The organism is Caulobacter sp. GW821-FHT10E02, from assembly GCF_059415225.1.
Genome location: NZ_JBWKMV010000002.1, coordinates 56,230 through 110,245, shown reverse-complemented (window position 1 = coordinate 110,245; position 54,016 = coordinate 56,230). Strand labels below are relative to the sequence as shown.

Sequence of the window (54,016 nt, the reverse complement as noted above, 5' to 3'; positions counted from 1 at the left end):
CTGCTCCTCGCCGGTGCGGAACCGGGTCATCAGGTGCGACAGCTCGTGGGCCTCGGTGCGCAGGTTGGCGGCGGCGGCGGTGGTCTCTTCGACCATGGCCGCGTTCTGCTGGGTCACCTGGTCCATCTGGTTGACGGCGCTGTTGACCTGGTTGAGGCCGGTGGCCTGTTCCTGGGCCGAGCGGGCGATCTCGCTGATCAGGCCGTCGATCTCGCCGACCTTGCTGACGATGCCGTCCAGCGAGGCGCCGCTTTCGCCGACCAGCTTCACACCGCGATCGACCTGGGCGGTCGAGTTGGCGATCAGGGTCTTGATCTCCTTGGCCGCGTCGGCCGAGCGCTGGGCCAGCGCGCGGACTTCCTGGGCGACGACGGCGAAGCCGCGACCGGCTTCACCGGCGCGAGCCGCTTCCACGCCCGCGTTCAGGGCGAGCAGGTTGGTCTGGAAGGCGATCTCGTCGATGACGCCGATGATCTGGCCGATCTGGGCCGAGGACTTCTCGATCTCGCCCATGGCCGCGACGGCCTGTTGGACGACCTCGCCCGAGCGGCCGGCGTCGATCCGCGCGGCCGAGGCGGCGGCCGAAGCGCGCTTGGCGCCCTCGGCGCTGCGCACCACGGTGGCGGTGATCTCGTCCAGGGCGGCGGCGGTCTCTTCCAGGCTGGCGGCCTGCTGTTCGGTGCGGCGCGACAGGTCGTCCGAGGCGTAGGACACCTCGTCGATGCCGGCCTGCATGCTGTGGGTGCGCTGGACGATGGTCGAGACGGTGTCGCGCAGACAGTCGACGGCGGTGTTGAAGTCATCCTTGATCTGGGCGTAGCGCGGATCCACGAGCGAGGTCATGTGCTCGCTGACGTCGCCGCAAGCCAAGCGGCGCAGGCCCTCGGCCACCACGGATACGAGATTGTTGTCCTGGTCGGCCTTCTTGCGGGCGGCCTCGGCGGCGGCGCGCTCCAGCTCGACGGCCGTGATGTCGGCGGCGAACTTGACCACCTTCACCGGCTTGCCGACCTTGTCGAAGATCGGGTTGTACGAGGCCTGGATCCAGATGTCCTGACCGGCCTTGCCGACGCGCTTGAACTTGTCGGAGAAGAACTCGCCGCTGTTCAGGCGACGCCAGAAGTCGCGGTACTCGCCGCTCTTGGCGTAGTCGGCCTCGACGAACATGCTGTGGTGACGACCCTGGATCTCGTTCAGGCAGTAGCCCAGCGTGTTCAGGAAGTTCTCGTTGGCCGTGACGATCGTGCCGTCGAGGTTGAACTCGATGACCGCCTGGCTGCGATGGATCGCGGCGATCACGGCTTCCATCTCGGCGACTTGGGCCGTCTTGGTGTCGTCCTGGCGAGGCCTGAAGAAGGACATCGGCTGGTTTTCCCCTGCGCTTAAGAGCCCGGAACGTCACCACCCTGGCGACGCCTGCTCTCCGCGCTTCGGCGAAAAGTTGCGCTCCGAACTTCAAGAGAGGCTTAACGGCGGCAAGACGTAGACCTGCGACAAATTACGCAGTTACGCAAAAATATCCTTTGAAAACAATGGCGACGCCGGAGGCGCGCAAGCGGCGCCTTGCTTAACGCGTCATACGGTCGCACGAGACTTTGGTATGGAACAAGGTGGGGTTGTCCTGCGCGAAGGTCGAGGACCGGACACTTCGGCGGCGTTTTCGGCTGGCGCGCGGCGCGGATCACGCCATCATGAGGCGAGGGTCCTGGTCACGCTGGAACCAAGGTTCAGCTGGGCTGTTTGACCTTGCGAGTTCACGAGGGAGTCCCGCCATGCATATCGCCAACGGAAAGTCGCGCGAGCGCGCCCTGGCTGGACGCGAAGCGTTCGAGCTGGATCGGCGGGAAGGCCATCACCCCGCCGCGCAGATCGCCGTCGGCGCGGCCCTGGCGGGCGGCGCGATCATCGCGGCCATCGTGATGGGGCGCCGCCATGAGCGCCTGCTGGACGACGAGATGTACGCCGTCGAGTTCGCCGAGATGCACGAGCCGGTCGCCCATCAGCCCAAGCCGCTGACCAGCCTGCTGCTGCCGCCGCTGTTCATCGCCATGACCTTATCTGGCCTGCGCACCTGGAACGCCCCGGCCAGCCCGGCCCGCACGCGCGCGCTGACGATCTGGAGCCTGGTGCAGGGGTTCAACGCCCTGTGGCTGGGCCTGGGCGCGCGCCGCGTCGGCGGCCAGCTGGGCGCGGCGACGGCCTCGCTGGCGGCCTCGGCGGCCTATGCCATCGAAGCCCGCAAGGTCGGCGGCGGCGTCGCCCCCGACCTCGGCTGGGTCGGCATCGCCAACGCCCTGACCGCGCAGCTGTGGCGCAAGCCCGTGCCGAGGATGCCGACGATTCACTAGGTCCCCTCAGGCGATCCGGAGCGCGCGGTCCAGGCTGAACCGGCCACCGCCGCGCGCGATCAGGAACAGCAGCAGGGCGGCCCACGACAGGTGGGTCGGCCAGGCGTCGGGATAGACGAAGATCTCGATCACCGCGGTCATGCCCAGGAACGCCAGGGCCGAGAACCGCGTGAACAGGCCCAGCACCAGCAGGATCGAGAACAGGTGCTCCGAATAGGTCGCCACGTGCGCCGCCACGTCCGGCGACAGCAGGGGCACGTGGTACTCGGTCTCGAACAGCGAATAGGTGCCGTCGGTGATGTGCAGCAGGCCGTCGACCTTGGTGCGGCCCGACTGGAAGAAGATCGCCGCCACGCCGAAGCGGGTGACCAGGGCCAGGACGTCCTCGGTCAGCACCTTGCGGGCGAGATTGGCGAAGGCGTCGAAGGGCGCGCGCAGGGTCAGGGCGGTCATTGGCTGATTTCCATGAAGACGCCGTCGGCGATCAGCCGGGCGAAGATTGAGGCGACATCGTCGCCCGCGCGCTCGGCGGCCCGGGTCAGGGTCTGGCCGTCGCGGCAGGCGCGCAGGAACTCGGTCTCGGCCTCGCCGATCACGCGGTGGGCGGCGCGGATGAAGAGGAGCGTCTCGGGCGTTTCGGACAGCGCCAGGTCTTCCCGGCCCTCGTAGGCGGCCGCCCACAGGCTGGGCAGGCCGGCGTCGAAGGCGGCGAAGCGGACGCTGGGGTGCAGCCGCAGACGGGTCTCGGCCAAGGCCTCGGGCGCCAGCGCGGCCAGCGCCTCGGCGCTCAGGGCCGGGGCCTCGGCGGCGAACAGGCTCTCGATCCGAAGGCGGTCGAGATGGGCGACGCCGACGAGATAGGGCGTGTCCTGGGCTGGCGGGAAGCGGCCGAGCCAGGCGGGGAAGTCCTCGCCGTAGTCCAGCAAGGCCGCGCTGGTTGGCGGGGCCTCGCGGGCGAACAGCGCGGCGGCGGCGCGGAACCAGTCCTCGCCGACCATGGAGAGCACGGTCGGGAAATTGGCGGCCAGGGCGTCGACGCAGCCCTTGGCGATGGTGTTGCGGTAGACCGACAGGCCGGCCTCGCCCGCGTCGGGCGCCAGCCAGGGCGACAGGGCGGAGCGCTCGCCGTCGAGGGCCGTGACGAAGGCGTCCTGGAAGTCCAGCAGCTCAGGCATGAACCGGCTCCAGCATCGCGGCGGCGCGGTCGCGCTCGGCCATCAGCGTCGCGAAGTCGGGGATGTCGTCGTCGCGCTCGATCAGGGTCGGGCGCGGACCGATGCGATCGATCAGGCGGCGATAAAGCGCCCAGACGGGCTCGGTGATCGGCGCGCCGTGGGTGTCGATCAGGAGGGGCGAGCCGCCTTCGTCGAGGCCATGGCCGGCCAGGTGGATCTCGCCGATGGCCTCGGCCGGCAGGGCGTCCAGATAGGCCTCGGCGCTGTAGCCGAGGTTGCTGGCGCTGACGAAGACGTTGTTGACGTCGACCAGCAGGCCGCAGCCGATCTTGGCGACCAGGGCCTTGAGGAAGTCGACCTCGTCCAGGTCGTGGCCGGTGAGCGGCAGATAGAGCGAGGGGTTCTCGACCAGCACGCGGCGGTCCAGGGCGTCCTGCATCCGGCCAATATTGCCGGCGATGCGAGCCAGGGCCGCGTGGGTGCGGGGGAAGGGCAGGAGGTCGGGCTGGTGCTGGCCTCGGTGCGTCGACCAGGCCAGGTGCTCGGAGACCACGAACGGCTCGAACCGGTCGGCCAGGCGCTTGAGCGCGGCCAGATGCTCGCGGTCCGGATCGGCGTCGGCGGCCAGGGACAGGCCCACGCCGTGCAGCGAGATCGGCCGCCGCTCGCGGATGGCTTCCAACGCGGCCAGACGCGGGCCGCCGGCCGACATGTAGTTCTCGGGATGGACCTCGAACCACAGGCCTTCGGCCTCGCACGCGAGGGCGTCGGCGTAATGCTGGGATTTGAGGCCGAGGCCGGCGGTGGGGGTCATTTTACACCTGAATTGTCATCCCGGCCGCAGCGCAGCGGAGAGCCGGGACCGCAACAAACGCGGTGCTTCCGGCGGTCCCGGCTCGGCGCGCTTCGCGCTTGGCCGGGATGACAGTTTTAGCTGCGCTTAGGCCTTCGGCGTCAGCGAGCCCATGCCGGTCGGGGTCTTGATCGTGACGCAGGTGCCCTTGGCGACGTGCTTCCAGGCGTTGCCTTGGTAGTCGGCCTTCGAGGTGCCGGCGCACGAGGTGCCAGCGCCCGCCTTGCAGTCGTTCTCGCCGGCCTTGGCGACGCCGTAGCACTTTTCCTGTTCGACCTTGGCCTTCGCGTGGTCATCGGCCGAGGCCATCGAGACGCCGGCCGAGAGGGCCAGGACAGCGGCGAGGGCGGCGGTGGCGGCAGTGCGGTTCATGGGGTTTCTCCTGTTGGGGGCCGGCGGTCATCGCCGCTCGGTCGAGGGGAAGTACGAAGCGGCGCGAGGTGAAGTTACAGCGATCGGCGAACATTTTTTTCGACCCCTGTTTTCCGGGGCCTCGTGCGTGGATGTTTCAATTTTTCCGCCTTCGTGCAGCGATATGTTTCCGGCGTGGCGCGACGCGGTGTAACCATCCGGCCCTCGCGCGCGGATATAGAGGTAGGCGTGACGGACACCGAAACCCGTTTGAAGGCGCTGATGCTGCGCGGGATGGATGGCGACAACGCCGCCTACCGCGAGTGTCTGGCCGTTCTTGGTGTCCGGCTTCGCGCCTATTTCGCGCGTCGGATGTCCGGCGCGCCCGGCGATGTGGAGGATCTGGTGCAGGAGACGCTGCTGGCGGTGCATCTGAAGCGGTCGACCTGGGACAGGTCCCAGTCGTTCACCGCCTGGGCGCACGCGGTGGCGCGCTACAAGCTGATCGACCACTGGCGCCGGCGGAAGGTGCGCCAGACCCTGCCGATCGAGGATCATATGGAGTTCCTGGCCGCCGAGGCGCCCGAGCCCGGCGTCGGCCTGGAGCTGGACCGGGCCCTGTCCACCCTTTCCGAGCGCCAGCGGACTCTGGTGTCCGACGTCAAGCTGACGGGCCTTTCCCTCGCCGAGGCGGGCGCCAAGGCCGGTATTTCCGAAGGCGCGGCCAAGGTCGCCCTGCACCGGGCGCTGAAGGCCCTGGCCGAAAGGATGCGTCTTGCGGACGGATGACCTGATCGACGCCCTGGCCGCCGAGGCAGGCCACGGGGCCGATAGGGCCCCGCCGCGCCGCCTGGCGATGGTCGCCGGCATCGGCGGGTTCGCGGCCCTGTGCCTGGTGCTGGTCTGGCTGGGTCCGCGTCATGACCTGATGCCAGCCATGCGCGGCCCCATGTTCTGGATAAAGGCGGTCTATACCGGCGTGCTGGCCCTGGCCGGCTATCTGGCGCTGGAGCGGCTGGCGCGCCCCACGGGCGGCGGCCGGCGCGGCTGGATCGTGGGCGGCGTCGCCTTGACCGTGTTGTCGATGGCCGGCGCGGTCCAGGCGATGATGAGCCCCGACATCCAGATGGCCCTGCACATGCTGCGCGGCCATTCCTGGCACGTCTGCAGCGTCTACATCTTCGCGCTGGGCCTGCCGATGCTGGGCTTGGGTCTGTGGTCCGTGCGCGACATGGCCCCGACCCGGCCGATGCGGGCGGGCTTCGCCGTCGGCCTGTTCTCGGGCGGGGTAGCCGCGACGGTGTACGGCCTGCACTGCGCCGAGCACACCTTCACCTTCGTGGCGCTGTGGTACAGCCTCGGGGTCCTGCTGTTGGCCGCCTTGGGCGCGCTGATCGGGCGCTGGGCGCTGCGCTGGTAGGCAACCCCCGTGTCCCTAGAATGAGTGACGATCAAGTTTCGTGTCGTCGCCTTCCGGTCGATTGACAAACCGACGTTCCGCCACTGAAGTGCCGCCGCCTTTCGCGAATGAGACGCGGTAGGCGCTGCTGCAACCGCCATACGGCTCTGTGGGGAGAGGCGCGTGACGATCGACGAAACCGTCGCTCCGCTAGAAGGAGCGAGCGCGGGCGCGCCCATCTGGGCGGCCGAGACCCTGCCGTGGCGGCTGGCCGAGGTGGCCGGCGCCGGCGCCCTGACGGGCGTGCTGATGATCCTGGCGTGGCTGGAGCTGCGCCCGGACCTGTCGGTCGCCGTCTTCCAACCGTTCTTCTGGATCAAGGCCGCCTATCCCGCCGCCGTCGCGGTGCTGGCCCTGGTCACCGCCACCTGGATCGCCCGCTGCCGGACCAGCGGGCTGCTGGCCCTGGCCGGCGCGGCCGCCCTGGCCAGCGCCATGCTGATCGCCGCCGCCGTCCAGGCCTCCGCCATGGCGCCGGGCGCCCTGAAGGCGCTGTACTGGCCCGACGCCGCGATCTGCGTCGGCAACGTCCTGGTCATCGCCGCGCCGATGCTGGCCCTGGCCATGGCCGGCCTGCGCGACATCGACCTGGAGCAGCCCGCGCTGACCGGTTTCGCCTGTGGCCTGTTCTGTGGGGGCGTCGCGGCGACGGTCGACGGCTTGCACTGCTGGCAGGAGACCTACGCGTTCGTGGGTCCCTGGTTCACCCTGGCCATGCTGCTCAGCGGCGCGGTCGGGGCTGGCGCGGTCAAGCTGCTCGCCCGTCGTCGCCGCTTTCTTCTGGCCGCGGCCGAATAGCAAAAGGCCTCCCGGATCGCTCCGGGAGGCCTCTGCGTCTTCAAGTCCTGAGCCTTACTCGGCGGCGGCCTTGGCCGCGCCGGCGCCGAACTTGGCGTTCAGCTCGCCGGCCGTGTAGCGCTTGGCCATGGTCGCGGTCGACAGCGCCTTGATCTTGTCGGCGTGACCGGCCGAACCGAACTCGACGAAGCGGGCCTGGCAAACCTTACGCATGGCTTCCTTGGCGGGCTTCATGTAGGCGCGCGGGTCGAACTCGCCCGGCTTCTCGGCCAGCAGCTTGCGGATCGCGCCGGTGATGGCCATGCGGTTGTCGGTGTCGACATTGATCTTGCGCACGCCGTGCTTGATGCCGCGCTGGATCTCTTCGACCGGCACGCCCCAGGTCTGAGGCATCTCGCCGCCGTACTGGTTGATGATGTCCTGCAGGTCCTGCGGAACGCTGGACGAGCCGTGCATCACCAGGTGGGTGTTGGGCAGGCGGCGGTGGATTTCCTCGATCACGTTCATGGCCAGGACGTCGCCGTCCGGCTTGCGCGTGAACTTGTAGGCCCCGTGGCTGGTGCCCATGGCGATGGCCAGGGCGTCGACGCCGGTGGCCTGCACGAAGTCGACCGCCTGGTCCGGATCGGTCAGCAGCTCGTCGTGGCTCAGCTTGCCTTCGAAGCCGTGGCCATCCTCGGCCTCGCCCATGCCGGTCTCCAGCGAGCCCAGCACGCCCAGCTCACCCTCGACCGAGACGCCGCAGCTGTGGGCCATCTGGACCACCTTGCGGGTGACGTCGACATTGTACTCGTAGGTCGCCGGGGTCTTGGCGTCTTCCATCAGCGAGCCGTCCATCATCACCGAGGTGAAGCCGTACTGGATCGCCGTGGCGCAGGTCGCCGGGCCGTTGCCGTGGTCCTGGTGCATGCAGACCGGGATATGCGGATAGATGTCGACCAGCGCGTCGATCATTTTGGCCAGCATGATGTCGTTGGCGTAGTTTCGCGCGCCGCGCGAGGCCTGGATGATGACCGGCGAGTTGACGGCGTCGGCCGCCTCCATGATCGCCAGGCCCTGTTCCATGTTGTTGATATTGAAGGCGGGCAAGCCGTACTCATGCTCTGCGGCATGGTCCAACAGCTGGCGCAGCGTGATGCGAGCCACGTATTTCTCTCCTGCAAGCGTGAAGTGGTTGGGTCGTTTCTTGTTTTTGGGGCCCGGCGCTGAAGCGCTCTTTGCCCAGGGTCGTTAGTCAGTCTGACACAGGCTGAACGCGGATCTGCACGATCCGCGCCAGCACAGGTTCTCTTTTTAGGCCTCGAGCGCGGCGACGCCCGGGAGCGTCTTGCCTTCCATCCACTCGAGGAACGCGCCGCCGGCGGTCGAGACGAAAGTAAAGTCGCCCGACACGCCCGCGTGATTCAGTGCAGCGACAGTATCACCGCCGCCCGCGACGGCCACAAGCTTACCCGACTTCGCCAGCGAAGCAGCGTGTTTTGCCGCCGAAACGGTCGCTGCATCGAACGGAGGCACCTCGAAGACACCCAGCGGACCATTCCAGATCAAGGTGACACTTGCATCCATGGCGGCCAGCAGACGCTTGGCGCTTTCCGGACCGGCGTCCAGGATCAGGTCGTCGGCCTGGACTTCGTTCAGCGCGCGGACGGCGGTGTCGACGCCGGGCGCGACCTTCTTGGCGACGACCACGTCGACCGGCAGCAGCAGTTCGCAGCCGGCCGCGGCGGCCTTGGCGATGATCTCGCGGGCGGTGTCGGCCAGATCCTTTTCGCAGAGCGAGCCGCCGACGTCGTGGCCTTGTGCGAACAGGAAGGTGTTGGCCATGCCGCCGCCGATCGCCAGGCGATCCAGCTTGGCGACCAGGTTGTTCAGCAGGTCCAGCTTGGTCGAGACCTTGGAGCCGCCGACGATGCCGATCACCGGCTTCTTCGGGTTGCCCAGCGCGGCGTCCAGGGCTTCCAGCTCGCGCTGCATCGACAGGCCCGGATAGGCCGGCAGCAGCTTGGCCAGGCCTTCGGTCGAGGCGTGGGCGCGGTGGGCGGCGCTGAAGGCGTCGTTGACATAGACGTCGCCGTTGGCGGCCAGGGCCTTGGCGAACTCGGCGTCGTTGGTCTCTTCGCCGGCGTGGAAGCGGACGTTTTCCAGCAGGGCGACGCCGCCGTTCTCCAGGCCGTCGACGACCTTGGCGGCTTCAGGGCCGATGGCGTCCGAGGCGAAGGCGACCGGCTGCTCCAGCAGCTTGGACAGCGGCTCGGCCACGAAGGCCAGGCTCATCTCCGGCACGACCTTGCCCTTGGGGCGGTCGAAGTGGGCCAGCAGGATGACCTTGGCGCCCTGCCGCGACAGGTAGTGGATGGTCGGCAGGGCCGAGCGCAGGCGGGTGTCGTCGGTGATCTTGCCGCCATCGACGGGCACGTTGAAGTCCACCCGGACCAGGGCGCGCTTGCCGGCGAGGTCGGCGGTGTCGAGGGTGCGGAAGGTCATGGGCGGATCCTGCGGTGCGTTGAACCTCGTCCTTCGACAAGCTCAGGATGAGGTTCAAGAGGGAAGTCGTCAGTAGCCCTCATCCTGAGCCAGTCGAAGGACGAGGGCGGCCCCGCGAAGGGCCAAGGAAAACCCCGCTCCTTGTGGGAGCGGGGCTGGGTAGGCGTTCCTTAGAGGAACTTCGCCATCTCGAGAGCGGTGTCGCTCATGCGGGTCGCGAAGCCCCACTCGTTGTCGTACCAGCTGAGCACGCGGACCAGCTTGCCCTCGATGACTTGCGTCTGGGGCAGGGCGGCCGTCGAGCTGGCGGCGATGTGGTTCATGTCGTGCGAGACCAGCGGGTCGGTGGTCGTGAACAGCACGCCCTTCATCGGACCATCGGCGGCGGCCTGCAGGGCGGCGTTGACCTCGGCCACGTCGGTGTCGCGCGACGGCACGACCTTCAGGTCGATGACCGAGACGTTCGGGGTCGGGACGCGGATCGACGAACCGTCCAGCTTGCCCTTCAGGGCCGGCAGGACCAGACCCAGGGCCTTGGCGGCGCCGGTCGAGGTCGGGATCATGCTGAGACCCGCGGCGCGAGCGCGGTAGAGGTCCTTGTGCATGGTGTCCAGCGTCGGCTGGTCGCCGGTGTAGCTGTGGATCGTGGTCATGTAGCCACGCTCGATGCCGACCAGGTCGTGCAGGACCTTGGCCACCGGGGCCAGGGCGTTGGTGGTGCACGAGCCGTTCGAGACGACGATGTCTTCGGCGGTCAGGGTCTCGTGGTTGACCTTGTAGACGATGGTCTTGTCGGCGCCGTCGGCCGGGGCCGAGACCAGCACGCGCTTGGCGCCGGCTTCCAGGTGCAGGGCGGCCTTGTCGCGGGCGGTGAAGATACCGGTGCACTCGAACGCGATGTCGACGTTCAGTTCCTTGTGCGGCAGGTCCTTCGGGTCACGGATCGCCGTGACCTTGATCTTGCCCATGCCGACATCGATCCAGTCCTCGCCCGAGGTGACCGTGCCGGGGAAGCGGCCGTGGACGCTGTCGTAGCGCAGCAGGTGGGCGTTGGTTTCGACCGGACCCAGGTCGTTGATGGAGACGACCTCGATGTCGCGGCGGCCATGCTCGGCGATGGAGCGCAGGACCAGACGTCCGATGCGGCCGAAGCCGTTGATGGCGACGCGAATAGCCATGGGTCTTTCTCCTGTTATGACCGCGCGATCGGATGCGATCGGCGTTCCCTATTTGGGTGCGCGTTTTGCGGGGGAAAGGCGCGAAGTCAAGGCCTCAGAAACTGAGACCGGCTAGATGAATGCTGCTATGGGCTCCGCGCCGCCCAAATCTCGCCCTGACGACTGGCATAGACGGGCACCATCTATATGTTGCATCGCATGATTGGAAATCGCCGATGATCCCGGCCGACGGTACGGCCCTCGACCTTGCCGTGCGCCGTCTGGAGCGCGCGGTGGCTCAGCTTGAGCAGCGCCAGGCGGCGAAAGCCGCCGAGGCCGCGCGCGCGCCTGCGGCAGCCGTGTCCTCGGCCGAGCCGGGTCTGTTTCCCGAGGTTTTCGCCGACGAAGAGCGCCTGCGTCTGGTCGCCGACCTGGAAGCCGCCCGCGAGCGCGAGAAGGCGCTGGAGGAAGCTGGCGAGCAGGCCTCGGCCGCCTTGGGCCGCGCGATCGCCGAGATCCGTTCGGCCCTGGGCGACGAGTCCGTGGCCAATGACGACCACGCCCATCACGACGGTCACGCCGTCTCGCCCGAACAAGACCAGGACCTGTTCGACGATCCCAAGCGCGACGATCCCAAAGTCACCGATCGAGGGGAGGCCTGACGCATGGCCCAGGTGACCATCCACGTGAACGGCCGCCCCTACATGGTCGGCTGCGAGGACGGCCAGGAGCCGCACCTGACCGAGCTGGCCCGCCTGTTCGACCGCCAGGTGCGCCAGGTCAGCCAGGACGTCGGCCAACTGGGCGAGACCCGGCTCTTCCTGATGGGCGCCCTGCTGATGGCCGACGAGCTGTCGGACATGAAGCTGCGCCTGGCCCACGCCAACGCCGAGATCGCCCGCCTGAACCAGGAAGGCACCAAGGCCGAGATCGCGGCGATCCGCGCTCTGGATGCGGCGTCTGAGAAACTGGAAAAGCTGGCGGCGGAGTAGGCCGCGTCACCACGCCGCTAGCAATCCGCCCTCCGAACCCCTATCTTGTCAGACGGCGGGTCATGCTGTGGCTCTCGTCGAAGATTTCTATTCCCAGGGACCTTAATCTCTCTATCGGGACCTGTTCCCTCCCGTGGCCGTGGCTGCGGGAACACGGGGCCCACCTGTAACTAACAGGTTCGAGTGGATTGAAACGTCTTCACGGTTCTTCGCGGCGCCGCCACCTTTTCCCTAAACACGCTATAGACAGGCGATGACCATCGCCGACCCCGTCGCGGCCAAGATCGCGCTACGCGTCTTCCTGCGAAACCAGCGCAAGCAACTGGCCCTTGAGCATCCCGAAGCCGACTGGATGATCGCCGACGTGGCGCGCGAGCCGTTGGCCAGGCTTTTCCCCGACCCTCGGGGCAAGGTCGCCGCGCTCTATCATGGCCTCGGTTCGGAGGTGTCGCCGCGCATCCTGGCCGACCAGATGCGCGAGGCCGGCTGGGACCTGGCCCTGCCGGCGGTCCTGGACAAGGACGAGGGCGAGATGGTGTTCCGGCGCTGGGATGGCAGGACGCCGCTGGTTCACGACGCCATCGGCCTGCGCAGCCCCCCGCCGGGAACGCCGATCGTCGAGCCCGACCTGGTGATCACGCCGCTGCTGGCCTTCCAGCCGGACGGCCTGCGGCTGGGGCAGGGCGGCGGCTACTACGACCGGGCGCTGGAGGCTCTAAGAGCCCGCAAGCGCGTTGTCGTTCTGGGCCTGGCGTACAGTGGCCAAAAGGTCGAGAATTTGCCGCACGAGCCGCATGACCAAAGGCTGGACGCCATTCTCACCGAAAAAGAGTATATGGCCGTCAATGACATGGGCCGATCAGGGCCCGCTTAAGGACTTCTGATGCGTTTCGCCTTCTTCGGCGATGTCGTCGGCAAGTCGGGCCGCGACGGCCTGGCCGACCATCTGCCCGATCTTCGCCGCCGTCTCGGGCTCGAGTTCGTGATCATCAACGCCGAGAACGCCGCGGCCGGCTTCGGCATCACCGAGAACACCGCCCGTGAGCTGTTCGAGGCCGGCGCCGACTGCCTGACCCTGGGCAATCACAGCTGGGACCAGCGCGAGGCCCTGACCTACATCGTCCGCGAGCCGCGCCTGATCCGTCCGGCCAACTACCCGATCCTGTCGGATGCTCCCGGACGCGGCAGCCACCTGTTCCAGACCGACAGCGGCAAGACGGTGTTCGTCGTCAACCTGCTGGGCCGCGTCCACATGGACGCGATGGACGACCCGTTCGCCGCCGCCGACCGCGAGCTGGACAAGGCCCCGCTGGGCCAGGTGGCCGACGCGGTGATCGTCGACATGCACTGCGAGGCCACCTCCGAGAAGATGGCCATGGGCCACTATTGCGACGGCCGCGCCTCGCTGGTGGTCGGCACTCACACCCACGTCCCGACCGCCGACTGCCAGGTCCTGCCGGGCGGCACCGCCTATCAGACCGACGCCGGCGCCTGCGCCGACTACGACAGCGTCATCGGCAACCAGAAGGACGAGCCGCTGCGGCGGTTCACCACCAAGATCAGCGGCGGGCGCTACACCCCGGCCTCGGGTCCGGCCACGATCTGCGGCGTGTTCGTCGAGACCAACGACCGCACGGGGTTGGCGACGCGCGTCGAGCCGATCCGGGTCGGCGGGCGGCTGCAGCAGAGCATCCCCGAAGTCTGATCGCTGTTCGGAACGTTCAATAGGCCCGCCTAGCGCGGGCCTAGCCTCCCTCCATCACCCGGAAGGAGCGCCGCCATGAACGCCGTCACCCCCATCGTCACCGCCGTCAACGCGCCGACCCAGTTCGTCGAGGTCGAGGGCCGCACGCTGGCCTATCGCTCGATCGGAGCCGGCGTGCCGCTGGTGCTGTGCGTGCGGTTCCGGGGCACGATGGACGTCTGGGATCCGGCGTTCCTGGACGCCCTGGTCGCCGAGGGCTTCCGCGTCATCACCTTCGACTACAGCGGCCTGGGTAATTCGACGGGCGACAAGACCCTCAACCCGTTCGCCCTGGCCAAGGACGCCGCCGACCTGATCAAGGCGCTGGACCTGAAAGAGGTCGTGCTCGGCGGCTGGTCGCTGGGCGGTCTGGCGGCCCAGGCGGGGCTGGCCCTGTTCCCGGACCTGATCAGCCATGTGGTGCTGATCGGCAGCGGTCCGCCCGGGACCTATATCAAGCCGCCCGAGCAGCTGTTCTACGACACCGCCCGCAAGGACAACGACTTCGAGGACGAGGCCATCCTGTTCTTCGAGCCCAGGTCGCCGGCCAGCCGCGCGGCGGCCAAGGCCTCGCACGACCGCATCGCCGCCCGCACTATCGACCTCAGCCCGCCCGTGCCCCGCGACTGGGCCGCTGAGCTGCTGGGCGACACGCCCAAGACCGCGCCGTTCCCGGCCGAGCCGATCCTGGAGCTCTTGAAGACCACCGATGTCCCGGTGCTGCACCTCGGCGGCGACCATGACATCAGCTTCCCGGTCGAGAACTGGTATGCGCTGAACCAGCAGCTGCCGACCCTGCAGCTGGTCACCTTCTCCCGCGCGGGCCACGGGCCGCAGCACGAGCATCCGGAAGCCAGCGCCGCCCATATCGCCACCTTCGTGCGGACGACCTCGCGCGGCGGTTAGACTTGCGCCTGTCACAACCGGGGCTCAGGGTCGCGTCTTCAGCCAGCAGGAGCCCTTCATGACCGACGCCATCTACACCGCCCACGCCCACGCCGTCGGCGGCCGCCAGGGCACCGCCAAGTCCGACGACGGCCATCTGGACGTCAAGCTGGCCTATCCGAAGTCGATGGGCGGCGACGGCAACGGCACCAATCCCGAGCAGCTGTTCGCGGCCGGCTATTCGGCCTGCTTCCTGGGCGCGCTAGGCCTCGTCGCCCGCAGCCAGGGCGTCAAGCTGGGCGAGCATAGCCTCGACGCCGAGGTCGACCTGATCAAGGACGACACCAGCTTCCACGTTGGCGTGCGCCTGAAGCTGACCGCCCCGGACCTGGATCGCGAGACCGCCGAGAAGCTGCTGCACGCCGCCCACGAGGTGTGCCCGTACTCCAAGGCCACGCGCGGCAATGTGGATGTGGCGTTGGAAGTCGCCTAGGCGGCCGGGAAGTACTTGAAGAACGGTTCGGCCTCGGTCAGCACGCGCTGGACCGATGGCCGGGCTTTCAGCCGTTCCAGATAGGCCAGGCACAGCGGCCAGCGGCCCTCCAGCGCTTGAACCTTGTCGGCGTAGAACAGGGCCGGCAGGGCCGCGCAGTCGGCCAGGCCGAAGTCGCCGCACATCCATGAGCGGCCGTCGGCCAGTTCCTTCTCCAGGTGATCGCAGGCAGTGGCGATCTGGGTGAGGGCTTCCCGCACCCCGTACGGGTCCTTGGCGTCCGCTGGTCGGATCCGGTCGGTGACCACCCGCTGCATCGGGTGATGGATATAGTGGTCGAAGAACCGGTCCCAGAACCGCATCCGCCAGGCGAAGTCCGGGTTCTGCGGCACGAACCGCACCCGGCCGGGATAGTGGGTGTCCAGATAGTCGAGGATGACGCTGGTCTCGTTGACCGTCTCGTCTCGGCCGTCGTCGCGCAGCGACGGCATCTTGCCCATCGGCGACAGCTTCAGGAACGCCTCGCGTTCGGCCGGGTCGCCCAGGTTCACCATCGCGTTGGTGAAGGCGATGTCGTTCTCGTAGAGGCCGATCAGCACCTTCCAGCAGAACGAGGACAATGGGTGGGCGTGCAGTGTCAGGCTCATGGCGTCGGCTCCCTGATACTTAAGTTATCGCCTAACTATCATCGACGGGCGTCGTAAGGCAAGCCTCCCTGGGGGTGACAAAACCCGCCCCCGGGGGCTAGAAGCGCCCACACTCCATTTTTCAGATCAGAGACAGAGCCTCCGAATGGCCGGCCACTCGAAATTCAAGAACATCATGCACCGCAAGGGCCGCGCCGACGCCGCGCGCTCCAAGCTGTTCTCCAAGCTGTCGCGGGAAATCACCGTCGCGGCCAAGACCGGCCTGCCCGATCCGGCCATGAACCCCCGCCTGCGCCTGGCCGTGAACAACGCCAAGGCCGAAAGCCTGCCCAAGGACGTCATCGACCGCGCGATCAAGAAGTCGCAGATGGGCGACGCGGCCGACTACTCGGAAATCCGCTACGAAGGCGTCGCCGCCGGTGGCGTCGGCATCATTGTCGAGGTCCTGACCGACAACAAGAACCGCGCCGCCGCCAACGTCCGGTCCTACTTCACCAAGATCGGCGGCAATATGGGGGCCACCGGCTCGGTGACCTTCAACTTCGATCACGTTGGCCAGATCACCTACCCGGCCAAGGCCGCGTCGGAAGACGACATGATGGAAGCCGCCATCGAGGCCGGCGCCGACGACGTCACCTCGGACATGGAAGAAGAGGGTGAAGGCCACACCATCTACACCGCCTTCGAGAGCCTGAACGAAGTGGCCGCCGCCCTGGAAGCCAAGTTCGGCGCGGCGTCGAACACCAAGATTGCCTGGCGTCCGAAGATGCAGGTGCCGGTCACCGGCGACTCGGTGGCCACCCTGATGAAGCTGCTGGACCTGCTGGACGACGACGACGACGTCCAGAACGTCTACTCGAACGAAGACATCAGCGACGAAGACCTGGCCAAGCTGGGTTGATGACCATGTCCCGCACCCCCCCAAATGCCTTGTTGGGCGCCCTGGAAGTCATCGACCTTCCGGGCCTGCCCAACCATTATCGCGGCAAGGTGCGGGACAATTACGACCTGCCGGACGGCCGCCGCGTGATCGTGGCGTCCGACCGCCTCAGCGCCTTCGACCGCATCCTGTGCGCGGTGCCGTACAAGGGCCAGGTGCTGACCCAGACGGCGCGCTACTGGTTCGACGCCACGGCCGACATCTGCCCCAACCACGTCCTGGCCTATCCGGACCCGAACGTGCTGATCGGCCAGCGGCTGGAGATGCTGCCGGTCGAGCTGGTGGTGCGCGGCTATCTGGCCGGGACCACCTCGACCTCGATCCTGACGCTGTACAACAAGGGCGAGCGCCAGATGTACGGCGTGACCCTGCCGGACGGCCTGCGCGCCAACCAGCGCCTGCCGCAGCCGATCCTCACCCCGACCAGCAAGGCCGCCGACGGCGACCACGACGCGCCGCTGTCGCCCGCCCAGATCCTGGAGCAGGGCCTGCTGACCGCGCAGCAGTGGGAGCAACTCAGCGCCTATGCTCTCGCCCTGTTCGCGCGCGGCCAAGAGCTCGCCGCCCAGCGTGGCCTGATCCTGGCCGACACCAAGTACGAGTTCGGCCTCGACGCCGACGGCCGCATCGTCCTGGCCGACGAGATCCACACGCCCGACAGCAGCCGTTTCTGGAAGGCCGCGACCTACGACGCCAGGTTCGAAGCCGGCGAGCGTCCCGACAGCTTCGACAAGGACTTCGTCCGCGCCTGGGTGGCTGAGCGCTGTGATCCCTACAAGGACGACGTGCCGGAGATTCCGGCCGAGCTGATCCGCCAGACCTCCGACGTCTATATCGAGGCGTTCGAGACGATCACCGGTCAGACGTTCGATCGCTCGGTCTCGGACGAGCCGGTGATGGCGCGGGTGAAGCGCAATCTGGACGCCTTCCTGGCCGCCTAGGGATCACTCGAGCTTCCCGCTCGTTACAGCCGGCATGGACTGGCTGGCTCCCGCGGAACTGCTTCCCATTCTCGGCGCGCTGCTGGCCGGCGGCGTGATCGGCTTCGAGCGCGAGTATCGCAGTCGGCCCGCCGGCTTGCGCACCCACGTGCTGGTGGCCCTGGCCTCGTCGCTGCTGATGCTGGCCGCCGTGCACCAGGTGCGGTGGATGAGCGATACTCCGGCCGAGGTGATGCGCATCGATCCCGTCCGCATGGCCCATGGCGTGCTGACCGGGGTCGGCTTTCTCTGCGGCGGCGTGATCTTCCAACAGGGCGTCTCGGTGCACGGCCTGACGACTGCCGCCTCCCTGTGGATAACTTCGGCGATCGGCACCCTGTTCGGCGTCGGGCTCTACGGCCTGGCGATCCTGGGCACCGTGCTGGCGGTGGTCACGCTCAGCGCCGCCCGCTGGCTGGACCGCACCATGCCGCAGAAGAACTTCACCGAGATCGCTGTCCGCTCCCGCCGCGAGACCCCGCTGGACGAGGCCGAGCTGCGGGCCATCCTGGTCGAGTACGACCTGAAGGGGACGCGACTGAACCACTGCCTGCACGCCGGCGGGACGGTGTTCGAACTGGCCGGCTCATTCTCCGGCAAGGGCGCGCTACGCCTGTGCGAAGTCGCCCACCGCCTGCGCGACGACTCGCGTGTGATCGAGTTCGATATCCTTCCCCGTAAGGACTGATCTTCTCGCCGTCACACCGTACGGCTAGACTGCGCCGCATGGTCCTGAGGGTTCACATCGACACCGATTGCGGCGTGGACGACGCCCTGGCGCTGGCGCTGCTGGCCCGCGCGCGACAGGCCGTGGAGGTCGTGTCGGTCTCGGCCGTGTTCGGCAACACCTACGTGGATCAGGCCGCCGCCAATGCCCGGGGCGTGCTGCGCCTCGCCGGCTGCGGGGCCGAGGTCTATATCGGCGCCGGCTCGGGCCTGGCCAAGCGCCGGGTCGAGCGCATGCGGCCGGCCCACGGGGTCGACGGCCTGAACGGCGCGGGCTTCTCGCAGCGCTGGAAGCTGCCCGAGCTGGAGCGCGGCCATTCGGCCAACTTCCTGGCCTTCGCCGCCCGCCGCAAGGTCAGCGGCCTGTTCCTGGGCCCGCTGACCAACTTGGCCAAAGGCCTGCTGGAAGACCCCGCCGCCTTCCGCGACTGGCGCCCGACGATCATGGCCGGGGCCTTCGACGTGGCCGGCAAGGCCGCCGGCGGCGCCGACTTCAACACCTGGAGCGATCCGGAAGCCCTGCAGCGCGTGCTGGAGCGCGGGGTCATGCCGCGCCTGATGCCGATGGACGTCACCCACCAGGTGTCGGTCACAGGCGAAGACCTCTCGAAAGGCGCGGTCTGCTGCGGCTCGCCCCTGTCCCAGCGCCTGACCAAGGCCGCCGGGCCCTATATCGCCTTCCACCAGCAGGTCTGGGGCGGGCAGGGCTGCCGGCCGCACGACGCGGTGGCCGCCGCCAGCCTGGTCGCGCCCGAGCTCTTCACCTTCGCGCCGGCCCGCCTGCGGGTGATCGTCGACGGCGAGCGCCTGGGCCGCGTCGAACGCATCGACGGCGTCCCCAACGCCGAGATCTGCACCGGCCTGGACGTCGCCGCAGTCAAGCGTCTGATCCTGGGCGGCCTGTTCGGCTGGAGCGCCGTCGAGGCGGCCTAGAGCTCTTTTCTCGCAACCTGGGCGCGCCCGCGTGTGTTCAAGCCTCGGCCCCAAGCGGCCGCCGAGGTCGAGAGATTGCGTATGCTCAGCCTAACGACGCCGCGTGCGGCCCCCTGGGTCTTGGCCCTGACCCTGGTCGCTGTGAGCGCCTGTTCGCCCAATCCTGAAAAAGAAGCCCAGCGCCAGATCGCCGACGGCCGCGCGCTGACGGCTTTGCAGAAGCAGTTCGACACGCGCCGGCAGTGCGCGCCCGTCTTGACCGCCAGGCTGCCGATCGAGATGGCGGCCGAGGATCTCGACCGTCCCACTGTCAGGGCGCTGCTCGACAACGGCCTGCTGGCCCAGACGGCGCTGAACGATGGCAAGGTCCGCCTCGCGCCGGCCCCGCAGGCGGCGCGATGGTTCCAGGAGCGCCGATCCGGCTCCGGCCAGCCCGTGGCGCTGGAGCTGTGCTACGCCCGCCGCCAGGTCACCCGCGTGTGGCCCGCGGTCGATGGGGCGGGCAAGCCGGTCGCTCGGCTGCACTACGCCTTCCGCTTAGCCGACGCCCCGGCCTGGGCCCGCGATCCCCGGATGGGCGCGGCCTTCCCGTTCCTGCCGCGCGCCCTGTCGGAGGAGATCACCGCCGACGAGACGATCCCCTACCGCGACGGCCAGTGGGACCTGACCCTGTGGGAGCCGACGATCCGGCTCAAGGGCGACGTCATCGACGGGTTCTTCCCATGACGCCGGCGATCCATTTGACCGAGGCGGGCGCGGACGACCCGCGCGGACCCGCCGGCCGCTCGCGGATCGGCGGCGGTCCCGACCTGCCTGAGGGCGTCGAATGGCCTCGCGACGCCAGCGGCCTGCACCTGAACCTGCTGGCCCAGATCGACCTGGCCGACCTGCCGTCGCACGCGGCGCCGCTGCCGGAGCGCGGCCTGCTGTCGTTCTTCATCGGCACGGAGTTCGCCGACGGTCGGGTGCTGTACAGCCCGGCGGACGTCGCCCTGGCCCGCCACGCGCTGCCGGACGATGCGGCGGAGGTCTCGCGCGCGGTCGCCGCCATGCTGGGCTGGGACGCCGCCCTGGGCCGCATGGCCGTGGAGCGGCCCGGAGACGATGGCCTGACCGCCGAGCCCGACGCCGACGGACGGCTACGGTTCTTCCGCGACGGCGCGTCGGTGATCGCCTTGGCGTCCGAATACGAGATCGCCGCCGAGCCGCAGCGCTTGCGGGCGCCGGCGACCGGGGACGGCCCTCAGCACCAGATGTTCGGCCAGGCGTGGACCGAGGCGGACGGCCCGCGCTCGCCGGCGGGGCGCGCCGCCAAGCACGCAGTCGCCCAGGGTTGGACGGACTTGGCCGATCCCGCCGACTGGTTCGTGCTGCTAGCCTTGGGCTCGGGCGGCGAGGCCGGCTTCGAGTTCAACGACCACGACACGGTCATCTACCTGGCCAATGCCCACGACACGGCCAAGGGCGACTTCACGCGGACGTTCGCCTACATCGATCAGGGCTAGTGCGGCTGGCCCCACTGGGCGGCGCGTTCGCGGACGAGATCGCGCATGAACTGGTCCAGCTCGGCCAGGCGGCGATCCATCTCGGCGACCGACACCCCGTTCCAGACCCCGTGATCATAGACCGAACGGGCCTCACGCAGGCTGTCGCCCGCCTGGTAGCGCTCGGTGATGTAGAGGGTCTCGAGGAGCTTGGTGGGGCGGTCGAGCTTCTCGTGCTTCATCGACCAGTAGCTGACCATGTACTCGGCCAGGATACCCTCATCCGACGAACTGACCATCGGCGTCTCCCTAATCACTGGACGGGAGATAGGGAGGCATCCGGCGACGTCCAGAGGCGTCAGTCGGGATCGCGCTCGAAAGTTTCGACGCCGTCCGGCAACCGCACCCAGCCGTGCCGGCGACAGTCGTAGACCGACACCGTCGGCGGCGGGAAACCGGGATCGCCGAAGCCTCCGACCGCCACGGAGACCCGGCCCTCGACGCCTTCCTCGGTGTGGAACAGGGTCGTGCCGCAGACCGGGCAGAAGCGGAACCGGAACCGCGCGCCCTGGTCGCCCTCTCGCACATATTCGGTCGCCTGGCCGGTGACCTCATAGGGACCCCGGAAGCCGGCCAGCGTCGCGAAGACGCTGCCGGTCCGGCGCTGGCAGGCCAGGCAGTGGCAGACGCCCACGCCGCGCGGCTCGCTCTCGAGGCGGATGCTCAGCTGGCCGCAGGTGCAGTGGGCGATCCGGGTCATTTGCCGCCCGCATAGTCCTTGATCAGGGCGTAGAGGAAGTCGCGGCCATCATAGAGCGACTTGACCCGGATGCGCTCGTTCAGGCCGTGGATGCCGTCGCCGTCCGAGCTGCCGAACAGGCCCGAGACGCCGTAGGTCGGGATGCCCGCCGCGTTGGTATGGACGCCGTCGGTGGCGCCGGTCAGCAGGATAGGCACGACCGGCACGCCGGGCCACAGCTTGGCGGCTTCCTTCTCGATCGGCCCCATGATCGCCGGGGTCAGCGGCGGGGGCGGCGAGACGCTGTTGGGCTCGTGGGCCAGGGTCACGGTGGTCGGCGCGCCAGCCAGTTCGGCCAGCTTGGTGCGGACCTCCTCGGTCGGCGTGCCCGGCAGGATGCGGCAGTTGACGTTGGCCGTGGCGCGTTGGGGCAGGGCGTTGGGCGCGTGGCCGGCATTGACCATGGTCGCCACGCAGGTGGTGCGCAGCATCGAGTTCCACATCGGATCGGCCGTGACCGTCTTCAGCGCCGCCTCGTCGTTGATGTTGGCGACCAGAGCCTTCATCGCCGCGGCCTGCTCGGCGGGCACGCGGGCCTGCATCTTGGTGAAGTAGCCGCGCGTGGCGTCGTTGAAGCGCGGCGGGAAGCCGTAGGCGCCGATCCGATCCAGCCCCGCCGACAGCTGGTAGATGGCGTTGGCCGGCACCGGCCGGCTGGAGTGGCCGCCGGGATTGGTCACGGTCAGGGTGAAGTCCTGATAGACCTTCTCGCCGCCCTGGACCTCCAGCACGACCGGCTTGTCGTGCTCGTCCAGCAGGCCGTCGGCGCCCTCGTTCAGGGCGAATTCGGCGTCGACGAGGGGGCGGTGGTTCTTCACCAGGTCCTCGATGCCGTTATAGGCCTCGCTCTCCTCGCCGCAGGTCAGGGCCATCTTGATGTCGCGCTTGGGCTTGAAGCCGGATTGCTTCAGGCGAACCAGGCTGTCGACCCAGATGGCCGCCTGGGCCTTGTCGTCCGACGTGCCGCGTCCGAAGAAATAGCCGTTCTCCTCGACCAGCTTGAACGGGTCGCGGGTCCAGTCGGCGCGGTTGGCCTCCACCACGTCGATGTGGGCCAGCAGCAGCATGGGCTTGGACTTGGCGTCGGTCCCCTTGAGGACGGCCACGAGGCTGCCTTCCTTGGGATGACCGTCGGCGACCACGACCTTGATGTCCTCGGCCGGATAGCCCGCCGCCTTCAGCCGTGCGCCCATGGCCTCGGCGGCGGCGGTGCAGGAGCCGACCGACAGGGTGGTGTTGATCTCGACCAGCTCCTTGTAGAGGTCGCGGAAGGCCAACTGGTCGGGGCGGACGGTCTTGGGCGGTTCGGCCGTCTGCGCGCTGGCCAGAACCGGCGCGGCCAGAAGCGCCGCCGTCATCATCCAAACCGACCGTTTCATCCGTACTCTCCCCAATAAAGCTTGGGCGGGAGGAGAGCCCGCCAGCGCGCGCCGCGCAAGGGCCGGTCTTTACCGATCGTTAGCAATACAGGGGCTTTTCCTGAGGCGCGGATCAGACGATGTTGCGAGAACACATGATGAACGCCATTCGCATCCTCGGACTTGATCCTGGCCTCCGCCGCACCGGCTGGGGCGTCGTCAGCGTGCTCGGCTCGCGGGTGACCCACATCGCTCACGGCGTCATCGCGCCGGACGAGAAGGCGGCGTTCTCGGACCGCCTGCTGCATCTCTTCGAAGGCATCTGCGCGGTGATCGAGCAGCACAAGCCCGACGAGGCGGCGGTCGAGGAGACCTTCGTCAACACCAACGCCCAATCGACCCTGAAGCTGGGCCATGCCCGCGCTGCGGCGATGATCGCGCCGGCCCGCGCCGGGCTGCTGGTGGCCGAGTATTCCAACGCCATGGTCAAGAAGGCCGTGGTCGGGACCGGCGGCGCCGACAAGAACCAGGTCGCCTTCATGATCGCCCGCCTGCTGCCGACCGCCGGCTCGCCGACCGCCGACGCCGCTGACGCCCTGGCGGTCGCCATCGCCCACGCCCACGCCCGCACCGCCCGGAGAGTCGCATGATCGGACGTCTGCGCGGCGCCGTCGCCGAGGTCGGCGAGGAAGAGGCCCTGATCGACGTCATGGGCGTCGGCTATGTCGTCCGCTGCGGTCACCGCACGCTCCAGCGCCTGCCGGCCTTGGGCGAGGAGACGCTGCTACACATCGAGAGCCAGTGGAGCGAAAGCGCCGGCCTGCGCCTCTACGGCTTCGCCACGCGCGAGGACCGGAAGGCGTTCGTGCTGCTGCAGGCCATCCAGGGCGTCGGTCCCAAGGCGGCCATGGCGGTGCTGGACGTGCTGTCGCCGGCCGAGCTGGCCAGCGCCGTCGCCCGCGAGGACAAGGCCGCCGTCGGCCGCGCCAACGGGGTGGGCCCGAAGCTCGCCCTGCGCATTGTCACCGAGCTGAAGGACAAGCCGATCACCGACGGGCCGGTGCTGATGACGGCACCGACCTCGTCCTCGGCCACCGCGCCCGCCAAGCCCGCCCCCACCGGCGACGCCGTCGCCGCCCTGATGGGCCTGGGCGTCGCCGAAGTGAACGCCCGCCGCGTCGTCGAGGCCGCCGCCGCCCAGTTGGGTGAAGAGGCCACAGTGCAGGCCCTTATCAAGGCCGGCCTGCAGGAGCTTGGGCGGTGACCCGCATCATCTCCGGCGATCCCCAGCACGGCGACCAGGTCCCGGCCACCGACCGCGCCCTGCGTCCCCAGACCCTGGCCGAGTTCGTCGGCCAGGAGCAGGCCAAGGGCAACCTGCGCATCTTCATCGAGGCCGCCAAGGGCCGGGGCGAGTCCCTGGACCACGTGCTGCTGTTCGGCCCGCCGGGCCTGGGCAAGACCACCCTGGCCCAGATCGTCGCCCGCGAGCTGGGCGTGAACTTCCGCGCCACCTCCGGCCCGGTGCTGAACAAGCCCGGCGACCTGGCCGCGATCCTGACCAATCTCGAACCGAACGACGTCCTGTTCATCGACGAGATCCACCGCCTGTCGTCGAACGTCGAGGAGATCCTCTATCCGGCCATGGAGGACCACGTGCTGGACCTCGTGATCGGCGAGGGCCCCTCGGCGCGCTCGATCCGCATCGACCTGGCGCCGTTCACCCTGGTGGCGGCGACCACGCGGGCGGGGATGCTGGCCACGCCCTTGCGCGACCGCTTCGGCATTCCGATCCGGCTGGAGTTCTACACCCCGGCCGAGCTGCGCCACGTGCTGCTGGGCGCGGCCCGCAAGATGGGCGCGCCGCTGTCCGAGGACGGGGCCGACGAGATCGCCAAGCGCGCCCGGGGCACGCCACGCGTCGCCGGCCGCCTGCTGCGCCGGGTCCGTGACTTCGCCACCGCCGACGGCGCGGCCGTCATCGACCGCAAGGCCGCTGGCCTGGCTCTGGCCCGGCTCGAAGTGGACGAGGTCGGCCTCGACAGCCTCGACCGCCGCTATCTGCGCGCGCTGATCGAGCACTACGGCGGCGGCCCGGCGGGCGTGGAGACCATCGCCTACGCCATCGCCGAGGCCCGCGACGCCGTCGAGGACGTCATCGAGCCGTATCTGATGCAGCAGGGCTTCATCCAGCGCACCCCGCGCGGCCGGGTGGCCTGCGGCAAGGCCTATCTGCACCTGGGCCTGAAGGCCCCGCCGACCCCGACGGGGCAGGGCGGGCTGTTCGGGGACGAGTAACCCGCCATGCGCAAGGCCGCCGTCGCGCTGCAGGTGATCGCCACCCTGGCCATCTCGATCCTGGCCATCCGCGCGGCGGGCGGCTCGTCCTCGGCGATGATCCTGCAAGGCGCGGCCGGCGTGGTCGGCGCGCTCGTGGCGCTCGCCGTGGCTTGGCTGGTCCGACCGCCGGGCCGCATCGTCGCCGCCGTCCTGCTGGTGCTGATCCTGATCGCCGAGATGTACGTCCTGGTCGCGGGCGTCTCGATGGAGGGCGTCCGTCGCTGGGTCGCCTTGGGGCCGATCCAGCTGCATGCGGCCTCGCTGCTGGTCCCGCTGGCCGCCTGGCTCGCCGCCCAGCGCCTTGAGACGGCGACCGCCATCCCGCTCGCCGCGACCCTGCTCGTCCTGGCCGCCCAGCCGGATGCGGCGGCCGTCCTGGCCCTGACCCTCGCGCTCGGCGCCGTGGCCTTGATCGACAAGTCCAAGCGCAAGACCGCCGGCATCCTCGCCGCCGTCGGCGCGGCCGGCGTCGCCTGGGCCCTGAGCCGTCCCGACCCGCTCCCGGCCGTCGATCACGTCGAACTCGTCGTCCGCCGCGCCTTCGAAGCCTCCCCGACCCTAGGGCCCCTGGCCGCCGTCGCCCTGATCACCGTGCCCCTGGCCATGCTCTGGAGTCGCCGCACCCCCGCCACCTTGGCCCTCGCCGCCGCCTGGGCCGGCTTCGTCTTGGCCAACCTGCTCGCCAATTATCCCGCGCCCGTGATCGGGGCCGGGGCCGCGCCGGTGCTGGGGTGGTTGCTATCGGTGGGGCTGACGTTCTCGTCGCCAGCGGCTAAGCAGTCCGCATGACGACCCCGCCCGAACCCACTGCCGGCGTGTTCTCCGGCCGCGAGCATCAGCTGCCCGTGCGCATCTACTACGAGGACACCGACTTCTCGGGGATCGTCTATCACGCCAACTACCTGCGCTATCTGGAGCGGGGGCGGAGCGACTTCTTCCGGATGGTCGGGATTTCGCACACCGAACTGGCCAAGGCCGATACGGCGTTCGCGATCATCCACATGACGCTGGACTTCAAGCGCTCGGCGCGGATCGACGACGCGCTGGTGGTGCGCACGACCTATGACCGGGTCAAAGGCGTTAGGCTCTATGTCACCCAGCGCGTCACGCGCGGCGACGAGGTGCTGATCGAGGCCAGGGGCGAGGCGGTCTGCATCACCCTGGACGGGCGGCCACGTCGTCCGACGGCGGAGATGCTGGCGCAGTTGGCGCCGTGGCTGGCGACCGACGGCGAATAAACAAACATCGTTTTTCGGGATCGCTCGACGATTGTCATAGTTTCACCCAAGCGTCGCTTCATGCCATACGGCGCGTAGTAAGATCTTTCAGACGCCCCAACGGAGCCAAACCCGCATGGACGCCTCGGCAGCCGCCCCGAATTTCTCGTTCTTCGCCTTGTTCATGCAGGCCGACTGGGTCGTGAAGGCCGTCATGATCGGTCTGATCCTGGCTTCCTTGGGCTCGTGGGCCGTGATTCTGGACAAGCTGTTCCGGTTCGCGAACCTGAACCGCGCCGCCGACCGCTTCGAGGAGCAGGTCTCGGGCGGCCGTTCGCTGGAGGACGTCGCGGGCGAGGCCGGCGCCAATCCGCGCCACGCCCTGCCGCGCATGCTGCAGGCGGCGCTGAAGGAATGGCGCGACGCCAAGGCCAAGGGCGCGATGAGCGAGAACCAGGCCGGTTTCCTGATCGCCCGCATCGACCGCATCCTGGACGCCCAGATCGCCCGCGAGAGCACCAAGGTCGAGGAAGGCCTGGGCAGCCTGGCCATCGTCGCCACCGCCAGCCCGTTCATCGGCCTGTTCGGCACGGTCTGGGGCATCATGCACGCCTTCCAGAACATCGCGATCTCGAAGAACACCTCGCTGGCCGTCGTGGCCCCGTCGATCGCCGAGGCGCTGTTCGCCACGGCCGTGGGCCTGATCGCCGCCATCCCGGCCTATATCGCCTACAACAAGTTCTCGACCGACGCGGGCAAGTACGCCGGCCGCCTGGAAGGCTTCGCCGACGACCTGTCGACCGCGATCCAGCGTCGCCTGTCGGACCGGGTCTGATCCCATGGCGATGTCCTCCAACGACGCCTTCGCCACGGGCGGCGGCCGAGGTCGCCGCCGTCGCGGTCGCCGCGGCAAGGGCGCCCTGTCCGAGATCAACGTCACCCCGCTGGTCGACGTGATGCTGGTGCTGCTGATCATCTTCATGATCAGCGCGCCGCTGCTGACCGCCGGCGTGCCGCTGGAGCTGCCCAAGACCGAGGCCGCCGCCCTGCAGAACCAGGACGAGCCGATCACGGTGTCGATCCGCAAGGACGGCCAGATCTTCGTCGGCGAGAAGCAGATCCCGTTCGAGAACCTGGCGCCGGGCGTCACCGCCATCGCCGGCAGCGGCTACAGCAAGCCGATCTTCGTCCGCGCCGACGGCGGGGCGACCTATGCGGTCGTCGCCCAGGTGATGGCGGGCCTGTCGAACGCGGGCTTCAACAAGATCAACCTGATCACCGAGACGGGCGGTCCCTCCACGGGAGCGGCGCCGAAGGACGCTCAGCCGGAGGGCTCGGGCGACCTGCGGCCGGCTCAGTAGGATCGGCATGAGCGCTCGCCGCGAACCCCAGATCTCTCCGGGCCTGCTGGCCTCGATCGCGCTGCACGGAGCCGTGGCGGCGCTGATCGCGTTCGGCCTGCCGTGGAAGTCGCAGAAGCCGATCACCATCGGCGAGTCGGTGCCGGTGACCATCGTCACCAACGGCCCGACCAATGTGCGTCCGGCCGAGGAAGCGCCCGAGGAGCAGACGGCCCAGACGCCGGATCCTGTGCCTGAGGCCACGCCGCAGCCGCCGGCTCCGACGCCTGCACCGACGCCGACCCCGGCTCCCGCGCCGCCGCCCAAGCCGACGCCGGTCCCCAAGCCGGCCGTGACGCCGACGCCGGCCAAGCCGACCCCGACGCAGAAGAAGCCGGACACCGACTTCTTCGCCTCGCTGGAAGCCTCGATCGCCAAGTCCAAGAAGGCGACCGGCAAGCCGACCGCCAGCGCCCCCAAGGGTCCGGCCCGCGCGGAGACCTCGGTCTCGGCCCGTCCGGCCATGGGCGCGGCCACCGGCCTGTCCGCCGCCGCGCTGGGCCGCCTGCAGGGCGAGGTCCAGGATCGCTGGAACCCCAATTGCGAGGTCGAGGGCGGCGCCAATGTCACCGTGCGGGTGGTGTTCGTGATCGGCCCTGGCGGCCGCGTCGTCGGCCAGCCGGAATCGCCGGGCACGTCCTCGTCCGACCCCGTCGTCAAGGCGGCCTCGGACCGCGCCGTGCGCGCGCTGTTCGCGGCTTCGCCGTTCGCCTACCTGCCGCAAGACCTGTACGGTCAGAAAATCGCCCTCAACTTCAACGCAAAACAGGCCTGTTCGCGTTGAGGACTGGAACGACACACAAGGAGACCCCGATGCGCTTCAAAGCCCTGGTGCTCATGGCCGCCGTCCTGCTGGGCGGCGCAGCGTTCGTGACCCCGGCCGCCGCGCAGATCGAGGTCGACATCAACTCCGGCGCGGTCAAGCCGCTGCCGATCGCCGTGCCGGCCTTCTCGGGCACGACGCGCGGGGCCGAGATCGCCCAGGTCATCACCGGCAACCTCGAGCGCTCGGGCCTGTTCCAGCCGCTGAACGTCTCGGCCGTTTCGGACAAGCTGCAGGACGTCAACGTCCAGCCGCGCTTCCCCGACTGGCAGGCGACCGGGGCCCAGGCCCTGATCAACGGCCAGGTCACGGTCGGCCCCGACGGCGGGCTGCGCGTCGACTTCCGCCTGTGGGACGTGTTCAGCCAGCAGCAGCTGCTGGGCCTGCAGTTTTCCTCGACGCCCGACAACTGGCGCCGCGTGGCCCACAAGATCAGCGACGCCGTCTATGAGCGCCTGACCGGTGAAAAGGGCTATTTCGACACCCGGGTGGCCTTCGTCGCCGAGAGCGGTCCCAAGCTGTCGCGCGTCAAGCGCCTGGCGATCATGGACCAGGACGGCGCCAACCCGCAGTACCTGACCGACGGCTCGTACATCGTGATGACGCCGCGCTTCTCGTCTACCAGCCAGGAACTGACCTACATGGCCCTGCGGCCGACGGGGTCTTCGATCTACCTGCTGAACCTGGAGACCAGCCGCCAGGAAACGGTCGGCAAGTTCCCGGGCATGGTGTTCGCCCCGCGCTTCTCGCCGGACGGCAGCAAGGTGGCGTTCTCGGTCGAGAAGAACGGCAACAGCGACATCTATCTGATGGACCTGCGCAGCCGCGCGTCGACCCGCATCACCACCGACCCGGCCATCGACACCTCGCCGTCGTTCTCGCCGGACGGCACCAAGATCGCCTTCAACTCCGACCGCGGCGGCCAGGCCCAGCTCTATGTGATGAACACCGACGGTTCGGGCGTGCGCCGCATCTCGTACGGCGGCGGCCGCTACACCACTCCGGTCTGGAGCCCGCGCGGCGACTTCATCGCCTTCACCAAGCAGACGGGCGGCGAGTTCCACATCGGCGTCATGCGTCCCGACGGCGGCGACGAGCGTCTGCTGACCACCAGCTATCTGGACGAGGGCCCGACCTGGGCGCCCAATGGCCGGGTGCTGATGTTCTTCCGCGAGAGCTCGGCCGGCAATCCCAAGCTCTGGACGGTGGACATCACCGGCCGGATCCTGCGGCCGGCGGCCTATGGCGGTTCGGGCTCGGATCCCGCCTGGTCGCCGCTGCTGGACTGATTGACACGAAGTTCGGGCAACTTGAGCGGCGCACAAGCGTTCAAGGCACAGGTTCCGGCGCGTGGTCTATTCGCGCTGGAAGTGAATCCGCACCTGATGACGAGCTTCTGACATCATTGTGAGGCTTGGTCAGGCATTTCATGGGTCCATTCCAAGCGTTGCGCAGGTATGGATCAGGTCCAGAATTCGTAGACTGAGGAGAAACTGGATGAGCTTCGACACCCAGCGCGCCATTAGACTGGCGCTTGTCGGCGTGGCCGCCGCTTCGCTCGCCGCCTGCGCTTCGCGTCCGAAGCCCCAGCCCGTCGCCCCGGCCGAACCGCCGGCGCCGACGCAGCCGAGCAACCCCTACACCCCGCCGCCGCAGCCGCCGGTCGCCAGCGGCGTCCTGCCGGGCTCGGTGCAGGACTTCGTCGTCAATGTCGGCGACCGCGTCTATTTCGACACCGACGAATATTCGGTCCGCGCTGACGCCCAGCCGGTCCTGGCCGGTCAGGCCCAATGGCTGAACCGTTACCAGCAGGTCCGCATCCGCATCGAAGGCAATGCCGACGAACGCGGCACCCGCGAGTACAACCTGGCCCTGGGCGCCCGTCGCGCCAACGCCATCCGCGACTTCCTGATCGGCCAAGGCGTCGCCGCGGCCCGCATCGAGACCATCTCGTTCGGCAAGGAACGCCCGATCGACGGCGGTTCGAGCGAAGAGTCGTGGGCCAAGAACCGTAACGGCCACACGGCCATCACGGACGGCGCCCGCTAAGCTGCAAGTCCTGGGGCGGCTTCTCTCGCGAGATGCCGCCCTAGTTTTGTCCAGTCCCTACCGGTAAATCAGGGTCATGAAGCTGAAATCCGCTCTGCTCGCCGTCCTGTTCGCCTCGACCGCCGCGGTCGCTGTCGCCCAGACCCCGCTGCCGCCGGCCGATCCGCTGGACGACCGCTCGGCCAAGCGCGTCGAGCGCATGGAGAAGGTGGTGCGCGAACTGCGCGCGATCGTCTTCCAGGGCCGCGACACCGGCAAGCCCGTGGTCGTGCAGCCGGCCGAGACCGACGCCCAGATCGCCGCGCTGAACGAGCGCGTCGGCGACCTGGAACAGACCCTGACCCGTCTGAACGGCCAGAACGAGGCCGCCAATTTCGAGCTGACTAAGGCCAATCGCGCCGCCGCCGACCAGAAGGCGCGCGCCGATCAGCTGGAACAGCGCCTGGCCGGGCTGGAGAAGGCGATCGCCGACATGCAGGCCGCCGCTGCGGCCCAGGTCGCGGCTCCGCCGCTGGCCGGCGGGACCCCGCCGCCGCCCGCGCCGCCGGCCGATCCGGCCGTAGCTTTCAAGCAGGCCAAGGACCTGCTGTTGGCCGGCGATTACGCCAATGCCGAGCAGGCCTTCGCCGCCTACGTGAACAACTATCCTGACAGCGCCAAGACGCCGGAAGCCCGCTACTGGCAGGGCGAGACCCTGTTCGTGCGCGAGGCCTATACCGACGCCGCCGGCGCCTATATCGGCGCGATCCGCGGCTGGCCACAGACCAGCTGGGCGCCCGACGCCACGCTGAAGCTGGCCCGCTCGATGGTGGCCCTGAAGAAGACGCCCGACGCCTGCCGCACGCTGGACGAACTGGCCAAGCGCTATCCGAAGGCCCCGGCTCAGGTCACCTCGCGCGCGGCCTCGACCCGCGTCGCGGCCAAGTGCGCCTAGAGACGGTCCGAGCCGCCCTCGACCGGCGGCTCGATCGCGCCTCCGCCGCGCCGCTGGCCGTCGGGTTCTCCGGCGGCGGCGATTCTCTTTTCCTGCTGAAGGCGGTCCTGGAGTTGGGCCGGCCCGTGCTGGCGCTGGTGGTTGATCACGGCCTGCAGGCTGACAGCGCGCGCTGGACGGCCGATGCGGTCGCCAAGGCGCGAGCGCTGGGGGCCGAAGCCGTGGCTTTGACCTGGATCGGCGACAAGCCTTCGACGGGCCTTCCCGCCGCCGCCCGTCGTGCGCGTCACGCTCTGCTCGCGAACGCCGCCCGTGAAGCCGGCGCCAAAGTCCTGCTCCTAGGCCACACCGCCAGCGATCTCGCCGAGGGCGCGGCCATGCGGGCCGAGGGCTCGACGGTCTCCGATCCGCGCGAATGGGCGCCGTCTCCGGTCTGGCCGGAAGGGCGGGGTGTTTTTCTGCTGAGGCCGCTGCTGGGCTTAGGTCGCGATGAGATTCGTCAGGCCTTGGCGGCCGAGGGCGAGACCTGGCTGGACGATCCCGCCAATGAGGATCTGCGCTACGCCCGAGTGCGCGCTCGGGCGGCCGGCGCGGACGAGGTCGCGCCCATCGAGACCACACCACGCTCGCCGCCAACCTTCGAGGTCGACCGCGCCGGGACGATCCGCCTGCCGCGCGACGTCGCCGCCGCCCATCTCGCCGCCGCTCTGCTCTGCGCCGCCGGGACCGAACGACCGCCGCGCGGCGAACGTCTGACGCGCCTCGTCGAGCGCCTGCGCTCGGGCGAGACCTTCGCCGCCACGCTGTCTGGCGCGCGGATCGAAGCGGCGGAGGATGTCCTGATCTGCCGCGACGCCGGCGAGACCGCGCGGGGTGGCCTGGCGCCGCTGGACCTCGCGCCCGGCCAGACCAGCGTCTGGGACGGTCGCTGGGAGATCACCGCCGGCGCCGCGCCCCTGACCGTCGAACCCTTGAAGGGCAAGGCCTCCAGCCTCTCGCTCGATCTCTCCGCCATCCCCGCCGCCGCCCGCCCGAGCCTGCCGCTGATCCGCCGCGACGGAGCCGTCCCGTACTGTCCCGCGCTTGACGGCCCGGACCTTGCAGTTGAAGGAAACGCATGTGCGCGTCCGCTCGTTCTGGACCGGTTCAAGGCTGCGATCGGCCTGATCGACCAAGAATCCGTGACCTGATGTCACGCACGTGGCGCAACTGCTCGGGACCTCCTATCTTGGGAGGTCAAGAACCCTACTCGCTAGGAAGACAAGGCGTATGAATTTCCGGAATCTGGCCATTTGGCTGGTGATCGTCGCGGTGCTGGCGGGCGTGTTCGTCGTCAGTCAGAACGCGCGCACGAAAAATGGCGGCGAGATCAGCTACTCGCAGCTCCTCAAGGACGTCGACGCGGGCAAGATCAAGTCGGCCGAGATCTCGGGCCAGACCGTCATGGCCAAGTCGGCCGACGGCAAGGTCCAGACGGTCAACGCGCCGCTGAACTCCGACGAGCTGGTCAACCGCATGGTGGCCAAGAACGCCGACGTGAAGTTCAAGAGCGGCTCGATCAGCTTCCTGGCCATCGTGGTCCAGCTGCTGCCGATCCTGCTGGTCGTGGGCGTCTGGCTGTTCTTCATGCGCCAGATGCAGGGCGGGGCCAAAGGCGCCATGGGCTTCGGCAAGTCCAAGGCCCGGCTGCTGACCGAGAACAAGAACCGCATCACCTTCGAGGACGTCGCGGGCGTCGACGAGGCCAAGGAAGAACTGCAGGAGGTCGTCGACTTCCTGAAGGACCCGGCCAAGTTCCAGCGCCTGGGCGGCAAGATCCCCAAGGGCGCGCTGCTGGTCGGCCCTCCCGGTACGGGTAAGACCCTAATCGCCCGCGCCGTCGCGGGTGAGGCGGGCGTGCCGTTCTTCACCATCTCCGGTTCGGACTTCGTCGAGATGTTCGTCGGCGTCGGCGCCAGCCGCGTGCGCGACATGTTCGAGCAGGCCAAGAAGAACGCCCCCTGCATCATCTTCATCGACGAAATCGACGCCGTCGGTCGCCACCGCGGCGCCGGCCTGGGCGGCGGCAACGACGAGCGCGAGCAGACCCTCAACCAGCTGCTGGTCGAGATGGACGGCTTCGAGGCCAACGAAGGCATCATCCTGATCGCCGCCACCAACCGTCCCGACGTGCTGGACCCCGCCCTGCTGCGTCCGGGCCGCTTCGACCGTCAGGTCGTGGTGCCCAACCCGGACGTCGCCGGTCGCGAGAAGATCATCCGCGTCCACATGAAGAACGTGCCGCTGGCCGCCGACGTCGACGTCAAGACGCTGGCGCGCGGCACCCCGGGCTTCTCGGGCGCGGACCTGGCCAACCTGGTCAACGAAGGCGCCCTGCTGGCCGCCCGCAAGAACCGCCGCATGGTCACCATGCACGACTTCGAAGCGGCCAAGGACAAGGTCATGATGGGCGCCGAGCGCCGCTCGATGGCCATGAGCGACGCCGAGAAGAAGCTGACCGCCTATCACGAGGGCGGCCACGCCCTGGTGGCCCTGCGCGTCCCCGTCGCCGATCCGGTCCACAAGGCCACGATCGTGCCGCGCGGCCGGGCCCTGGGCATGGTCATGCAGCTGCCGGAAGGCGACCGCTACTCGATGAGCTACGACATGATGACCTCGCGCCTGGCCATCATGATGGCCGGCCGGGTCGCCGAGGAGCTGATCTTCGGCAAGGAGAAGATCACCTCGGGCGCGTCCAGCGACATCAGCGCCGCCACCAGCCTGGCCCGCAACATGGTCACCCGCTGGGGCTTCTCGGACGAGCTGGGCACCGTGGCCTATGGCGACAACCAGGACGAGGTGTTCCTGGGCCACTCGGTCGCCCGCACCCAGAACGTCTCGCCCGAGACCATGATCAAGATCGACAAGGAAGTCCGTCGCCTGGTCAAGAGCGGCGAGGACGACGCCCGCAAGATCCTGACCGACGAGCTGGACAACCTGCACGTGGTGGCCAAGGCCCTGCTGGAGTTCGAGACCCTGAGCGGCGATGAGATCATCGGCGTCATGAAGGGCGAGGCTCCCAAGCGCGAAGAGGACGAGAGCAACAAGGAAACGGTCGCCGCGCCGTCCCTGGTGCCGCTGTCCCCGGGCGCGGGCGCCAGCGTCACCGCCTAGGGCGGATCAGACTCAAACGATCAAAGCCGGCCCCGAAACGGGCCGGCTTTTTTCTTGAAGTCGGCAACCCGACGTGGCGTCTGGTCGTTGGAACTTGGCCGCGCATGCGTGGCGCGGGGCAATCTGCTATTCGGACGACCATGAGCGCGATCGACGAGCCGCAAGGCTCGCCCTCCCAGCTATCCGCGATCCCCGCCTTCCTGACCGGAGGCGGCGAGATGGCCGTGGCGGTCGCGGAACGCGACTGGTCGGCGACGCCCTTCGGTCCGCTGGACGCCTGGTCTCCCGGCCTGCGCATGGCCGCCTCGCTGATGCTGAACACGCCGATCCCGTCGGTGCTGGTCTGGGGCGAGCAGGAGACCATCCTCTACAACGCCGCCGGCGGCGCCTTCCTGGGCGCGGCGGGTCCGGCCGCCCTGGGCCGCCGGTTCGCCGACGTGTTCCCGGTCGTCGAGGGCATGGCCATGCTGGCCAAGGCTCGGACCGGCGAGAGCGAGGTGCGCGAGAACGTCGCCTTCATCCGCCCGAACGGCGAGCCGGCCTGGTGCAACCTGATGCTGTCGCCCGTGCGCGGCGAGACCGGCGTGGTCGAGGGCGTGCTCTGTGTCTGCAACGACATCACCGCCCGCGTCCGCCGCGAGCAGGCCCACGACGCCGACCAGCAGCGCTATCGCCTGCTGTTCGAGAGCATGGACGAGGGCTTCTGCGTCATCGAGTTCTTCGACGGGCCCGAGGGGCCGCTCAGCGACTACGTCCACGTCATGGCCAACTCGGCCTATGAGCGGCACGCGGGCATCCCCAACGTGGTCGGCCAGAAGCTGCGCGAGATGGTCGGCGACGAGGCCGACGCCTGGGTCGCCCGCTATGGCGGCGTGCTGCGCACCGGCGCGCCGATCCGCTTCGAGCAGGAGCTGGTCGCCACCGGCCGCCACCTGTCGCTGTCGTCGTTCCGCATCGAGCCGCCCGAGCTGAAGCAGGTGGCCGTACTGTTCCAGGACATCACCGAGCGCAAGCGGGCCGAGGCCGAGCTGCGCCTGCTGAACGAGACCTTGGAGCTCCGCGTCGCCCAGGCCCTGGCCGAGCGCCGGCAACTGGCCGAGGTGGTCGAGCGCGCCAGCGTCTTCGTCCAGGTCTCGGATATGGACTTCAACTGGCTGGCCATCAACGCCGCCTCGGCCGACGAGTTCGAGCGCATCTTCGGGGTGCGGCCCAAGGTCGGCGACAACATGCTGGACCTGCTGGCCGACAATCCCGAGGGGCGGGAGTCGGTCCACGCCATCTGGCATCGCGCCCTGACCGGCGACAGCTTCATCGAGGTCGGCGAGTTTGGCGATGAGGGCCGTGAGCGCCGGCACTACGAGATGCGCTTCCACCCGCTGCTGGACAGCGACGGGGTGCGGCTGGGCGCCTACCAGTTCGTCTATGACGTCACCCAGCGCATGGCCGAGCAGGAGCGCCTGCGCAACACCGAGGAGGCCCTGCGCCAAGCCCAGAAGATGGAGGCGGTCGGCCAGCTGACCGGGGGCCTAGCCCACGACTTCAACAATCTGCTGGCCGGCATTTCGGGCTCGTTCGAGATGATCGGCGCGCGGCTGGCCCAGGGGCGGACCTCGGATGTCGAGCGCTACCTGGCCGCCGGCCAGGGCGCGGCGCGTCGGGCGGCGGCCTTGACCCATCGCCTGCTGGCCTTCTCGCGCCGCCAGACCCTGGCGCCCAAGCCGGTGGTGATGAACCGCCTGCTGGCCGACTTCGTCGAACTGGTCCGCCGCACGGTCGGGCCGGGCGTCGAGGTCGAGATGATCGCCGCCTCGGGCCTGTGGTCCAGCCTGGTCGACGCCAACCAGCTGGAAAACGCCCTGCTGAACCTGTGCATCAACGCCCGCGACGCCATGCCGGAGGGCGGCAAGATCACGCTGGAGACCGGCAACCGCTGGCTGGATGCGCGCACCGCCCGCGAGCACGGGCTGGAGCCGGGCCAGTACGTCTCGGTCTGCGTCAGCGACACCGGCACGGGCATCGACAAGGCGACGCTGGAGCGGGTGTTCGACCCGTTCTTCACCACCAAGCCGATCGGCCAGGGCACGGGCCTGGGCCTGTCCATGGTCTATGGCTTCGCTCGCCAGTCCGACGGCCACGTGCGGATCTATTCCGAAGTCGGGCAGGGGACCATGGTCTGCCTCTACCTGCCGCGCCACCTGGGCACCGAGGAGGGCGAGGCGGCCCCCGAACCCGTCGTGGGCGCGCCGGCGGTTCCGGCCGGCCAGACCGTGCTGGTGGTCGACGACGAGCCGACCGTGCGGATGCTGGTCGTCGATGCCCTGGCCGAGCTGGGCTATGCCTGCCTGGAGGCCGGCGACGGCGCGACGGGCCTGCGCATCTTGCAGACCAACGCCAAGATCGACCTGCTGATCACCGATGTCGGCCTGCCGGGCGGCTTAAACGGCCGCCAAGTCGCCGACGGGGCCCGCGCCCTGCGGCCCGACCTGAAGGTGCTGTTCATCACCGGCTATGCCGAGAACGCGGTGCTGAACCACGGCCACATCGAGCATGGCATGGAGGTGCTGACCAAGCCCTTCGCCGTCAGCGACCTGGCCGGCCGGGTCGACCGGATGCTGCGCGAGGCGTAGAACCTCGCGATGGCTTCTGCGCTCCAACGTCCCCGCATCATGGGGATCGTCAATGTCACGCCCGACAGCTTCTCCGACGGCGGCAAGTACCTGGGCCCCGCCGACGGGATCGAGCACGCGCGGCGGCTGATCGCCCAGGGCGCCGACATCCTCGACATCGGCGGCGAGAGCACCCGGCCGGGCGCGGCCCCGGTCTCGGAGTTCGACGAGATCCTGCGCGTGGTCCCGGTCATCGAGGCGATCCGCGCGGCCAGCGACATCCCGATCTCGATCGACACCATGAAGCCCGGCGTCGCCCGCGCGGCGGTCAAGGCCGGGGCGACGATCTGGAACGACGTGGCCGCCCTGCGGCTCGCGCACGACGCTCCCGAGGTCGCCGCCGAGCTGGGCTGCGAGGTCGTCCTGATGCACATGCTGGGCGAGCCGGGGACCATGCAGGACGACCCGCGCTATGGCGACGTGGTCGCCGAGGTCGAGGCCTTCCTGCTGGCGCGGGCCTTCACCGCCATGGCCGCCGGGGTGGCCAAGGAGAAGATCTGGCTGGATCCCGGCATCGGCTTCGGCAAGACGGTCGAGCACAACCTGACCCTGCTGAAGGCCCTGCCGCGCTTCGTGGCCTTGGGCTATCCGGTCCTGCTGGGGGCCAGCCGCAAGCGCTTCATCGCCGGGATCGACCCGTCGGCCGGCGAGGCCATCGATCGCCTGGGCGGCTCGCTGGCGGCGCATCTCCACGGCGCGGCGGCGGGCGTGGCGGCCGTGCGTGTCCACGACGTGCGCGAGACCGTGCAAGCGCTGGATGTGCAGGCGGCGATCAAAGCTATTTGAAGCCCCGACCAGGGAACCCCTTACCGCATAGGGGCTGGGGGCGTCGTTGCGCGAGTCTGGGTTGATTGCGACGCCTGGTCTCGCTTGCGGGTTGGGGAATCACCGCGCTTAAATATCTGGGGACGGCCTATCGAAAGCACCCGCAAGATGCGCCCGCGACATGCCTTGATTATCGAAGACGAGATCCTGATCGCGCTGGAAATCGAGGAACTGCTCAAGGAGCAGGGCTTCACCAGCATCGCCATCGCCGACAGTCCTTTGGAGGCTCTGGACAGCGCCCTGAGGCGCAAGCCCGATCTGATTACCGCCGATTACCGGATCGTCGACGGCACCGGCGTCGAGGCCGTGAAGATGATCATGGCCCACCTGGGACCCATTCCGGTGGTCTATGTCACCGGCCACGCCAAGGCTCTGGACGACCAGACCGACGGCGTCGTGGTGCAGAAACCGATCCGTCCGAACATCCTGGCAGGGGCTTGGCAGCACGCGCTGCAGGCGGCGTAGCGGACCTTCCGAATCCCGCCTAAACAGCGGGGATGTCAGACGCTCATCCCAACGCTTTCAGGGGCCGCGTCCTCGTCATCGCCGGGTCGGATTCCGGCGGCGGAGCGGGGATCCAGGCCGACATCAAGACCATCACCGCCCTGGGCGGCTACGCGGCCACCGCCATCACCGCCGTGACGGTGCAGAACACTCTGGGCGTCACCGGCGTCCACCCGATCCCGCTGGACGTGATCGCGGCCCAGGCCCGAGCGGTGCTGGACGATATCGGCGCCGACGCCATCAAGACCGGCATGCTGGGCGACGCGGGTGTGGTGGAGACCGTAGCCGCCGCCATCGACCATGCGGGCAAGGTCCCGGTGGTCGTCGATCCGGTGATGATCGCCAAGGGCGGCGCGCCGCTGCTGGCCGAGGCGGCCGTGGGCGCGGTGAAGACCCTGATGATCCCGCGCGCGGCGCTGCTGACGCCGAACGCGCCCGAGGCCGCTGCCCTGACAGGCCTGACCGTCGAGACCACCGACGACCTGCGCCGGGCCGGCGAAGCGCTGCTGGCGATGGGCGCCAAGGCGGTGCTGATGAAGGGCGGTCATGTCGAGGGCGAGCGCGTCGTCGATGTGCTGATGACCGTCGACGGCGAGACCACCTTCGAGGGCGAGCGGATCGACACCCGCCACACCCACGGCACTGGCTGCACCTTGGCCTCGGCCTGCGCCACCGGCTTGGCTCAGGGGCTGTCGCTGAACGAGGCCGTCGCCCGGGCCTGGAACTATGTCCACGAGGCCATGCTGCGCGCGCCCGGTTTCGGCGCCGGCCACGGCCCGTTGGACCACGGCTGGACGCTGCGCAAATGACCGAGATCCTGGAAGACCGCCTGCGCGAGATCGTCCGCGCCACCCCGACCACCTGGCAGGTGCTGGAGACCGTCCGCGAGCTGGATTTGCCCGACTGGATGATCTTCTCCGGCGCAGTCTATCAGCCGGTGTGGAACGCCCTGACCGGCCGCGACCTGAGCTACGGCATCAAGGACTACGACGTCGCCTATCACGACGACAGCGACACCAGCTACGAAGCCGAGGACGTGGTCATCAAGCAGGTGGCCGCCGCGTTCGAGCCGCCGCTGCGCGACCTCGTCGAGGTCCGCAACCAGGCCCGCGTGCACCTGTGGTTCGAGCAGAAGTTCGGCGCCGACGAGCCCTATCCGCCGCTGGAGGACAGCGCCGCGGCCCTGAAGCGCTTCGTGGCCACCGCCTTCTGCGTCGGCGTGCGGCTGGAGGCCGACGATACCTTGCGCGTCTGGGCCCCGTTCGGGCTGGAGGACCTCTTCGCCATGCGCCTGCGGCCCAACCCGCTGCGGGTCAAGGGCGCGGGCGGCTGGGCGCGCACCACGGGCTCGGCCAAGGCGCGGTGGCCGGAGATCAGCATCGAAGGCTGATTGTCACGAGGACAATAAAGCCTTTGCCGACGGCTTCCGCCGCGCATAACAGCGATGTCCAGCTCGGGAGATCGCTATGCGCCAGTGGACCATCGACGCCTTCGCCAGCGGCCCGTTCAAGGGCAATCCGGCTTGCGTGGTCGAGCCGTTCGAGGCCTGGCCCTCGGCCGACTGGATGCAGGCCCTGGCGGCCGAGAACAATCAGGCTGAAACCGCTTATCTGCTGAAGACCGCCGACCCGGCCCGCTACGGCCTGCGCTGGTTCACGCCGGCGCTTGAGGCCCCGTTGTGCGGCCACGCCACCCTGGCCGCCGCGCACACCCTGTTCGAAGAGCTCGGTGTCGACGTCCCGCTGCTGACCTTCGACACCCTGTCGGGGCCGCTGACGGTGAAGCGCACGGGCGATGGCCTGGAGATGGACTTCCCGGCCGATCCACCGCGCCAGACTGAGATCCCGGCGGGCCTAGCCGAAGCCCTGGGCGCACAGCCCGTCGAGGTCTGGGCCGGGGCGTACCTCATCGCGGTGATGGACAGCGAGGCGACGGTGCGGAGGCTGAAGCCCGACCTGACCGCCATCAAGAAGATCGAGGGCGAGGCCACTGGCGGACCCGGCCAGACGGTCGTCGTCGCCACCGCCGATCCCGGCCGGCCCTATGCCGTGGTCAGCCGCTTCTTCGCGCCGGGCTTCGGCATCCCCGAGGATCCGACCACCGGCTCGGCCCACTGCATCCTGACACCGCTCTACGAGGAAAAGCTGGGCGCGAGTCCGCTGAAGTTCCACCAGGCCTATCCCGGCCGGGGCGGGGACCTGGAATGCGAAAGCCGCGGCGCGCGCGTTCTGTTGCGCGGCCGCGGCTTCACGGTGGTGGAGAGCCGGCTCCGGGTGGAGCCGGCCTAAGTCAGCCCTTAGCGACGCGGGCCGTTGCCGTAGCCGTAACCGTAGTCACGGTCGTGGCGCTCGTAGCGGATCTGGGCGCTGATGCGGTCGAAGCGACGATCCAGGTCGGCGCGTTCCCAGCCGCTCAGGCCGCCGCGACGATAGTCGCGTTCCAGGCGGGCGGTGTCACGCAGCTGGGCGCGCAGGCGATAGGCTTCCTGGCGGTTCAGCGAGCCATTGCGCACGCCCATGTCGATACGACGGTCGAGCATGGCCTGACGGTCGTTGATCGACTGGGCCGAGGCGATGGCGGGAACGGCGGCGGCCGACAGGGCCGAGACCGCGGCGATCGAGATCAGGATCTTTTTCATTGGTTCGGTTCCTCTCTGAAACTTGTCCCGTCACTCCGGGGGAAGCGACGTTGAGCTAAGAGAAACACGCGGAGCCTGAAGCGGTTCTGAGCCGCTCGTTATGTTCTGTTCATCTTGTGTCGAGGGTTCGACTTAGGGCGATGGCCGTGGCAAGGGTCGGTGTGGAACTCAACCCAAGCGTTATGAATGGGCGGCGTGATGCATTTGGATGAGCTTCGTCTCCTTCCCGGCGGGACGCCCGGCTGTGTGGTCGAGGGGCGGTTTGGTCTGGAAACGCCGCACTATCCCGGCGGCGCCCCGGTCGGGCCGGAGGGCGTTAGGATTTCCCTGTCCATGAGCGAGCGGTTCGGGGCGTGGCTGAGCGTGGGCGAATTCAAAGAGGAACCGCCCGGATTTTTCGCCGGCGCCAAGCCGGAACGCTCTCTGTCGCTGCACCTGCCGGCCGCCGTCGACCTGGAGCGACTGCTGGTCGACATGGTCGGTCCCTCGGCAGTCCCTGGCTCGCGTCGCGTGGAGTGGGTGGCGATCTCCGCGTGCGGCGACTTCGGACGGGTCTCTGGGCGGATCCCCAGCCTGGAGATCGAGGCCCGCGTGCTGGAGGCCGGGCTTGGTGTGACGTTCAGCGGCGCGGTCGACGCGCTGGGGAAACCGGCCGGTTTTCTTAAGCCGCTCGTGCCCGTCCCCGCCCTGGCCGACAGCCGCGTCCAGGGCGAGATCGTCATCCCGTGGGCCTATCTGATCATTCAGCAATCGCCGCTGGCTAGCCTGGGAAGCCCGTTCCAGGCGCCTTGGAAGCAGGGCGATCCGCTGTTCGACCTCGGCCGTCCGGGTCTGTCCGGCGTTGCCTTCGACAGGAGCAACGGCCTGCCGATCTTCCAGGGCCCGTTTATCGTCGAGCGGGGCGTGTCGTCGTCCTGCGTCCAGGCCATGGACATCGACAAGATGTTGGTGCTGGACGCCGCCAAGACGCCCTGGCTGCTTGCGGACGGTTTCGCCGCCGCCCAAGGCCTCTACGCCCCCAGGCTCACCCTGTTCGGGATGGGCCACGACATGTGGGCCAAGATTCTGGGCGGCGAGCGGGCAGGGTATCTTGAGGTGAAGGGCGATTGCGTCGGCTTCCTTACCGAGGCCTGGACCCTGGGCGCGGTCGCCGGGCGACACGCGATCTCGACCTACCGCATCGATCTGGCGCTGAGCGAGACCGAGCTGGTGCTGAAGATCAGGGGCCAGGCCGACCGGTTGCTGCAGTACGAGGGACCGCCGCTAAAGCCGACCATGGGGCCGGGCTTCGACGTGACCATGAGGATCCCGGTCGCGTTCCTGGCCGCGCGCGGCATCGATCTCGTGAGCTGGGGCGCGAGCGAGAAGCGTCTCCTCAAGGGAGAGAGCTACCACTAGCTTCAGGCCGCCTGGGCCAACCGCGCGGCGTTCATGGCCGCTTCGATCGCCGCGTAGAGCTTGGTCACTTCGATCGGCTTGGCCACGTGGCCGTCCATGCCGGCGGCCAGATAGTCCTCGACCTGGTGGGCCAGGGCGTTGGCGGTGACGGCGATGATCGGGGTGCGGACGCGGCCGGCCTCGGCCTCCAGGGCGCGGATGGCCCGCGAGGCCTCGACGCCGTCCATCACCGGCATGTGGATGTCCATCAGCACGATGTCGAAGGTTCCAGCCTGCCAGGCCTCGACGCAGGCGGCGCCGTCGGCGACCAGGGTGACCTCGGCGTTCAGCGGGGCCAGGACGGCGGCGACGACCTTCTGGTTGGTCGGATTGTCGTCGGCGGCCAGCACGCGCAGGCGGGCCGTATCGGCCGGAGCGCTCTCGGCCGAGGTCTCGGCCTCTGGCGCGGGGACGTGGTCGTCGTCGATATAGTGGACGTCGGTGATCGCTTCCTCGCGGGGCAGGGCGACCAGGACGGTGAAGGTCGAGCCACGGCCTTCGCGGCTCTGCACCTTGATCGAGCCGTCCATCAGCACCGCCAGTTCGCGGCAGATGGCCAGGCCCAGGCCCGAACCGCCGAAGCGGCGGGTGGTCGAGCTGTCGGCCTGGACGAACTTGTCGAACAGGCGCGGCAGGATCTCGGGCGAGATGCCGATGCCGGTGTCGGCCACGTCGATGCGCAGGCCCGAGCCGTCCTCGGCCGAGGCGAAGCGCACGGCGACGGCGCCTTCCAGGGTGAACTTCAGGGCGTTGGCGATCAGGTTGCCCAGGATCTGGCGCAGGCGGTCGGCGTCGCCGCGCCACAGGCCTTGGGCTTCCGGCGCGACCGCGACCTCGAAGGCCAGGCCCTTGTCGCGGGCCTGCTGGGCGTAGGTCTCGCGGATCGACTGGGCCAGCTGGGCGATGTCGAACGGACGGTCGGTGATCTCCAGGCGGCCGGCCTCGATCTTGGAGAGATCGAGCACGTCGTTGAGTACGGAGAGCAGCACCGCGCCCGACTCGCGGATCACCTTCAGGCGCTCGCGCTGGGTCTCGCTCATCTTGTCCATGGCCATGACCTCGGCCATGGCCAGCACGCCGTTCAGGGGCGTGCGGATCTCGTGGCTCATATTGGCCAGGAAGTGCGACTTCAGGACGTTGGCGGCGTTGGCGTCGTCGCGCGCCTTGACCAGTTCGGCCATGGCGCCGCGCAGGTCGTGGTCGTTGGCCTCCAGGCGGCAGACCAGGTGGTTGAAGCTGTCGGTCAGGCTCTGGAAGACGTCGTCGTCGGAGGTCTGCTCCACGGCCTTGAAGCGGCCGCCGACGGCGGTCTCGTGCATGGCTTCGGACAGGCGCTCCATCGGCCGGGCCAGGCGTCGCGCCAGGCTGTTGGCCAGCAGGATCGCGAGACCCGCCGCGCCGAAGAACAGAGCGCCGGTCAGGGCCAGGTCGCGGGCCAGGGTCTGGCCCAGGCCCGGATGCTCGGCCAGCAGCACCAGGGTGCCGATGTTCTGCGAGGACAGCTTGATCGGCCGCGACAGGGTGTCGGTGTCGGCCGGATCGGACGCGCCCAGTTGGGCGACGACGCGGCCCTTGGGGTCGAGAATGCGCACGCCCGCGACGCTGGGGGCCTTGGCGACGGCTTCCAGGGCGCGATAGACGCCGACCATGTTGTGATCGGCCAGGGGCGCGGCGGCGCCGGCGGCGGCCATCTGGGCCAGGATCTCGTGATTGGCGCGCGCTTCCTGCCGCGCCACGCTCCACTGCTGCAGCATGAAGCACAGGCATGCCGCGACCAGCGCCAGCACGGTCGTGGCCAAAGCCACGCCGGCGATGCGCGCCTGCAGCGGTGCGTGTGTTGACCCGCTATGGTTGCGGTCGTCGTTCATCCCACGTCCAGGTATTCATTCAGCTTGCGACAGTGTGCCGCAAGGTTCCTAACGGTTCGCTTCCAAGGCGAACTAGGGAGAGACCTAGTAGCGCGACAAAACAACGCTAGGGCGCATTTTCCTCATTGCTTTTGCTTTAACATTCTATTTACCTTTCTTCTTGGTGTTTCGTTAAGGAGGCGGGCGTGGAAAAGGTTTTCGTAGCTCAACGTGTCGCGACCAAGCTGTTCGCGTCGGAGAGCGCCGTGGATGCGGCGATGGTCGAAGCGGCCGAACTGATGGCCGATCTGGTCAAGGCGCGTAAGGATCTGGGTCTGTCGGCCGTCGTTGGCGACAAGGCCACGGCCAAGCTCGTCGAGGCGCTTTCGGCGCTGGGCCAGGCGCGCTCGGCCATGGTCGAGGCGCACAACGAGCTGAACGACGTGAAGCTGCGCATCGGCGTGCGCACCAAGATGATCGGCTTCGAAGACAAGCCGCCGGGCCAAACCGGTCTTCACGAAGCTCGCGGTCTTCGCGAAGCGTCCTGAACCGACATTGCAATAGTTTAATACTTTAGGCCTCTAATTCCGGTTAGAGGCCTTTTTCATGTACACCTCAATCGCACCCATGATTGGTTGGACGGTGCTAGTCATCGTCCTGGTGCTGGCTTGCTGGAAAGGCAGCCAAGCCGAGCGCATGGGTGTCGTGATCGTCCTGGCCGGGGCGGCCTACGCCCTGATCGTCCACGCGGTCGCGCCGAAAGGGGCCACGGCGCCGCTGCTGCTGCTGGGCGAGGGGGCGATGGGGGGCGGTTTCCTGTTCCTGGCCCTGCGCCACATGAGTCCGTGGCTGGGCGTGGCCATGCTGCTGCAGGCCATCCAGTTCAGCCTGCACGCCTACTACCTGGTCGGTGACCTGCCGCGCGGCCGCACCTACGCCGTCGTCAACAATCTCGATTCGATCGGCGTCCTGGCCTGCATCCTGATCGGCACGATCATCGCCTGGCGCAAGCGCGGCCGCGCCGCAAAATAATTGCCGCGATCGGACGATCCGTCACGGTCCTCGCAAAAATCTCCCTTGCAATCCGATGCGAAACGCGGTTCTTCGCCGGCGGGCCACACCCCCCCAACGGGGTGCAGTCCATCTGTAAGGATGGGAGACATCGATATGACGACCCTCGCCAAGCCGGCGATCCGCCCGGCTCGCCCCGAGTTCTCTTCCGGCCCCTGCGCCAAGCGCCCCGGCTGGACCCCCGAAAATCTCAGAAACGCTGTTTTGGGCCGTTCGCACCGCTCGAAGCTGGGCAAGGCGCGCCTGAAGGCCGCCATCGACCAGACGCGCGAAGTGCTGGAAGTGCCGGCCGACTTCCTGATCGGCATCGTCGCCGGTTCGGACACCGGCGCCGTCGAGATGGCCCTGTGGTCGATGCTCGGCGCCCGCCCGGTGCAGCTGATGGCCTTCGAGTCCTTCGGCAAGGACTGGGTCACGGACGTCACCAAGCAACTGAAGCTGCCCGACGTGGAAGTGCTCAGCGCGCCGTACGGCGAGCTGCCCGACACCACCAAGGTCGATCCGGCCAAGGACCTGGTCTTCACCTGGAACGGCACGACCTCGGGCGTGCGCGTGCCCAACGCCGACTTCATCTCGGCCGACCGTGAAGGCATCACCATCTGCGACGCCACCAGCGCCGCCTTCGCCCAGGACCTGGACTGGACGAAGCTGGATGTCGTGACCTTCTCCTGGCAGAAGGCCCTCGGCGGCGAAGGCGCGCACGGGATCCTGATCCTGTCGCCGCGCGCCGTGGCCCGCCTGGAAAGCTACACGCCGGCCTGGCCGATGCCGAAGCTGTTCCGCCTGACCAAGGGCGGCAAGGTTTCGCTCGACATCTTCGAAGGCGCGACGATCAACACCCCGTCGATGCTCTGCGTCGAAGACGCCCTGGACGCCCTGAAGTGGGCTTCGTCCATCGGCGGCCTCGAAGGCATGCAGGGCCGCGCCGACCAGAACCTGGCCGTGCTGGCCGACTGGGTCGCCAAGACCGACTGGGTCGACTTCCTGGCCGCGACGCCGGACATCCGCTCCAACACCTCGGTGTGCCTGAAGGTGGTCGATCCGCAGATCGCCGCCCTGCCGGAAGACGCGCAAGCCGACTTCGCCAAGAAGCTGGCCAGCCTGCTCGAGAAGGAGGGCGCGGCCCTCGACATCGGCGGCTATCGCGACGCCCCGGCCGGCCTGCGCATCTGGTGCGGCGCCACCGTCGAGGCTTCCGACCTGGAAGCCCTGACGCCGTGGCTCGACTGGGCGTTCTCGGAAACCAAGGCCGCGGTGCTGCAAGCGGCCTGACGCCGGTGTTCGCCGACCCCATGACGCAGCGCCTGGTCGACTTCGTCGTCGGCCTCGGCATCGATGTGCGCAAGGGCGAGCTTCCCGACGACACCTTCCTGCCCGGACTGGACGTCCAGTTCGGCGTGATCGTGATCGACGAGGCCAAGCTCGCCCATCCCGGCGACATCCTGCACGAGGCCGGCCACATCGCCGTCGTCGAGCCCCAGGCCCGCAAGGCCGAACGGCTCGAACCGACCGACGGCGAGGAGATGGCGACGCTGGCTTGGTCATGGGCCGCCCTGACCCATCTGGGTCTGGACCCGGCCGTGGTCTTCCACGCCGAGGGCTACAAGGGCGGTTCGGAAAGCCTGATCAAGGCTTTCCGGAACGGCGCCAACATCGGCACGCCGCTGCTGCAGTACTACGGCCTGACCCTCGAACCCCGTCTCGCCGCCGAGCGCGGGTTCGCCACCTTTCCCCACATGCTGCGATGGCTTCGCTGAGCCTCGCGGATCTTTTGACAGACATCGCGGCCTGACCGCCGCCCCGATCCAAGGAACACTTCCATGACCGCTCCTCGCGTCCTCATCGCCGACAAGCTCAGCCCCGCCGCCGTCGACATCTTCAAGAACCGCGGCGTCGATTTCGACATCAAGGTCGGCCTGTCCAAGGACGAGCTGATCGCCGTGATCGGCGACTATGACGGCGTCGCCATCCGCTCGGGCGCCAAGCTCGACAAGGACGTCATCGCCGCCGCCCACAAGCTGCGCGTCATCGCCCGCGCCGGCATCGGCGTCGACAATGTCGACATCCCGGCCGCCACGGCCAAGGGCATCGTCGTGATGAACACGCCCTTCGGCAACTCGATCACCACGGCCGAGCACGCCATCGCCATGATGTTCGCCCTGGCCCGCCAGATCCCCGCCGCCGATGTCTCGACCCAGGCCGGCAAGTGGGAGAAGAACCGCTTCATGGGCGTGGAGCTGTACGCTAAGACCCTGGGCCTGATCGGCGCCGGCAACATCGGCTCGATCGTCGCCGACCGCGCCCTGGGCCTGAAGATGAAGGTCGTCGCCTACGACCCCTTCCTGTCGCCGGAACGCGCCGTGGAGATGGGCGTCGAGAAGGTCGAGCTGGAAGACCTGCTGGCCCGCGCCGACGTCATCACCCTGCACACCCCGCTGACCGACAAGACCCGCAACATCCTGTCGGCCGAGAACCTGGCCAAGACCAAGAAGGGCGTGCTGATCGTCAACTGCGCCCGTGGCGGCCTGGTCGATGAAGCCGCCCTGCGCGCTCTGCTGGACAGCGGTCATGTCGGCGGCGCCGGCTTCGACGTCTTCGTCACCGAGCCGGCCAAGGAAAACCCGCTGTTCGGTTCGGACAAGGTCGTGGCCACCCCGCACCTGGGCGCCAGCACCAGCGAAGCGCAAGAGAACGTGGCCCTGCAGGTCGCCGAGCAGGTCAGCGACTACCTGCTGACCGGCGCCGTGACCAACGCCCTGAACAGCCCGTCGATCACGGCCGAAGAAGCCCCGAAGCTGAAGCCGTTCGTGGCCCTGGCCGAGAAGATCGGCGCCCTGGCCGGCCAGATGGTCGACTTCGGCATCACCGCCATCGACATCGCCTACGAGGGCGAAGTGTCGAACCTCAACGTCAAGCCGATGACCTCGGCCGCCCTGGCTGGCGTGCTGAAGCCGATGCTGGCCGAGATTAACATGGTCTCCGCCCCGGCCATCGCCAAGGAACGCGGCATCACCGTCTCGGAGAGCCGCCAGGAAGTCAGCCCCACCTATGACAGCCTGATGCGCGTGACCATCACCACCGAGAAGGGCAAGCGCGCCTTCGCCGGCACGGTGATCGCCGGCGCCCCGCGCGTCGTCGAGGTCAAGGGCATGGAACTGGACGCGGCCTTCTCGCCGGCCATGCTCTACATCAACAACCAGGACAAGCCGGGCTTCATCGGCGCGCTGGGCATGCTGTTGGGTGAAGCGGGCGTCAACATCGCCACCTTCAACCTGGGCCGCCTCTCGGCCGACGCGGACGCCATCGCCCTGGTCGGCGTCGACCAGGCCCCGGCCGCCGACCTGCTGGCCAAGATTCAGGCCCTGCCGCACGTGAAGGAAGCGCGCGCGCTGACGTTCTGAGTATAGCGGCGTCTTCGCCTGGAAGACGCCGTCATTCGATGTCTGTAAGGGGAGCTGCCGGTTCGTCGGCGCTCCCCTTCTTCATGTCAGGACCCGATGTCCCTGCTCGTTCCTCGCAAGATCAACCGCCTGGGCTTCGCGGTCTTCGTCGCCGCCGTGGCGTTCACCCTGTACGCCGCCCTGGCGCCGGGAGACGACACCCAGGGCCTGATCCCGTGGGACAAGGCCAAGCACTTCATCGTCTTCTACGGCCTGACCTTCCTGGCGGCGGTGGCCTTGCCCAAGAGCCGGTTCTGGAAGATCGCGGTGGTGCTGCTGGGCTTCGGGATCGGCATCGAGATCCTGCAGGGCCTGCCGATCGTCGGTCGCGACGCCGACGTGTTCGATGTGGTCGCCGACACCTGCGGCGTCGGCTTCTTCTTCGGGCCGATCATCGTCCGCCAGTGGCTGGATGGGCGTCAGGCCGGTTAGTTTCAGGCAGGTTGGCCGCCGCGCCCCGCACCGTCCTTGAACCGCGTCGCGCCGGCGCGGGCTTCCTGGCGTAGCGGCTCGACCCCGCCGCGCCCTTCCACCTTCAGCGCTTCGGCCAGATCGACGTCCCACTGGGCGAAGGCCGAGGCGCGGTCGGCGCGCAGGCACAGTTGCGGGAAGGTGGCGATCTGGGCGGCCAGCTCGCGGGCCTTGGCCAAGGCCTCGCCCTTCGGCGTCACCCGGTCGGCCAGGCCCCACGACAGGGCCTCGGCGGCTCCCACGGCGCGTCCGGTCAGGATCATGTCCAGCGCCCGGCCCTGGCCGACGATCCGGGGCAGACGCACCGTGCCGCCGTCGATCAGCGGCACGCCCCAGCGCCGACAGAACACCCCGAAGGTCGCGTCCTCGGCCGCCACCCGCAGATCGCACCACAGGGCCAGCTCCAGCCCGCCGGCGACCGCATAGCCCTCGACGGCGGCGATCACCGGCTTGGACAACAGCCGCCGCGTCGGCCCCATCGGGCCTTCGCCCTCCGGATCGTAGCGTTCGCCTTCGCCAGTGGCCGCGACATTGAGATCGAAGCCCGCGCAGAACGTCCCGCCGGCCCCGGTCAGGATGGCCACGGCGGCGACCGCGTCGGCCTCGAAGGCGTCGAACGCCGCGCGCAGTTGCAGGGCGGTCTCGGGATCGACGGCGTTGCGCTTGTCCGGACGGTTGAGGGTGACGGTCCAGACCGGACCGTCGGTTTCGACGAGGACTTCGGTCATTGGGAGCTCTCCAGGCGAAGTTCGCGATAGGCCTCGACCAGGGCGTCCTGGCTGAAGGCGAGGTTACGCCCGCTGGGATTGGGCAGCACCCAGGCGATGGACCCAGCGAACGGCGCGTCCTGCCGGCCCCAGGCTACATCGCGGCGGCCGATCATGGCCGAGTAGGCGGCCTTGCCCAGGAAAGCGAGGTAGGCGGGCCGCCAGCGACGAACCCAGGCCTCGAACCCGGCGGCGGCCTCGACGAACTCCGCGCGGGCCAGGTCATCGACGCCGGCGGTGGGCCGCTCGACCACGCTGGTGATGCCCAGGCCGTAGTCCAGCAGGCTGGCGTCATCCTCGGCGGCGACCAGATGCGGCGTGAAGCCTGAGAGGTGCAGCACGCGCCAGAACCGGTTACTGCGCCCGACGAAGTGGTGACCCTCGGCCGCCGCCGACAGTCCCGGGTTCAGCCCGCAGAACACCACCGACAGGCCAGGCGCGACGATGTCGGGGAGGGGCTTAGGCATTGAGCGCCCGCGTCCCGCTGAGGAAAGGGCTGCCCCGCAGATAGAACCGCAACGGCCGGTCTGCGTCCTTGGTGATGCCGATGCGGACACCCACGCCGATGTCGGCGGGGTCGTGGTCGTCGTGGCCCAGCCACAGCGGACCTTCCGCGCAGAGGTCCAGCCCGTCGGCCCAGGGGCCGATCTGCAGCGCCTGGGTCAGTCGTCCTGGGCCTCGGGCCAGGTCGCGCAGTTTCTCGGTCCCACGACTGGCCTGCATCAGGGCGATCCCCTCCAGCGGCTCCAGCGCCCGGATCAGGACCCCGGCCCCGATCCCCTCGGCTTCGCTGGAGACGTTCAGCATCCAGGACACGCCGTAGTTCAGGTAGATGTAGGCGTGGCCGCGCTCGAGGAACATCGGCCGCGTGCGGGGCGTCATGCCCTTGAAGGTATGGCTGGCCGCGTCGCCGATGATGTAGGCCTCGGTCTCGACGATCCGTCCACTGATCATGCCGTCAGGCGTCTCGCGCGCCACGACCTTGCCGATCAGGAAGCGGGCGAGGGTCTGGGTGTCGATCGGCAGCTCTTCACGCGTCAGTCGCTTCACCAGCTGTCCACCCGCACGCTCCACGGCTTGCTCATCCCCGCCGCCGCGTCCATGCCGCCGACGATCCAGCGCCGGGTGTCGGCCGGGTCGATGACCGCGTCGATCTCCAGGGCGGCGGCCATGCTGGTCGCCTTGCCGGCCGCGTAGAGCCGGGCCACCAGCTGGTCGTAGAGCGCCTTCTGCTTCATGGGATCGGTCTCGGCCTCCAGCTCCTTGCGGTAGCCCAGCTTGACCGCGCCCTCCAGCCCCATGCCGCCGAACTCGCCGGTCGGCCAGGCGGCGATGAAGGCCGGCGAGTGGAAGCTCCCGCCCGCCATCGCCTGGGCGCCGAGGCCGTAGCCCTTGCGGGTGACCACGGTGAACAGCGGGCTGCGCAGCTTGGCCCCGGCGATGAACTGGCGGCTGACCCGGCGCACGGCGGCGGCGTCCTCGCTGTCGGGACCGACCATGAAGCCGGGGGTGTCGCAGAGACTGAGCACCGGCAGGGCGAAGGCGTCGCACAGCTGCAGGAACCGCGCGGCCTTCTCGGCCCCGTCGCAGTCGATCGCGCCGCCCAGATGGCGCGGATCGTTGGCGATCAGCCCCATCGGCCGGCCCTCGATGCGGACCAGGCCGGTGACCATCCCCGCCGCGAAACCGCCGCGCAGCTCCAGGAACGAACCCTCGTCGACCAGCCCGGCGATCAGGGCGCGGACGTCATAGACCCGCAGGCGGTTCTCCGGGATCGCGTTGCGCAGCCGCCGCTGGTCCGGCGCGGTCCAGGTCGCCAGCGTCCCCTGGAAGTAGGACAGCGCCTGCTTGGCCAGCCGCGTGGCGTGGGCTTCGTCGTCGGCCAGGATGTCGATGACGCCGTTGGCCCACTGATGCGCCGACGGTCCGATCTGCTCGGGCCGGAAGACGCCCAGCCCGCCACCCTCGATCATCGCCGGCCCGCCCATGCCGAGGTTGCTGTCACGGGTGGCGATGATGATCTCCGACAGTCCGGCGATGGCGGCGTTGCCGGCGAAGCAGCGGCCGGCGACGATGGCGATCTTGGGGACCAGACCCGACAGCTGGGCGAAGCTCCTGAAGGTCGGCACGTCCAGCCCCGCCACCGCCGTGGTGTCGGTGTCGCCCGGCCGCCCGCCGCCGCCCTCGGCGAACCAGACGACCGGCAGCTTCTGGTCGGCGATGATCGCCATCAGCCGGTCGGACTTGCGGTGGTTCATCGCGCCCTGGGTGCCCGCCAGCACCGTGAAGTCATAGGCCAGCGCCGCCGTCCGCGCCTTGTCGGGCGGGAAGAGCGCGCCGTTGACGCTGCCGATGCCGGTGATCAACCCGTCGGCCGGCGTGGCGACGATCAAGTCCTCGGTCGAGCGCCGCCGCTTCTGGGCCGCGATGGCCAGGGCGCCGTATTCCAGGAAGCTGCCGGGATCGACCAGGTCGTCGATGTTCTCCCGCGCCGTGCGGTGGTCGGTCTTGCGGCGCTTGGCGACGGCGTCGGGGCGCGCCTCGTCCAGGGTGTAGCGATGGCGGGCGATGACCTCGGCGAGGTCGGGGCGGATCGTGTCGAGGTCCTCGGCGACGGCCTCGACGGCCTCGCCGCCGGCGACGTCCATCGGCTCCAGGAACACCAACGGCTGGCCCTCGGCGACGGTCGTACCGGGCGCGGCGGCGATCTTCAGTACGCGTCCGCCGGTCGTGGCGTGGACCAGGTGCTCCATCTTCATGGCTTCCAGCACGGCCAGGGCCTGGCCGGGGCGGACGAGATCGCCTTCGGAGACGCTGATCGAACCGACCGTCGCTGACAGCGGCGCGGTGATCGCGACCGAGCCGTCGAGGGTCTCGAAGGCCTGTGTGTCCTGCGCCGGCAGACCGGCGACCAGAGCGGCCGCGTGGTCCTCGATGAACCGCGTCGTCGGTGTCTCTGGCGCCGCCGCCAGGATCGCCCGCACCAGCGGCGCGGTGGTCGCCACGCCGGTGATCTGGAACTCCGCCAGCGCCCGGCCGAGGCGGGCAGCGGCTTCGGCGTAGGTGCGACCGCGCGTCACCACCTTGGCCAGCAGGCTGTCGTAAGATCCGCCGACCACTGTCCCGGCCGAGACGCCGGCGTCGACCCGCACCCCCGGACCGCCCGGAGGCCCCCAGGCGCCGATCGTGCCGTTGGATGGCTTCACCTGACCGTCGGCCGTCAGGGTCTCGGCATTGACCCGCGCCTGGATCGCGACGCCGAAAGCCGGCGGGACGTCCAGCTCCAGCGGCTTGCCCGCCGCCAGGTCGAACTGCAGCCGCACCAGGTCCAGGCCCGTGACCTCCTCGGTCACCGTGTGCTCGACCTGCAGGCGCGGATTGACCTCCAGGAAGTAGGGCGTGTCGCCCTCGACGAGGAACTCGACGGTGGCCAGGCCTCGATAGCCGGCGCACAGCGCCTCGGCATGTCGCCACAGATCTGCCCGTAGAGCCTCGGGCAACGCCGCCGGCGCGATCTCGACCAGCTTCTGGTTCCGGCGTTGCAACGAGCAGTCGCGGTCGCCGATCGCCAGCACGCGGCTGCCATCGCCGACGATCTGCACCTCGATATGCCGGGCCTGTTCAATGAGCTTCTCGGCATAGAGCCCGCCGTCGCCGAACGCCGCCTCGGCCTCGCGCGCGCAGGCGGCGAAGGCGGCGTCCAGCTCGGCTGTGTCGCGTACCGCCCGCATCCCGCGCCCGCCGCCACCGGCCCGCGCCTTCAGCATGATCGCGCCATGCTGCGCCTGGAACGCCCGTGCCTCGTCCAGCGAGATCGCGCCGGTTCCA

The 54,016-nt window shown here is 68.9% G+C and carries 59 protein-coding genes, 1 other RNA gene and 1 pseudogene (2 of these 61 running past the window's edge); 43 read left to right on the top strand and 18 right to left on the bottom strand.

Going from position 1 to position 54,016, the window contains the following annotated elements:
- Positions 1 to 1,362: the 5' portion of a methyl-accepting chemotaxis protein gene (locus AC07NI_RS10210; protein WP_494618609.1), read on the bottom strand. It extends 60 nt beyond the left edge of the window; only the first 1,362 of its 1,422 coding nucleotides appear in the window; the start codon lies at positions 1,360 to 1,362; the stop codon falls past the left edge of the window.
- A gap of 410 nt (positions 1,363 to 1,772) precedes the next feature.
- On the opposite strand from AC07NI_RS10210, the gene AC07NI_RS10205 reads away from it, so the two are divergent.
- Complete coding sequence (locus tag AC07NI_RS10205; RefSeq protein ID WP_494618607.1) at positions 1,773 to 2,348, top strand: tryptophan-rich sensory protein; 576 nt, start codon at positions 1,773 to 1,775, stop codon at positions 2,346 to 2,348.
- Between the two features lie 6 nt (positions 2,349 to 2,354).
- Here the strand turns inward: AC07NI_RS10205 and AC07NI_RS10200 are convergent, their stop codons facing one another.
- The 4 genes from AC07NI_RS10200 to AC07NI_RS10185 form a co-directional block, all read right to left on the bottom strand.
- Positions 2,355 to 2,801, bottom strand: coding sequence for a DoxX family protein (locus tag AC07NI_RS10200; RefSeq protein ID WP_494618605.1), 447 nt, complete (start codon positions 2,799 to 2,801; stop codon positions 2,355 to 2,357).
- Positions 2,798 to 3,523 (bottom strand): HvfC/BufC family peptide modification chaperone, encoded by a 726-nt coding sequence (locus tag AC07NI_RS10195; RefSeq protein WP_494618603.1) that lies wholly within the window; start codon positions 3,521 to 3,523, stop codon positions 2,798 to 2,800. The genes AC07NI_RS10200 and AC07NI_RS10195 overlap by 4 nt, the downstream gene beginning before the upstream one ends.
- Positions 3,516 to 4,337, bottom strand: a complete 822-nt coding sequence (gene bufB, locus AC07NI_RS10190) for an MNIO family bufferin maturase (RefSeq protein ID WP_494618601.1) — start codon at positions 4,335 to 4,337, stop codon at positions 3,516 to 3,518. The genes AC07NI_RS10195 and bufB overlap by 8 nt, the downstream gene beginning before the upstream one ends.
- Positions 4,338 to 4,463: 126 nt before the next feature.
- Positions 4,464 to 4,748 carry a BufA1 family periplasmic bufferin-type metallophore gene (locus AC07NI_RS10185; RefSeq protein ID WP_494618599.1) on the bottom strand — a complete coding sequence of 95 codons (285 nt, stop codon included), beginning with the start codon at positions 4,746 to 4,748 and terminating at the stop codon, positions 4,464 to 4,466.
- A 228-nt stretch (positions 4,749 to 4,976) separates the two neighbouring features.
- Here AC07NI_RS10185 and AC07NI_RS10180 point away from each other — a divergent pair, with 228 nt between their 5' ends.
- The 3 genes from AC07NI_RS10180 to AC07NI_RS10170 all read left to right on the top strand — a co-directional run bounded on the left by AC07NI_RS10180 (position 4,977) and on the right by AC07NI_RS10170 (position 6,984).
- The gene (locus AC07NI_RS10180; protein ID WP_494618597.1) at positions 4,977 to 5,516 is read left to right on the top strand and encodes a sigma-70 family RNA polymerase sigma factor; all 540 of its coding nucleotides are present in this window, start codon (positions 4,977 to 4,979) and stop codon (positions 5,514 to 5,516) included.
- Positions 5,503 to 6,147 carry an anti-sigma-F factor NrsF gene (gene nrsF, locus AC07NI_RS10175; RefSeq protein ID WP_494618594.1) on the top strand — a complete coding sequence of 215 codons (645 nt, stop codon included), beginning with the start codon at positions 5,503 to 5,505 and terminating at the stop codon, positions 6,145 to 6,147. Before AC07NI_RS10180 ends, nrsF begins: the two co-directional genes overlap by 14 nt.
- Before the next feature lie 162 nt (positions 6,148 to 6,309).
- Positions 6,310 to 6,984 (top strand): NrsF family protein, encoded by a 675-nt coding sequence (locus tag AC07NI_RS10170; RefSeq protein ID WP_494618591.1) that lies wholly within the window; start codon positions 6,310 to 6,312, stop codon positions 6,982 to 6,984.
- Between the two features lie 54 nt (positions 6,985 to 7,038).
- Here AC07NI_RS10170 and fba read toward each other — a convergent pair whose 3' ends face one another.
- The 3 genes from fba to gap form a co-directional block, all read right to left on the bottom strand.
- A complete protein-coding gene (fba, locus tag AC07NI_RS10165) occupies positions 7,039 to 8,130 on the bottom strand; it encodes a class II fructose-bisphosphate aldolase (protein ID WP_494618590.1) in 1,092 nt (363 codons plus the stop codon).
- Positions 8,131 to 8,277: 147 nt separating this feature from the next.
- Positions 8,278 to 9,468, bottom strand: a complete 1,191-nt coding sequence (locus AC07NI_RS10160) for a phosphoglycerate kinase (protein ID WP_494618588.1) — start codon at positions 9,466 to 9,468, stop codon at positions 8,278 to 8,280.
- Between the two features lie 170 nt (positions 9,469 to 9,638).
- Positions 9,639 to 10,646, bottom strand: coding sequence for a type I glyceraldehyde-3-phosphate dehydrogenase (gap, locus tag AC07NI_RS10155; protein ID WP_494618586.1), 1,008 nt, complete (start codon positions 10,644 to 10,646; stop codon positions 9,639 to 9,641).
- Between the two features lie 215 nt (positions 10,647 to 10,861).
- On the opposite strand from gap, the gene AC07NI_RS10150 reads away from it, so the two are divergent.
- From AC07NI_RS10150 to AC07NI_RS10120, 7 genes are all read left to right on the top strand, one after another.
- Positions 10,862 to 11,287 (top strand): hypothetical protein, encoded by a 426-nt coding sequence (locus AC07NI_RS10150; protein WP_494618584.1) that lies wholly within the window; start codon positions 10,862 to 10,864, stop codon positions 11,285 to 11,287.
- A 3-nt stretch (positions 11,288 to 11,290) separates the two neighbouring features.
- Positions 11,291 to 11,617, top strand: coding sequence for a cell division protein ZapA (locus AC07NI_RS10145; protein ID WP_494618583.1), 327 nt, complete (start codon positions 11,291 to 11,293; stop codon positions 11,615 to 11,617).
- Between the two features lie 59 nt (positions 11,618 to 11,676).
- Positions 11,677 to 11,839: non-coding RNA, 6S RNA (gene ssrS, locus AC07NI_RS10140), on the top strand.
- 31 nt (positions 11,840 to 11,870) lie between these two features.
- Positions 11,871 to 12,491: a 5-formyltetrahydrofolate cyclo-ligase gene (locus AC07NI_RS10135; RefSeq protein WP_494618580.1), complete on the top strand. Its 621-nt coding sequence runs from the start codon at positions 11,871 to 11,873 to the stop codon at positions 12,489 to 12,491.
- Between the two features lie 9 nt (positions 12,492 to 12,500).
- The gene (locus AC07NI_RS10130) at positions 12,501 to 13,322 is read left to right on the top strand and encodes a TIGR00282 family metallophosphoesterase (RefSeq protein WP_494618577.1); all 822 of its coding nucleotides are present in this window, start codon (positions 12,501 to 12,503) and stop codon (positions 13,320 to 13,322) included.
- Positions 13,323 to 13,397: 75 nt separating this feature from the next.
- Positions 13,398 to 14,267 (top strand): alpha/beta fold hydrolase, encoded by an 870-nt coding sequence (locus AC07NI_RS10125; protein ID WP_494618574.1) that lies wholly within the window; start codon positions 13,398 to 13,400, stop codon positions 14,265 to 14,267.
- 58 nt (positions 14,268 to 14,325) lie between these two features.
- Positions 14,326 to 14,739 carry an organic hydroperoxide resistance protein gene (locus AC07NI_RS10120; RefSeq protein ID WP_494618572.1) on the top strand — a complete coding sequence of 138 codons (414 nt, stop codon included), beginning with the start codon at positions 14,326 to 14,328 and terminating at the stop codon, positions 14,737 to 14,739.
- On the opposite strand, the gene AC07NI_RS10115 is transcribed toward AC07NI_RS10120, so the two are convergent.
- Positions 14,736 to 15,386, bottom strand: a complete 651-nt coding sequence (locus tag AC07NI_RS10115) for a glutathione S-transferase family protein (RefSeq protein WP_494618569.1) — start codon at positions 15,384 to 15,386, stop codon at positions 14,736 to 14,738. The genes AC07NI_RS10120 and AC07NI_RS10115 overlap by 4 nt on opposite strands.
- Before the next feature lie 145 nt (positions 15,387 to 15,531).
- On the opposite strand from AC07NI_RS10115, the gene AC07NI_RS10110 reads away from it, so the two are divergent.
- The 6 genes from AC07NI_RS10110 (at position 15,532) to AC07NI_RS10085 (ending at position 20,470) form a co-directional block, all read left to right on the top strand.
- Entirely contained in the window at positions 15,532 to 16,287 is a 756-nt protein-coding gene (locus tag AC07NI_RS10110) for a YebC/PmpR family DNA-binding transcriptional regulator (protein WP_494618567.1), read from the top strand.
- 5 nt (positions 16,288 to 16,292) lie between these two features.
- Complete coding sequence (locus tag AC07NI_RS10105; RefSeq protein WP_494618565.1) at positions 16,293 to 17,267, top strand: phosphoribosylaminoimidazolesuccinocarboxamide synthase; 975 nt, start codon at positions 16,293 to 16,295, stop codon at positions 17,265 to 17,267.
- A gap of 34 nt (positions 17,268 to 17,301) precedes the next feature.
- A complete protein-coding gene (locus tag AC07NI_RS10100; protein ID WP_494618563.1) occupies positions 17,302 to 17,994 on the top strand; it encodes an MgtC/SapB family protein in 693 nt (230 codons plus the stop codon).
- 38 nt (positions 17,995 to 18,032) lie between these two features.
- The gene (locus tag AC07NI_RS10095; protein ID WP_494618561.1) at positions 18,033 to 18,965 is read left to right on the top strand and encodes a nucleoside hydrolase; all 933 of its coding nucleotides are present in this window, start codon (positions 18,033 to 18,035) and stop codon (positions 18,963 to 18,965) included.
- Between the two features lie 81 nt (positions 18,966 to 19,046).
- Complete coding sequence (locus AC07NI_RS10090; RefSeq protein WP_494618558.1) at positions 19,047 to 19,691, top strand: hypothetical protein; 645 nt, start codon at positions 19,047 to 19,049, stop codon at positions 19,689 to 19,691.
- The gene (locus AC07NI_RS10085) at positions 19,688 to 20,470 is read left to right on the top strand and encodes a DUF1963 domain-containing protein (RefSeq protein WP_494618555.1); all 783 of its coding nucleotides are present in this window, start codon (positions 19,688 to 19,690) and stop codon (positions 20,468 to 20,470) included. Before AC07NI_RS10090 ends, AC07NI_RS10085 begins: the two co-directional genes overlap by 4 nt.
- Here the strand turns inward: AC07NI_RS10085 and AC07NI_RS10080 are convergent.
- The 3 genes from AC07NI_RS10080 to AC07NI_RS10070 are packed head-to-tail and all read right to left on the bottom strand — an operon-like array spanning position 20,467 to position 22,627.
- Positions 20,467 to 20,748, bottom strand: coding sequence for a hypothetical protein (locus AC07NI_RS10080; protein WP_494618549.1), 282 nt, complete (start codon positions 20,746 to 20,748; stop codon positions 20,467 to 20,469). The genes AC07NI_RS10085 and AC07NI_RS10080 overlap by 4 nt on opposite strands.
- Before the next feature lie 59 nt (positions 20,749 to 20,807).
- Positions 20,808 to 21,209, bottom strand: a complete 402-nt coding sequence (locus AC07NI_RS10075) for a GFA family protein (RefSeq protein WP_494618544.1) — start codon at positions 21,207 to 21,209, stop codon at positions 20,808 to 20,810.
- A complete protein-coding gene (locus tag AC07NI_RS10070; RefSeq protein WP_494618542.1) occupies positions 21,206 to 22,627 on the bottom strand; it encodes a M20/M25/M40 family metallo-hydrolase in 1,422 nt (473 codons plus the stop codon). The genes AC07NI_RS10075 and AC07NI_RS10070 overlap by 4 nt, the downstream gene beginning before the upstream one ends.
- 122 nt (positions 22,628 to 22,749) lie before the next feature.
- On the opposite strand from AC07NI_RS10070, the gene ruvC reads away from it, so the two are divergent.
- The 19 genes from ruvC (at position 22,750) to AC07NI_RS09975 (ending at position 40,805) form a co-directional block, all read left to right on the top strand.
- Positions 22,750 to 23,256: a crossover junction endodeoxyribonuclease RuvC gene (gene ruvC / locus AC07NI_RS10065; protein ID WP_494620493.1), complete on the top strand. Its 507-nt coding sequence runs from the start codon at positions 22,750 to 22,752 to the stop codon at positions 23,254 to 23,256.
- A complete protein-coding gene (gene ruvA / locus AC07NI_RS10060; RefSeq protein WP_494618539.1) occupies positions 23,253 to 23,870 on the top strand; it encodes a Holliday junction branch migration protein RuvA in 618 nt (205 codons plus the stop codon). Before ruvC ends, ruvA begins: the two co-directional genes overlap by 4 nt.
- Positions 23,867 to 24,904, top strand: a complete 1,038-nt coding sequence (ruvB, locus tag AC07NI_RS10055; protein ID WP_494618537.1) for a Holliday junction branch migration DNA helicase RuvB — start codon at positions 23,867 to 23,869, stop codon at positions 24,902 to 24,904. Before ruvA ends, ruvB begins: the two co-directional genes overlap by 4 nt.
- Before the next feature lie 6 nt (positions 24,905 to 24,910).
- The gene (locus AC07NI_RS10050; protein ID WP_494618533.1) at positions 24,911 to 25,735 is read left to right on the top strand and encodes an FtsW/RodA/SpoVE family cell cycle protein; all 825 of its coding nucleotides are present in this window, start codon (positions 24,911 to 24,913) and stop codon (positions 25,733 to 25,735) included.
- A complete protein-coding gene (gene ybgC / locus AC07NI_RS10045; RefSeq protein ID WP_494618529.1) occupies positions 25,732 to 26,184 on the top strand; it encodes a tol-pal system-associated acyl-CoA thioesterase in 453 nt (150 codons plus the stop codon). Before AC07NI_RS10050 ends, ybgC begins: the two co-directional genes overlap by 4 nt.
- Before the next feature lie 115 nt (positions 26,185 to 26,299).
- Positions 26,300 to 26,998, top strand: a complete 699-nt coding sequence (gene tolQ, locus AC07NI_RS10040) for a protein TolQ (RefSeq protein ID WP_494618527.1) — start codon at positions 26,300 to 26,302, stop codon at positions 26,996 to 26,998.
- Positions 26,999 to 27,002: 4 nt separating this feature from the next.
- Positions 27,003 to 27,524 carry an ExbD/TolR family protein gene (locus AC07NI_RS10035; protein WP_494618523.1) on the top strand — a complete coding sequence of 174 codons (522 nt, stop codon included), beginning with the start codon at positions 27,003 to 27,005 and terminating at the stop codon, positions 27,522 to 27,524.
- Between the two features lie 7 nt (positions 27,525 to 27,531).
- Positions 27,532 to 28,347, top strand: a complete 816-nt coding sequence (gene tolA, locus AC07NI_RS10030; protein ID WP_494618521.1) for a cell envelope integrity protein TolA — start codon at positions 27,532 to 27,534, stop codon at positions 28,345 to 28,347.
- Positions 28,348 to 28,376: 29 nt separating this feature from the next.
- Entirely contained in the window at positions 28,377 to 29,675 is a 1,299-nt protein-coding gene (tolB, locus tag AC07NI_RS10025) for a Tol-Pal system beta propeller repeat protein TolB (protein ID WP_494618518.1), read from the top strand.
- A gap of 193 nt (positions 29,676 to 29,868) precedes the next feature.
- On the top strand, positions 29,869 to 30,435 hold the full coding sequence (pal, locus tag AC07NI_RS10020; RefSeq protein ID WP_494620490.1) for a peptidoglycan-associated lipoprotein Pal: 567 nt from the start codon (positions 29,869 to 29,871) through the stop codon (positions 30,433 to 30,435).
- A gap of 76 nt (positions 30,436 to 30,511) precedes the next feature.
- Positions 30,512 to 31,369, top strand: a complete 858-nt coding sequence (ybgF, locus tag AC07NI_RS10015) for a tol-pal system protein YbgF (protein WP_494618516.1) — start codon at positions 30,512 to 30,514, stop codon at positions 31,367 to 31,369.
- Complete coding sequence (gene tilS / locus AC07NI_RS10010) at positions 31,360 to 32,559, top strand: tRNA lysidine(34) synthetase TilS (RefSeq protein WP_494618513.1); 1,200 nt, start codon at positions 31,360 to 31,362, stop codon at positions 32,557 to 32,559. Before ybgF ends, tilS begins: the two co-directional genes overlap by 10 nt.
- Before the next feature lie 79 nt (positions 32,560 to 32,638).
- Positions 32,639 to 34,522, top strand: coding sequence for an ATP-dependent zinc metalloprotease FtsH (gene ftsH / locus AC07NI_RS10005; RefSeq protein ID WP_494618509.1), 1,884 nt, complete (start codon positions 32,639 to 32,641; stop codon positions 34,520 to 34,522).
- A 140-nt stretch (positions 34,523 to 34,662) separates the two neighbouring features.
- Complete coding sequence (locus tag AC07NI_RS10000; RefSeq protein WP_494618506.1) at positions 34,663 to 37,149, top strand: PAS domain-containing protein; 2,487 nt, start codon at positions 34,663 to 34,665, stop codon at positions 37,147 to 37,149.
- Positions 37,150 to 37,158: 9 nt separating this feature from the next.
- The gene (gene folP / locus AC07NI_RS09995) at positions 37,159 to 37,974 is read left to right on the top strand and encodes a dihydropteroate synthase (protein WP_494618503.1); all 816 of its coding nucleotides are present in this window, start codon (positions 37,159 to 37,161) and stop codon (positions 37,972 to 37,974) included.
- A gap of 165 nt (positions 37,975 to 38,139) precedes the next feature.
- Complete coding sequence (locus AC07NI_RS09990; protein ID WP_494618500.1) at positions 38,140 to 38,478, top strand: response regulator; 339 nt, start codon at positions 38,140 to 38,142, stop codon at positions 38,476 to 38,478.
- Positions 38,479 to 38,510: 32 nt separating this feature from the next.
- Positions 38,511 to 39,326 (top strand): bifunctional hydroxymethylpyrimidine kinase/phosphomethylpyrimidine kinase, encoded by an 816-nt coding sequence (thiD, locus tag AC07NI_RS09985; protein ID WP_494618495.1) that lies wholly within the window; start codon positions 38,511 to 38,513, stop codon positions 39,324 to 39,326.
- Positions 39,323 to 39,907 (top strand): nucleotidyltransferase family protein, encoded by a 585-nt coding sequence (locus tag AC07NI_RS09980; RefSeq protein WP_494618492.1) that lies wholly within the window; start codon positions 39,323 to 39,325, stop codon positions 39,905 to 39,907. The genes thiD and AC07NI_RS09980 overlap by 4 nt, the downstream gene beginning before the upstream one ends.
- 76 nt (positions 39,908 to 39,983) lie before the next feature.
- Positions 39,984 to 40,805, top strand: a complete 822-nt coding sequence (locus AC07NI_RS09975; RefSeq protein WP_494618490.1) for a PhzF family phenazine biosynthesis protein — start codon at positions 39,984 to 39,986, stop codon at positions 40,803 to 40,805.
- Between the two features lie 8 nt (positions 40,806 to 40,813).
- On the opposite strand, the gene AC07NI_RS09970 is transcribed toward AC07NI_RS09975, so the two are convergent.
- Positions 40,814 to 41,155 carry a hypothetical protein gene (locus tag AC07NI_RS09970; protein WP_494618488.1) on the bottom strand — a complete coding sequence of 114 codons (342 nt, stop codon included), beginning with the start codon at positions 41,153 to 41,155 and terminating at the stop codon, positions 40,814 to 40,816.
- Between the two features lie 186 nt (positions 41,156 to 41,341).
- Between AC07NI_RS09970 and AC07NI_RS09965 the strand changes: the two genes are divergently transcribed.
- Positions 41,342 to 42,553: a hypothetical protein gene (locus tag AC07NI_RS09965; RefSeq protein WP_494618487.1), complete on the top strand. Its 1,212-nt coding sequence runs from the start codon at positions 41,342 to 41,344 to the stop codon at positions 42,551 to 42,553.
- A gap of 2 nt (positions 42,554 to 42,555) precedes the next feature.
- On the opposite strand, the pseudogene AC07NI_RS09960 reads toward AC07NI_RS09965, so the two are convergent.
- Positions 42,556 to 44,503: pseudogene (locus AC07NI_RS09960) on the bottom strand (ATP-binding protein).
- A 142-nt stretch (positions 44,504 to 44,645) separates the two neighbouring features.
- Here AC07NI_RS09960 and AC07NI_RS09955 point away from each other — a divergent pair.
- The 6 genes from AC07NI_RS09955 to AC07NI_RS09930 all read left to right on the top strand — a co-directional run bounded on the left by AC07NI_RS09955 (position 44,646) and on the right by AC07NI_RS09930 (position 49,382).
- Positions 44,646 to 44,987 carry a hypothetical protein gene (locus tag AC07NI_RS09955; protein WP_494618484.1) on the top strand — a complete coding sequence of 114 codons (342 nt, stop codon included), beginning with the start codon at positions 44,646 to 44,648 and terminating at the stop codon, positions 44,985 to 44,987.
- 79 nt (positions 44,988 to 45,066) lie between these two features.
- Positions 45,067 to 45,471 carry a hypothetical protein gene (locus AC07NI_RS09950; protein ID WP_494618481.1) on the top strand — a complete coding sequence of 135 codons (405 nt, stop codon included), beginning with the start codon at positions 45,067 to 45,069 and terminating at the stop codon, positions 45,469 to 45,471.
- 135 nt (positions 45,472 to 45,606) lie between these two features.
- Positions 45,607 to 46,782: a phosphoserine transaminase gene (locus AC07NI_RS09945; protein WP_494618478.1), complete on the top strand. Its 1,176-nt coding sequence runs from the start codon at positions 45,607 to 45,609 to the stop codon at positions 46,780 to 46,782.
- Between the two features lie 20 nt (positions 46,783 to 46,802).
- Positions 46,803 to 47,267: a hypothetical protein gene (locus AC07NI_RS09940; RefSeq protein ID WP_494618477.1), complete on the top strand. Its 465-nt coding sequence runs from the start codon at positions 46,803 to 46,805 to the stop codon at positions 47,265 to 47,267.
- Positions 47,268 to 47,330: 63 nt separating this feature from the next.
- On the top strand, positions 47,331 to 48,911 hold the full coding sequence (serA, locus tag AC07NI_RS09935; protein ID WP_494618475.1) for a phosphoglycerate dehydrogenase: 1,581 nt from the start codon (positions 47,331 to 47,333) through the stop codon (positions 48,909 to 48,911).
- Positions 48,912 to 49,007: 96 nt separating this feature from the next.
- A complete protein-coding gene (locus AC07NI_RS09930) occupies positions 49,008 to 49,382 on the top strand; it encodes a VanZ family protein (RefSeq protein WP_494618473.1) in 375 nt (124 codons plus the stop codon).
- 2 nt (positions 49,383 to 49,384) lie between these two features.
- Here AC07NI_RS09930 and AC07NI_RS09925 read toward each other — a convergent pair whose 3' ends face one another.
- The 4 genes in view from AC07NI_RS09925 to AC07NI_RS09910 are tightly spaced (each overlapping or abutting the next) and all read right to left on the bottom strand, a layout consistent with a single transcriptional unit that may run on beyond the window.
- Entirely contained in the window at positions 49,385 to 50,149 is a 765-nt protein-coding gene (locus AC07NI_RS09925) for a crotonase/enoyl-CoA hydratase family protein (RefSeq protein ID WP_494618471.1), read from the bottom strand.
- Complete coding sequence (gene mug / locus AC07NI_RS09920) at positions 50,146 to 50,655, bottom strand: G/U mismatch-specific DNA glycosylase (protein WP_494618469.1); 510 nt, start codon at positions 50,653 to 50,655, stop codon at positions 50,146 to 50,148. The genes AC07NI_RS09925 and mug overlap by 4 nt, the downstream gene beginning before the upstream one ends.
- Positions 50,648 to 51,238: a DNA-3-methyladenine glycosylase gene (locus AC07NI_RS09915; RefSeq protein WP_494618467.1), complete on the bottom strand. Its 591-nt coding sequence runs from the start codon at positions 51,236 to 51,238 to the stop codon at positions 50,648 to 50,650. The genes mug and AC07NI_RS09915 overlap by 8 nt, the downstream gene beginning before the upstream one ends.
- On the bottom strand, positions 51,235 to 54,016 hold the 3' portion of the coding sequence (locus AC07NI_RS09910) for an acetyl-CoA carboxylase family protein (protein WP_494618466.1). The gene runs 383 nt beyond the window's last position; 2,782 of the gene's 3,165 nt are visible here — the last part of the coding sequence; its start codon lies off the right edge, out of view — the gene reads right to left on this strand; it ends in the stop codon at positions 51,235 to 51,237. The genes AC07NI_RS09915 and AC07NI_RS09910 overlap by 4 nt, the downstream gene beginning before the upstream one ends.

Coding starts and splice junctions, on each gene's coding strand:
- AC07NI_RS10205 (WP_494618607.1), top strand. CDS start 1,773: ATGCATATCGCCAACGGAAAGTCGCGCGAGCGCGCCCTGGCTGGACGC.
- AC07NI_RS10200 (WP_494618605.1), bottom strand. CDS start 2,801: ATGACCGCCCTGACCCTGCGCGCGCCCTTCGACGCCTTCGCCAATCTC.
- AC07NI_RS10195 (WP_494618603.1), bottom strand. CDS start 3,523: ATGCCTGAGCTGCTGGACTTCCAGGACGCCTTCGTCACGGCCCTCGAC.
- bufB (WP_494618601.1), bottom strand. CDS start 4,337: ATGACCCCCACCGCCGGCCTCGGCCTCAAATCCCAGCATTACGCCGAC.
- AC07NI_RS10185 (WP_494618599.1), bottom strand. CDS start 4,748: ATGAACCGCACTGCCGCCACCGCCGCCCTCGCCGCTGTCCTGGCCCTC.
- AC07NI_RS10160 (WP_494618588.1), bottom strand. CDS start 9,468: ATGACCTTCCGCACCCTCGACACCGCCGACCTCGCCGGCAAGCGCGCC.
- gap (WP_494618586.1), bottom strand. CDS start 10,646: ATGGCTATTCGCGTCGCCATCAACGGCTTCGGCCGCATCGGACGTCTG.
- AC07NI_RS10150 (WP_494618584.1), top strand. CDS start 10,862: ATGATCCCGGCCGACGGTACGGCCCTCGACCTTGCCGTGCGCCGTCTG.
- AC07NI_RS10145 (WP_494618583.1), top strand. CDS start 11,291: ATGGCCCAGGTGACCATCCACGTGAACGGCCGCCCCTACATGGTCGGC.
- AC07NI_RS10135 (WP_494618580.1), top strand. CDS start 11,871: ATGACCATCGCCGACCCCGTCGCGGCCAAGATCGCGCTACGCGTCTTC.
- AC07NI_RS10130 (WP_494618577.1), top strand. CDS start 12,501: ATGCGTTTCGCCTTCTTCGGCGATGTCGTCGGCAAGTCGGGCCGCGAC.
- AC07NI_RS10125 (WP_494618574.1), top strand. CDS start 13,398: ATGAACGCCGTCACCCCCATCGTCACCGCCGTCAACGCGCCGACCCAG.
- AC07NI_RS10120 (WP_494618572.1), top strand. CDS start 14,326: ATGACCGACGCCATCTACACCGCCCACGCCCACGCCGTCGGCGGCCGC.
- AC07NI_RS10115 (WP_494618569.1), bottom strand. CDS start 15,386: ATGAGCCTGACACTGCACGCCCACCCATTGTCCTCGTTCTGCTGGAAG.
- AC07NI_RS10110 (WP_494618567.1), top strand. CDS start 15,532: ATGGCCGGCCACTCGAAATTCAAGAACATCATGCACCGCAAGGGCCGC.
- AC07NI_RS10105 (WP_494618565.1), top strand. CDS start 16,293: ATGTCCCGCACCCCCCCAAATGCCTTGTTGGGCGCCCTGGAAGTCATC.
- AC07NI_RS10100 (WP_494618563.1), top strand. CDS start 17,302: ATGGACTGGCTGGCTCCCGCGGAACTGCTTCCCATTCTCGGCGCGCTG.
- AC07NI_RS10095 (WP_494618561.1), top strand. CDS start 18,033: ATGGTCCTGAGGGTTCACATCGACACCGATTGCGGCGTGGACGACGCC.
- AC07NI_RS10090 (WP_494618558.1), top strand. CDS start 19,047: ATGCTCAGCCTAACGACGCCGCGTGCGGCCCCCTGGGTCTTGGCCCTG.
- AC07NI_RS10085 (WP_494618555.1), top strand. CDS start 19,688: ATGACGCCGGCGATCCATTTGACCGAGGCGGGCGCGGACGACCCGCGC.
- AC07NI_RS10080 (WP_494618549.1), bottom strand. CDS start 20,748: ATGGTCAGTTCGTCGGATGAGGGTATCCTGGCCGAGTACATGGTCAGC.
- AC07NI_RS10075 (WP_494618544.1), bottom strand. CDS start 21,209: ATGACCCGGATCGCCCACTGCACCTGCGGCCAGCTGAGCATCCGCCTC.
- AC07NI_RS10070 (WP_494618542.1), bottom strand. CDS start 22,627: ATGAAACGGTCGGTTTGGATGATGACGGCGGCGCTTCTGGCCGCGCCG.
- ruvA (WP_494618539.1), top strand. CDS start 23,253: ATGATCGGACGTCTGCGCGGCGCCGTCGCCGAGGTCGGCGAGGAAGAG.
- AC07NI_RS10050 (WP_494618533.1), top strand. CDS start 24,911: ATGCGCAAGGCCGCCGTCGCGCTGCAGGTGATCGCCACCCTGGCCATC.
- ybgC (WP_494618529.1), top strand. CDS start 25,732: ATGACGACCCCGCCCGAACCCACTGCCGGCGTGTTCTCCGGCCGCGAG.
- tolQ (WP_494618527.1), top strand. CDS start 26,300: ATGGACGCCTCGGCAGCCGCCCCGAATTTCTCGTTCTTCGCCTTGTTC.
- AC07NI_RS10035 (WP_494618523.1), top strand. CDS start 27,003: ATGGCGATGTCCTCCAACGACGCCTTCGCCACGGGCGGCGGCCGAGGT.
- tolA (WP_494618521.1), top strand. CDS start 27,532: ATGAGCGCTCGCCGCGAACCCCAGATCTCTCCGGGCCTGCTGGCCTCG.
- tolB (WP_494618518.1), top strand. CDS start 28,377: ATGCGCTTCAAAGCCCTGGTGCTCATGGCCGCCGTCCTGCTGGGCGGC.
- ybgF (WP_494618516.1), top strand. CDS start 30,512: ATGAAGCTGAAATCCGCTCTGCTCGCCGTCCTGTTCGCCTCGACCGCC.
- ftsH (WP_494618509.1), top strand. CDS start 32,639: ATGAATTTCCGGAATCTGGCCATTTGGCTGGTGATCGTCGCGGTGCTG.
- AC07NI_RS10000 (WP_494618506.1), top strand. CDS start 34,663: ATGAGCGCGATCGACGAGCCGCAAGGCTCGCCCTCCCAGCTATCCGCG.
- folP (WP_494618503.1), top strand. CDS start 37,159: ATGGCTTCTGCGCTCCAACGTCCCCGCATCATGGGGATCGTCAATGTC.
- thiD (WP_494618495.1), top strand. CDS start 38,511: ATGTCAGACGCTCATCCCAACGCTTTCAGGGGCCGCGTCCTCGTCATC.
- AC07NI_RS09980 (WP_494618492.1), top strand. CDS start 39,323: ATGACCGAGATCCTGGAAGACCGCCTGCGCGAGATCGTCCGCGCCACC.
- AC07NI_RS09975 (WP_494618490.1), top strand. CDS start 39,984: ATGCGCCAGTGGACCATCGACGCCTTCGCCAGCGGCCCGTTCAAGGGC.
- AC07NI_RS09970 (WP_494618488.1), bottom strand. CDS start 41,155: ATGAAAAAGATCCTGATCTCGATCGCCGCGGTCTCGGCCCTGTCGGCC.
- AC07NI_RS09965 (WP_494618487.1), top strand. CDS start 41,342: ATGGGCGGCGTGATGCATTTGGATGAGCTTCGTCTCCTTCCCGGCGGG.
- AC07NI_RS09950 (WP_494618481.1), top strand. CDS start 45,067: ATGATTGGTTGGACGGTGCTAGTCATCGTCCTGGTGCTGGCTTGCTGG.
- AC07NI_RS09945 (WP_494618478.1), top strand. CDS start 45,607: ATGACGACCCTCGCCAAGCCGGCGATCCGCCCGGCTCGCCCCGAGTTC.
- AC07NI_RS09940 (WP_494618477.1), top strand. CDS start 46,803: ATGACGCAGCGCCTGGTCGACTTCGTCGTCGGCCTCGGCATCGATGTG.
- serA (WP_494618475.1), top strand. CDS start 47,331: ATGACCGCTCCTCGCGTCCTCATCGCCGACAAGCTCAGCCCCGCCGCC.
- AC07NI_RS09930 (WP_494618473.1), top strand. CDS start 49,008: ATGTCCCTGCTCGTTCCTCGCAAGATCAACCGCCTGGGCTTCGCGGTC.
- AC07NI_RS09925 (WP_494618471.1), bottom strand. CDS start 50,149: ATGACCGAAGTCCTCGTCGAAACCGACGGTCCGGTCTGGACCGTCACC.
- mug (WP_494618469.1), bottom strand. CDS start 50,655: ATGCCTAAGCCCCTCCCCGACATCGTCGCGCCTGGCCTGTCGGTGGTG.